This is a genomic window from Shinella sp. CPCC 101442 (assembly GCF_024704725.1).
GTDB lineage: Bacteria > Pseudomonadota > Alphaproteobacteria > Rhizobiales > Rhizobiaceae > Shinella.
This window is the reverse complement of record NZ_JALIQS010000010.1, coordinates 1-56,511: the sequence shown is the minus strand read 5'-3', so window position 1 is coordinate 56,511 and position 56,511 is coordinate 1. Positions and strand designations below refer to the sequence as shown.

The 56,511-nt window shown below is 61.1% G+C and carries 54 protein-coding genes (1 of these 54 only partly in view); 19 read left to right on the top strand and 35 right to left on the bottom strand.

Annotation, left to right across the window (positions count from 1 at the left end):
• Positions 1-261, top strand: partial view of a M20 family metallo-hydrolase gene (locus MUO32_RS25555; RefSeq protein ID WP_257951195.1) — the end only. 993 nt of this gene lie to the left of the window's left edge; only the last 261 of its 1,254 coding nucleotides appear in the window; its start codon lies off the left edge, out of view; its stop codon occupies positions 259-261.
• Positions 262-1,409: 1,148 nt separating this feature from the next.
• Positions 1,410-2,522, top strand: a complete 1,113-nt coding sequence (locus MUO32_RS25550) for an oxidoreductase (protein ID WP_257951194.1) — start codon at positions 1,410-1,412, stop codon at positions 2,520-2,522.
• Positions 2,523-2,555: 33 nt separating this feature from the next.
• Here MUO32_RS25550 and MUO32_RS25545 read toward each other — a convergent pair whose 3' ends face one another.
• Genes MUO32_RS25545 through MUO32_RS25525 form a run of 5 tightly spaced genes read right to left on the bottom strand, consistent with a single transcriptional unit; the run spans position 2,556 to position 6,737 of the window.
• Positions 2,556-3,716 (bottom strand): M20 family metallopeptidase, encoded by a 1,161-nt coding sequence (locus MUO32_RS25545; RefSeq protein WP_257951193.1) that lies wholly within the window; start codon positions 3,714-3,716, stop codon positions 2,556-2,558.
• Positions 3,717-3,732: 16 nt separating this feature from the next.
• Positions 3,733-4,500: an ABC transporter ATP-binding protein gene (locus tag MUO32_RS25540; RefSeq protein WP_257951192.1), complete on the bottom strand. Its 768-nt coding sequence runs from the start codon at positions 4,498-4,500 to the stop codon at positions 3,733-3,735.
• 14 nt (positions 4,501-4,514) lie between these two features.
• Entirely contained in the window at positions 4,515-5,234 is a 720-nt protein-coding gene (locus MUO32_RS25535) for an ABC transporter permease (protein WP_257951191.1), read from the bottom strand.
• Positions 5,234-5,953 (bottom strand): ABC transporter permease, encoded by a 720-nt coding sequence (locus MUO32_RS25530; RefSeq protein WP_257951190.1) that lies wholly within the window; start codon positions 5,951-5,953, stop codon positions 5,234-5,236. Before MUO32_RS25530 ends, MUO32_RS25535 begins: the two co-directional genes overlap by 1 nt.
• 34 nt (positions 5,954-5,987) lie before the next feature.
• Positions 5,988-6,737 (bottom strand): SDR family NAD(P)-dependent oxidoreductase, encoded by a 750-nt coding sequence (locus MUO32_RS25525; protein ID WP_257951189.1) that lies wholly within the window; start codon positions 6,735-6,737, stop codon positions 5,988-5,990.
• 82 nt (positions 6,738-6,819) lie between these two features.
• On the opposite strand from MUO32_RS25525, the gene MUO32_RS25520 reads away from it, so the two are divergent.
• The 4 genes from MUO32_RS25520 to MUO32_RS25505 all read left to right on the top strand — a co-directional run bounded on the left by MUO32_RS25520 (position 6,820) and on the right by MUO32_RS25505 (position 10,363).
• Positions 6,820-7,611, top strand: a complete 792-nt coding sequence (locus tag MUO32_RS25520; protein ID WP_257951188.1) for an IclR family transcriptional regulator — start codon at positions 6,820-6,822, stop codon at positions 7,609-7,611.
• Between the two features lies 1 nt (position 7,612).
• Positions 7,613-8,380 carry an SDR family NAD(P)-dependent oxidoreductase gene (locus MUO32_RS25515; protein ID WP_257951187.1) on the top strand — a complete coding sequence of 256 codons (768 nt, stop codon included), beginning with the start codon at positions 7,613-7,615 and terminating at the stop codon, positions 8,378-8,380.
• 59 nt (positions 8,381-8,439) lie between these two features.
• Positions 8,440-9,279: a polysaccharide deacetylase gene (locus tag MUO32_RS25510; RefSeq protein WP_257951266.1), complete on the top strand. Its 840-nt coding sequence runs from the start codon at positions 8,440-8,442 to the stop codon at positions 9,277-9,279.
• A gap of 238 nt (positions 9,280-9,517) precedes the next feature.
• Complete coding sequence (locus MUO32_RS25505) at positions 9,518-10,363, top strand: transporter substrate-binding domain-containing protein (protein WP_257951186.1); 846 nt, start codon at positions 9,518-9,520, stop codon at positions 10,361-10,363.
• Positions 10,364-10,603: 240 nt separating this feature from the next.
• Here the strand turns inward: MUO32_RS25505 and MUO32_RS25500 are convergent, their stop codons facing one another.
• The 6 genes from MUO32_RS25500 to MUO32_RS25475 all read right to left on the bottom strand — a co-directional run bounded on the left by MUO32_RS25500 (position 10,604) and on the right by MUO32_RS25475 (position 14,729).
• Entirely contained in the window at positions 10,604-11,326 is a 723-nt protein-coding gene (locus tag MUO32_RS25500) for an MBL fold metallo-hydrolase (RefSeq protein WP_257951185.1), read from the bottom strand.
• 11 nt (positions 11,327-11,337) lie between these two features.
• Positions 11,338-12,078 (bottom strand): amino acid ABC transporter ATP-binding protein, encoded by a 741-nt coding sequence (locus MUO32_RS25495; protein ID WP_257951184.1) that lies wholly within the window; start codon positions 12,076-12,078, stop codon positions 11,338-11,340.
• A 24-nt stretch (positions 12,079-12,102) separates the two neighbouring features.
• Entirely contained in the window at positions 12,103-12,780 is a 678-nt protein-coding gene (locus MUO32_RS25490; protein ID WP_257951183.1) for an amino acid ABC transporter permease, read from the bottom strand.
• A gap of 16 nt (positions 12,781-12,796) precedes the next feature.
• Positions 12,797-13,636 (bottom strand): transporter substrate-binding domain-containing protein, encoded by an 840-nt coding sequence (locus MUO32_RS25485; RefSeq protein ID WP_257951182.1) that lies wholly within the window; start codon positions 13,634-13,636, stop codon positions 12,797-12,799.
• Between the two features lie 119 nt (positions 13,637-13,755).
• Positions 13,756-14,058: a GYD domain-containing protein gene (locus MUO32_RS25480; protein WP_257951181.1), complete on the bottom strand. Its 303-nt coding sequence runs from the start codon at positions 14,056-14,058 to the stop codon at positions 13,756-13,758.
• Positions 14,055-14,729 (bottom strand): cysteine hydrolase family protein, encoded by a 675-nt coding sequence (locus MUO32_RS25475; RefSeq protein ID WP_257951180.1) that lies wholly within the window; start codon positions 14,727-14,729, stop codon positions 14,055-14,057. Before MUO32_RS25475 ends, MUO32_RS25480 begins: the two co-directional genes overlap by 4 nt.
• A 107-nt stretch (positions 14,730-14,836) precedes the next feature.
• On the opposite strand from MUO32_RS25475, the gene MUO32_RS25470 reads away from it, so the two are divergent.
• The 5 genes from MUO32_RS25470 to MUO32_RS25450 all read left to right on the top strand — a co-directional run bounded on the left by MUO32_RS25470 (position 14,837) and on the right by MUO32_RS25450 (position 20,410).
• Positions 14,837-15,745, top strand: a complete 909-nt coding sequence (locus MUO32_RS25470; RefSeq protein ID WP_257951179.1) for a LysR substrate-binding domain-containing protein — start codon at positions 14,837-14,839, stop codon at positions 15,743-15,745.
• A 30-nt stretch (positions 15,746-15,775) separates the two neighbouring features.
• The gene (locus MUO32_RS25465; RefSeq protein WP_257951178.1) at positions 15,776-16,666 is read left to right on the top strand and encodes a LysR substrate-binding domain-containing protein; all 891 of its coding nucleotides are present in this window, start codon (positions 15,776-15,778) and stop codon (positions 16,664-16,666) included.
• 488 nt (positions 16,667-17,154) lie between these two features.
• Positions 17,155-18,354: an acyl-CoA dehydrogenase family protein gene (locus MUO32_RS25460; RefSeq protein ID WP_257951177.1), complete on the top strand. Its 1,200-nt coding sequence runs from the start codon at positions 17,155-17,157 to the stop codon at positions 18,352-18,354.
• Positions 18,351-19,232 (top strand): fumarylacetoacetate hydrolase family protein, encoded by an 882-nt coding sequence (locus MUO32_RS25455; RefSeq protein WP_257951176.1) that lies wholly within the window; start codon positions 18,351-18,353, stop codon positions 19,230-19,232. The genes MUO32_RS25460 and MUO32_RS25455 overlap by 4 nt, the downstream gene beginning before the upstream one ends.
• Before the next feature lie 77 nt (positions 19,233-19,309).
• Entirely contained in the window at positions 19,310-20,410 is a 1,101-nt protein-coding gene (locus tag MUO32_RS25450; protein ID WP_257951175.1) for an ABC transporter substrate-binding protein, read from the top strand.
• A gap of 109 nt (positions 20,411-20,519) precedes the next feature.
• Here MUO32_RS25450 and MUO32_RS25445 read toward each other — a convergent pair whose 3' ends face one another.
• The 10 genes from MUO32_RS25445 to MUO32_RS25400 form a co-directional block, all read right to left on the bottom strand.
• Positions 20,520-21,890: an FAD-binding oxidoreductase gene (locus tag MUO32_RS25445; RefSeq protein WP_257951174.1), complete on the bottom strand. Its 1,371-nt coding sequence runs from the start codon at positions 21,888-21,890 to the stop codon at positions 20,520-20,522.
• Between the two features lie 25 nt (positions 21,891-21,915).
• The gene (locus MUO32_RS25440; RefSeq protein WP_257951173.1) at positions 21,916-22,518 is read right to left on the bottom strand and encodes a 2-hydroxychromene-2-carboxylate isomerase; all 603 of its coding nucleotides are present in this window, start codon (positions 22,516-22,518) and stop codon (positions 21,916-21,918) included.
• Complete coding sequence (locus MUO32_RS25435; protein WP_257951172.1) at positions 22,518-23,102, bottom strand: TetR/AcrR family transcriptional regulator; 585 nt, start codon at positions 23,100-23,102, stop codon at positions 22,518-22,520. Before MUO32_RS25435 ends, MUO32_RS25440 begins: the two co-directional genes overlap by 1 nt.
• Before the next feature lie 75 nt (positions 23,103-23,177).
• Positions 23,178-24,182 carry a ketopantoate reductase family protein gene (locus tag MUO32_RS25430; RefSeq protein WP_257951171.1) on the bottom strand — a complete coding sequence of 335 codons (1,005 nt, stop codon included), beginning with the start codon at positions 24,180-24,182 and terminating at the stop codon, positions 23,178-23,180.
• 12 nt (positions 24,183-24,194) lie between these two features.
• On the bottom strand, positions 24,195-25,256 hold the full coding sequence (locus MUO32_RS25425) for an ABC transporter substrate-binding protein (protein WP_257951170.1): 1,062 nt from the start codon (positions 25,254-25,256) through the stop codon (positions 24,195-24,197).
• Positions 25,257-25,288: 32 nt separating this feature from the next.
• On the bottom strand, positions 25,289-26,107 hold the full coding sequence (locus MUO32_RS25420) for an ABC transporter ATP-binding protein (protein WP_257951169.1): 819 nt from the start codon (positions 26,105-26,107) through the stop codon (positions 25,289-25,291).
• 2 nt (positions 26,108-26,109) lie between these two features.
• Positions 26,110-26,718, bottom strand: coding sequence for an ABC transporter permease (locus MUO32_RS25415; RefSeq protein ID WP_257951168.1), 609 nt, complete (start codon positions 26,716-26,718; stop codon positions 26,110-26,112).
• A 313-nt stretch (positions 26,719-27,031) separates the two neighbouring features.
• Positions 27,032-28,243 carry an acyl-CoA dehydrogenase family protein gene (locus tag MUO32_RS25410; RefSeq protein WP_257951167.1) on the bottom strand — a complete coding sequence of 404 codons (1,212 nt, stop codon included), beginning with the start codon at positions 28,241-28,243 and terminating at the stop codon, positions 27,032-27,034.
• Positions 28,244-28,287: 44 nt separating this feature from the next.
• A complete protein-coding gene (locus tag MUO32_RS25405) occupies positions 28,288-29,376 on the bottom strand; it encodes an LLM class flavin-dependent oxidoreductase (RefSeq protein WP_257951166.1) in 1,089 nt (362 codons plus the stop codon).
• A 281-nt stretch (positions 29,377-29,657) separates the two neighbouring features.
• The gene (locus tag MUO32_RS25400) at positions 29,658-30,644 is read right to left on the bottom strand and encodes an AraC family transcriptional regulator (RefSeq protein WP_257951165.1); all 987 of its coding nucleotides are present in this window, start codon (positions 30,642-30,644) and stop codon (positions 29,658-29,660) included.
• Between the two features lie 106 nt (positions 30,645-30,750).
• Between MUO32_RS25400 and MUO32_RS25395 the strand changes: the two genes are divergently transcribed.
• The 4 genes from MUO32_RS25395 (at position 30,751) to MUO32_RS25380 (ending at position 35,755) form a co-directional block, all read left to right on the top strand.
• Positions 30,751-32,007: an MFS transporter gene (locus MUO32_RS25395; protein ID WP_257951164.1), complete on the top strand. Its 1,257-nt coding sequence runs from the start codon at positions 30,751-30,753 to the stop codon at positions 32,005-32,007.
• A complete protein-coding gene (locus MUO32_RS25390) occupies positions 32,004-34,001 on the top strand; it encodes a TonB-dependent receptor (protein WP_257951163.1) in 1,998 nt (665 codons plus the stop codon). The genes MUO32_RS25395 and MUO32_RS25390 overlap by 4 nt, the downstream gene beginning before the upstream one ends.
• 10 nt (positions 34,002-34,011) lie before the next feature.
• Positions 34,012-35,166, top strand: a complete 1,155-nt coding sequence (locus tag MUO32_RS25385) for an FAD-dependent monooxygenase (RefSeq protein WP_257951162.1) — start codon at positions 34,012-34,014, stop codon at positions 35,164-35,166.
• A 388-nt stretch (positions 35,167-35,554) separates the two neighbouring features.
• The gene (locus MUO32_RS25380; RefSeq protein WP_257951161.1) at positions 35,555-35,755 is read left to right on the top strand and encodes a hypothetical protein; all 201 of its coding nucleotides are present in this window, start codon (positions 35,555-35,557) and stop codon (positions 35,753-35,755) included.
• A gap of 232 nt (positions 35,756-35,987) precedes the next feature.
• On the opposite strand, the gene aspT (MUO32_RS25375) is transcribed toward MUO32_RS25380, so the two are convergent.
• From aspT (MUO32_RS25375) to aspT (MUO32_RS25365), 3 genes are read right to left on the bottom strand one after another with little or no spacing between them, the layout of a single operon-like run.
• Positions 35,988-37,661: an aspartate-alanine antiporter gene (gene aspT / locus MUO32_RS25375; protein WP_257951160.1), complete on the bottom strand. Its 1,674-nt coding sequence runs from the start codon at positions 37,659-37,661 to the stop codon at positions 35,988-35,990.
• 60 nt (positions 37,662-37,721) lie between these two features.
• Positions 37,722-39,308, bottom strand: coding sequence for a bifunctional aspartate transaminase/aspartate 4-decarboxylase (locus tag MUO32_RS25370; protein ID WP_257951159.1), 1,587 nt, complete (start codon positions 39,306-39,308; stop codon positions 37,722-37,724).
• Between the two features lie 21 nt (positions 39,309-39,329).
• Entirely contained in the window at positions 39,330-41,006 is a 1,677-nt protein-coding gene (gene aspT, locus MUO32_RS25365; protein WP_257951158.1) for an aspartate-alanine antiporter, read from the bottom strand.
• 529 nt (positions 41,007-41,535) lie between these two features.
• Between aspT (MUO32_RS25365) and MUO32_RS25360 the strand changes: the two genes are divergently transcribed.
• Positions 41,536-41,697 carry a hypothetical protein gene (locus tag MUO32_RS25360; protein WP_257951157.1) on the top strand — a complete coding sequence of 54 codons (162 nt, stop codon included), beginning with the start codon at positions 41,536-41,538 and terminating at the stop codon, positions 41,695-41,697.
• 41 nt (positions 41,698-41,738) lie between these two features.
• Here the strand turns inward: MUO32_RS25360 and MUO32_RS25355 are convergent, their stop codons facing one another.
• The 3 genes from MUO32_RS25355 to MUO32_RS25345 are packed head-to-tail and all read right to left on the bottom strand — an operon-like array spanning position 41,739 to position 44,557.
• Complete coding sequence (locus MUO32_RS25355) at positions 41,739-42,722, bottom strand: zinc-binding dehydrogenase (protein WP_257951156.1); 984 nt, start codon at positions 42,720-42,722, stop codon at positions 41,739-41,741.
• Positions 42,723-42,734: 12 nt separating this feature from the next.
• Entirely contained in the window at positions 42,735-43,430 is a 696-nt protein-coding gene (locus MUO32_RS25350; protein ID WP_257951155.1) for an SDR family NAD(P)-dependent oxidoreductase, read from the bottom strand.
• Complete coding sequence (locus tag MUO32_RS25345; protein WP_257951154.1) at positions 43,427-44,557, bottom strand: iron-containing alcohol dehydrogenase; 1,131 nt, start codon at positions 44,555-44,557, stop codon at positions 43,427-43,429. Before MUO32_RS25345 ends, MUO32_RS25350 begins: the two co-directional genes overlap by 4 nt.
• Positions 44,558-44,639: 82 nt before the next feature.
• Between MUO32_RS25345 and MUO32_RS25340 the strand changes: the two genes are divergently transcribed.
• Positions 44,640-45,446 carry a shikimate dehydrogenase gene (locus MUO32_RS25340; RefSeq protein WP_257951153.1) on the top strand — a complete coding sequence of 269 codons (807 nt, stop codon included), beginning with the start codon at positions 44,640-44,642 and terminating at the stop codon, positions 45,444-45,446.
• Between the two features lie 15 nt (positions 45,447-45,461).
• On the opposite strand, the gene MUO32_RS25335 is transcribed toward MUO32_RS25340, so the two are convergent.
• The 5 genes from MUO32_RS25335 to MUO32_RS25315 all read right to left on the bottom strand — a co-directional run bounded on the left by MUO32_RS25335 (position 45,462) and on the right by MUO32_RS25315 (position 51,192).
• Entirely contained in the window at positions 45,462-46,448 is a 987-nt protein-coding gene (locus tag MUO32_RS25335) for an ABC transporter permease (RefSeq protein ID WP_257951152.1), read from the bottom strand.
• Between the two features lie 5 nt (positions 46,449-46,453).
• Complete coding sequence (locus MUO32_RS25330) at positions 46,454-47,941, bottom strand: sugar ABC transporter ATP-binding protein (RefSeq protein ID WP_257951151.1); 1,488 nt, start codon at positions 47,939-47,941, stop codon at positions 46,454-46,456.
• A gap of 52 nt (positions 47,942-47,993) precedes the next feature.
• Positions 47,994-49,232 (bottom strand): sugar ABC transporter substrate-binding protein, encoded by a 1,239-nt coding sequence (locus MUO32_RS25325; RefSeq protein WP_257951150.1) that lies wholly within the window; start codon positions 49,230-49,232, stop codon positions 47,994-47,996.
• 105 nt (positions 49,233-49,337) lie between these two features.
• The gene (locus MUO32_RS25320; protein WP_257951149.1) at positions 49,338-50,327 is read right to left on the bottom strand and encodes a transketolase family protein; all 990 of its coding nucleotides are present in this window, start codon (positions 50,325-50,327) and stop codon (positions 49,338-49,340) included.
• A gap of 1 nt (position 50,328) precedes the next feature.
• On the bottom strand, positions 50,329-51,192 hold the full coding sequence (locus MUO32_RS25315; protein ID WP_257951148.1) for a transketolase: 864 nt from the start codon (positions 51,190-51,192) through the stop codon (positions 50,329-50,331).
• 108 nt (positions 51,193-51,300) lie between these two features.
• Between MUO32_RS25315 and MUO32_RS25310 the strand changes: the two genes are divergently transcribed.
• Positions 51,301-52,797 (top strand): aldehyde dehydrogenase, encoded by a 1,497-nt coding sequence (locus MUO32_RS25310; RefSeq protein ID WP_257951147.1) that lies wholly within the window; start codon positions 51,301-51,303, stop codon positions 52,795-52,797.
• A 48-nt stretch (positions 52,798-52,845) separates the two neighbouring features.
• A complete protein-coding gene (locus MUO32_RS25305; RefSeq protein WP_257951146.1) occupies positions 52,846-54,024 on the top strand; it encodes an iron-containing alcohol dehydrogenase family protein in 1,179 nt (392 codons plus the stop codon).
• A gap of 15 nt (positions 54,025-54,039) precedes the next feature.
• Here the strand turns inward: MUO32_RS25305 and MUO32_RS25300 are convergent, their stop codons facing one another.
• From MUO32_RS25300 to MUO32_RS25290, 3 genes are all read right to left on the bottom strand, one after another.
• Complete coding sequence (locus MUO32_RS25300; RefSeq protein WP_257951145.1) at positions 54,040-54,711, bottom strand: GntR family transcriptional regulator; 672 nt, start codon at positions 54,709-54,711, stop codon at positions 54,040-54,042.
• A gap of 26 nt (positions 54,712-54,737) precedes the next feature.
• Positions 54,738-56,342 (bottom strand): GMC family oxidoreductase, encoded by a 1,605-nt coding sequence (locus tag MUO32_RS25295; RefSeq protein WP_257951144.1) that lies wholly within the window; start codon positions 56,340-56,342, stop codon positions 54,738-54,740.
• Between the two features lie 39 nt (positions 56,343-56,381).
• The coding region (locus MUO32_RS25290; RefSeq protein WP_257951265.1) for an aldehyde dehydrogenase family protein at positions 56,382-56,511 on the bottom strand (130 nt) is incomplete at its 5' end.

Here is a 56,511-nt window from a genome sequence, read left to right as displayed (position 1 = left end):
ACAGTTCGGTGTGCTGCGGAGCGGCTGGGAGCCAGTAGACGAGAGATCGTCTCCGGCGCAGGACACGATTCGGTCTATGTCTCGCGCGTCGCGCCGACAGCGATGATCTTCATTCCGTGCAGGGATGGCCTTAGCCACAACCCTGCTGAAAGCGCGGAGAAAGACCATTGCGCCCTGGGAGCTCAGATACTGCTGGAAAGTGTCATTTCGCACCGCCCCCATCAAGTATTTAAAGATCGCCAGAGCCTCGATCGGCGTTGATGGAGCACCAACTCTCGGCACCTTGGTTCCTATAGAACTTTCTGTAACGGCCTCGAAAACCGAAAGCGCGCTGTTGAGGCCGCCAACCCGATCATCAGCATCTTGGATCGGAGGGAGAAGGCAGAAAGCCGGCAGCCTGATAGAAGGCCTGTACGGCACTGGGAATTGCATGGACCCAGACGCCGCAAGGCAGCCGGCCGAGCGAAACCGGGCAGCCGTTGTGGGGATGGGAAAGGTCGCCGAAGTTTCGCGCCGATGTCTGGCGCATTCAGCCGGACATCCCACCACCTTCTCCGAGTTGCCATCATAGAGGAGCTGGCGAGCGAGGCAGCGTGATGACATTTCCCATCGACTCCTTCGCCCGCTGGTCGCATCCTGTTCCCATCCGAAATGGAGAAATGCTACGTCATGGCTCGGCAGATCGCTCTGCTTTTTGTTATTGGCGTCATCGCCTACGCTTGCTTCTGGATGGCGTGGCAGTGGCTTTGACACGTTGTTTTCCATCCGGCCGAATCCGCGGCGGATGGAACGCCCTCCGACGCCGAACGTTCTCCCTACTCGCCAACCGAGACCAAGGAGACAGAGATGAATGACGACCTTATCGCCAGCCTCAACGCCGCCAGCAGGGATTTACGAGTGAGAGCACAAGAACTTGGCGGGTCCAGCAAACGTGACACTGCGCTTTTGATGCAAGGATTGGCGACGGCTATGGATGCAATCCAGGCATTGGCCGCGACGGCTGGACGACTCGACGGCCCATCGGGCCTCGGGAGGGGCGGCGACTAGCGTTGTCGACAACGGAGAGAGATCCGTCAGGCTCTGTCAGTGCGCAGGGCCGACGGGAACTCATCATCGGTCTGGCTTGCTCTTCTCGCACAGGCTTTAGATGATCTAGTTTGAACTCTTGCCAAGGCTGCGGTGAGCACACTGGGTTATGTCTTCAGCAACAGTCTGCATTCTCTACGACACGGAAATATCGTGTGTGGAAAGGCCGACAACGTGCTCGTCGGCGGCAAATGCGTCCACAGGAGATCGTTTTAGCATGTGAACGGGATTCCGGTTGCCAAGAGGTGCGCGGTTCGTCTTTGGTCGGGCTTCCGATCCGTCCGGCATGCTGCGAAGCGGCCGCCCACTGCAAGTGAATCTCCATGTCCGTTACGCCGCTTTTCACGCCTCTCCACCTCGGCCCGGTGCTCCTGCCGAACCGGATCGCCGTTGCGCCGATGTGCCAGTATATGGCCAATGATGGATGCGCGTCGGCCTGGCATACGCAACATCTCATGTCGCTGGCCATGTCGGGTGCCGGCCTCGTCATGATCGAGGCGACGGCAGTGTCGCGCCGAGGGCGGATCACGCATGGCTGCCTCGGCCTCTATTCCGATGCCGCCGAAGACGCTTTGGCCGCCGTACTGGATCAGGCGCGCCGCGTGGCGCTTCCGGGCACCGAATTCGGTATCCAGCTGTCGCATGCCGGCCGCAAGGGTTCGGCCCATCGTCCATGGGAAACGCCGGGCGGAAGCCTTTCCGGCAGCGATGCCTGGCAAACGCTGGCTCCATCCGAAATCGCGCATCGCGAGGGCTGGGCTGCTCCGCAAGCGGCGCGTGGGGATGATCTCGATCAGATCGCCGACGACTTCCGCAATGCGGCCGCACGAGCCATACGGCTCGGTATCAAGGTCATCGAGATCCACGTCGCCCACGGCTATCTGCTGCACCAGTTCCACTCGCCGCTTTCCAACAGGCGCCAGGACGCGTGGGGCGGTGATGCGCAGCGGCGAATGGCCTTTCCGCTGCACATTGCCCGAACCGTCCGCGATGCCGCAGGCAACATTGCGGTCGGCGCGCGGATCACCGGCAGCGACTGGGCGCAGGATGGCCTGACGATCGCTGACGCGGCAACCCTCGCAACGCAGTTGAAAGCCATCGGCATCGACTATGCCTGTGTAACCTCCAGCGGCATCCCCGTCAGCAATCCGACGGTTGCCAATGCCGAAGACGAGCATCCCTCACTTGCCGAGGCCGTTCGCCGCGAAAGCGGTATCACGACACGCGCGGTCGGCATGATTACCGGATCGCAGCAGGCAAACGACATCATCGCGAGTGGCCAGGCAGATCAGGTCGCCATCGGCCGCGCGTTTCTCGACGACCCGCGCTGGGGCTGGCATGCCGCCTTCGATCTGGGCATCACGCTACCCTACCCCTCGCCCTATGCATGGGCGGCCCCGGGAGAGTGGAGCGGCGTGCAACGCCGCAGGGCCTGAAACGGACGAGGCGCCCGGCCGCGGGCGCTACCGTCAGCCGGGCAATCGGAGGATCGATGCCGCCACAATGGCCGCGCGCTGCGAAAGCGTCTCGACGAGGATGTATTCGTCCTCCGTATGCGCCTTGCCGCCGACCGGCCCTGTCGCGCAGACCGTCGGTGCCCCGGCGCTGGAAGCAATGCCGGAATCCGCGCACCCGCCGGTGAATTCACCGGATACCTCGACGCCAAGGGAGGCTGCTGCCTGGCGATAGATGTCGGAAAGTGCGGCGTTTTCCGGTGTCGGGGCAAGCGGCAGGGATTCACTCTGACGCCCGAATACGGTCGTCGTCCCCGGAACCGTCGAGCATTCGAGAATAGCCTCGATATCGGCAATCAGGCGATCGCGCTGCCGGCCATCGACGAAGCGGACATCGACTTCACCGGCGGCCTTGGCCGCCACCGTATTGGAGGAAGAGCCGCCGCTTGCAAGTCCCACGTTCAGAGTGATGCCCTGTTGCACGTCGGTCAGGGCATGCAGTGCCGTGATCTTGTGCGCCAGTTCGCCGATTGCGCTGGCGCCCTCCGTGAAGTTGACGCCGGCATGCGCGGCCTTGCCGCTGATCTCGAAACGATAGGTGAAGCCGCCCTTGCGGCCGCTGACGAAATTGCCCGTCGGGCGCGCCGGCTCGGCATTGAAGACGGCGCGGGCAAAGCGGGCCTCCTCCTCAATATGCGCCAGCGACGCCTGGGAACCGATCTCCTCGTCTCCCGTCAGCATCACGAGCAGAGGCACATCGGGCGCGAATTTCTGAAACGCCACGAGGACGAACGCATTCATGACCAGGCCCGCCTTCATGTCGGCGACACCCGGACCATAGGCGCGACCGTTTTCGATGTGGAAAGGGCGGCGCGCAGCCTCGCCCTTGCCGAAAACGGTGTCGCGATGTCCCATCAGCAGGATGTTGTGCCGGCCCGCACCGCGCCGGACCGCCGCCGTGCCGACGAGAAGCGTATCGCCGAAATGCTCGACCGGACGCACAGCCGTCTGAAGGTCGTGCTTCGCGAAGAAGCGCGACAGATGTGCTCCGACAGCATCGACGCCCTCCTTGTCATAGGATCCGGAATCGACATTCACGAGGGTCGACAGCAGGCAGACCATGTCGTTCTGGCGTGAGGATATCCATTGCAGGATCTCGGCGTGCCGTGCGCTCATCGACGTGCCCCATACCTCAGCGATGCTGCGTGTTGGAAATGAACTTGCGGAACCGCTCCGACTTCGGATTGCGGAAAACCTCGTCCGCGGGACCGTCCTCCTCGATGAGGCCCTCATGCAGGAAGACGACGCGGGTTGCGACATCCCGCGCGAACGCGATCTCGTGCGTCACCAGCAACATCGTCCGTCCCTCGTTGGCAAGGGCACGCATCACAGCCAGAACCTCACCGACACGCTCAGGATCCAGCGCCGACGTCGGCTCGTCAAACAGCATGACCTGCGGATGCATGGCGAGCGCCCTGGCGATCGCCGCGCGCTGCTGCTGGCCACCGGAAAGATGGGCCGGATAGGCATCCCGTTTGTCGGCAATGCCGACCTTCTCGAGCAGCGCCATCGCTTCAGCGATGCATTCCGCCCTTGGCCGGCGCTGGACGTGGATCGGCGCCTCGACAAGATTTTCGAGGATCGTCATATGAGACCAGAGATTGAAGCTCTGAAAGACCATCGCGGCCCGCGCCCGGATGCCGTCGATCTGCCGACGGTCGGCAATGGCGAGACCATCGCCCTGCTTCTTGAGCTTCACGCTTTCCCCGGTCACCACGACCTCGCCGGCCGTCGGGATTTCCAGCATGTTGATACAGCGCAGCATCGTGCTCTTGCCGGAGCCGGAGGAGCCGAGGATCGCGATGACGTCGCCCTTGTGCGCATCGAGCGAGATGCCCTTGAGGACTTCGAGTGCCCCGAAGCTTTTGCGCAGGTTGCGCAGGGAGATAACGGGTTGCATGGCCGCCCCTTCAATCATTTGGCTTGCTCCGCTTTGCCGATCGTCGACATGCCGCGCAGATGGGGCGTCAGCCACCAGTCCAGCATCGAAACGGCACGCGTCAGCAGGAAATTGATGATGAGATAGATCGTGCCCGCGGCGATGAAGACCTCCACCGGCCGGTACGTCTCGGAAATCAGCCGTGCCGCAATGCCGGTGACTTCCATCATGGTGATGATCGAGACGAGCGACGTCGCCTTGACCATCAGGATCAGCTCGTTGCCATAGGCCGGCAGCGACTGACGCAGCGCCAGCGGCAGGATGATCCGCCGGTAGAGCAGAAGGCCGGACATGCCGCAGGCACGGCCCGCCTCGATTTCGCGCTTGGAGACCGACTGGAGGCCGCCCCGCAGCACTTCGCTGCCATAGGCCGCGCTGTTCAGCGACAGCGCAAGAATGCCGCACCAATAGGCTTCGCGGAAGAACTGCCAGAGCCCGAGGCTCTGCAGGGTCGGCCGGAACTGGCCGAGACCGTAGTAGATCAGGAAGATCTGGACGAGCAGCGGCGTGCCACGAATGGCGAAAACATAGGCGCCGGCCGGAATGCGCAGGATCCTGAGCCCGGAAATCTGCATCAGCGCGATCAGCACCGCCAGAAGCAAGCCGAGGGCGAAGGCAAAGGCGGTCAGCTCGAGCGTCAGCGGCACACCGGCGAGAAGCTGGACAAAGCTGTCATAGACGAAACGCGGATCCATCAGGCAAGACCTCCAGCCATGCTGCGGCGCGCACGTTTCTCAAGCCATGAAAACACCCGCTGTGAAAGCCACGTAATGACGAGGAAAATGGCCCCGGCAATGAGATAGAACTCGAACGGCTTGCGGGTCGAGCCCGCAGCGATCTGCGACTGGCGGAGCAGTTCCACCAGACCGGTGACGGAAATCAGCGCCGATTCTTTCAGGGCCATCTGCCACACATTGCCGATGCCTGGCAGCGCGTGGCGAAAAACCTGCGGCGCGATGATGCGGCGAAACAGCAGGAACGGACTCATGCCCGCCGCCTTGCCGGCCTCGATTTCACCCTTTGCCAGCACCCGGAAAGCACCACGGAACACCTCGGCCTGGTACGCACCGGAAACGACGCCGATGGCCGTTGCACCCGCAGCAAAGGGCGGCACGCCGACGAAGCCGGTCTCACCCCACACGTTGAAGAGCGCCGTCACGGCCATGCTGCCGCCGAAGTAGAAGAGATAGATCACCAGCAGATCCGGTATACCCCGCAGGACGGTCGTATAGGCATCCGCGGAGAAGCGGACCGGCAGGTTGCCGGCCAGCTTGCCCCAGGCGATGACGGCGCCGATAACACCGCCTATCAGAAAGCCGCACGCCGCCACGGCAACGGTCATCAAGGCGGCGGTGAGCAAGGCAAGGCCCCAGCCGCCGGGACCGAAACTCACCAGTTGCAATAGCTCCGTCATCTCTGCCCTGTCCTTCCAAAACCGGCCTGGCGGCTCAGACGTTGAACTGGAAGCCGTCGACCGTTAGCGTCTGGCCGGTCATGAAGCACGGTTCCGAGGTTGCGAGGAATGTCACGAGCCGCGCCACGTCATCGGCGCAGCCGAGCCGGCCGAGCGCGATGCCCTTGGTCACCTCTTCGGCACGGTCGGTGACGTTCGTGTCAATTTCGGTGCGGATCACACCCGGGCATATAGCATTGATCGCAATGACGGGGCCAAGTTCCTTCGCGAGCGCGCGCGTCATGCCGAGAATACCGGCCTTGGCGGCGGCATAGGCGAAGCGGCTGACGGCTGCCGTCACGCCACCCGACAACGCGTTCAGCGACGACATGGAGACGATGCGCCCGCTGCCCTGCTGGAGCATGTGGGGTGCGGTGTGCTGGATGTAATTGAAACAGCTCTTCAGGTTGATCGCGATTGCGCGGTCGAACTCGTCCTCGGAGATTTCCAGAATGCCGACGGGAGCCGAGCGCCCGGCATTGTTGAGGAGAAAATCGATCCGACCAAAAGTCTCGATCGTCTGCGCGACAACCTCGCCGGCACGCTGATGGCTCGAAACGTCGGCAACGAATGTCAGCACCTTGCGCCCCTCAGCCGAAATCAGCGCCGCCGTCTCGGCGAGTTCCTTTTCCAGAAGGTCGACCAGAACAAGCGCATAGCCCGCTCGCGCCAGATCCATGGCACACGCCTTGCCGATTCCGCGCGCGCCGCCGGTGACGATTGCGACTTTCTCTTGTGCACTCATGTCTCAAACTGCTCCTTTTCAAAATTTCTGGAACATGGTATGGCTGCCCTCATATTCTTCAATGAGAATTTGGTTCACATATATGAACACAAGCAACGACTCTGAAGTGAAGTCCGCCGTTCGCGTTCTGGAGATGCTCGAACTTCTTGCCCGTGCGCAGAAGCCGCTCACCCTGAAAATGATCGTCTCGGAACTGGGATACCCCAAGAGCAGCACGTTCAATCTGCTCGCGACACTCGTGTCCCGCGCCTATGTCACGCGCGACGAATCCGAGGCCTACCGCATCCACGAGGCTTTCCGGAACGGGCCGGGCTGGTCGAGCGGGCGCGACGCGCAGCTGATCGCGACGGCCCAGCCAATCATGGATGCGCTACGTGATGCCGAGGGTGAAACCGTCTTTCTCGGCGCCCGTCGCCGCGATGGTCGCATCAAGCTCCTCGCCAAGAGCGTCAGCCACCAGCTGGTGCGCTTCGATTCCGACCTGACCGGATCGGACGCCTCCTTCTGCACCGCCATGGGGCGCGTGCTGCTCGGCTACTGGAAGCCGGAAAAGACGGCCGCCTATCTCGCTCGCGAACGCATCGTCCAGATCACCGATCATACGGTGATCGACCGGGTGCAGATCCGCAGGATCATCGAGACGGCGCGCCAGAACGGCTATGCGATCAGCGACCAGGAGGCGGTCGCCGGCGGATCCGGCGTTGCCGCACCAGTGCGCGACGCGACAGGCGAGGTCATCGCCGCTCTCAACATCGCGACCGTCACGGCACGTTTCGATGCGAGCCGCGACAGGATGATCGCGGCCGTCATCCGCAATGCGGACGAACTCAGCTACCGGCTCGGCTACAAAGGCCCAAACACGGAAAGTCAGTGATATGGATATTCAATTCGAAGGAAAGCGCGTGCTCGTCACAGGCGCGGCCCGCGGTATCGGACGCGCCATCTGCGAGGCCTTTGCAGCCGATGGCGCTGCCGTCGTGGCGACGGACGTCAATCTGGCCGAGCTCGAACCGCTCCAGGACAGCACGATCGCCAAGCGCGGCGGTTCGATCGTCGCCGCCCGGCTGGACGTGACCGATGAAGACGGCATTGCGGCGCTCGTGGCCGAACAGGGGGGCGATTTCGATATCTTCGTCCATGTCGCAGGCGGCGTGCTGGGGCAGAAGCGTCAGCCGGTCGAGACCGTTCCCGCAGCCGACTGGGACAGCATTTACGACGTCAACGTGCGCGGCGCCTTCCTGGTCGCTCGCGCCGTCGTTCCCGCCATGAAAGCGCGTGGCGCCGGCAAGATGGTGTTTATTTCCAGCGGCGCCGGCCTCGGCGTCAGCCTGACGGGTATCCAGGCCTATGCGAGCGCGAAAGCCGCCCTCATAAGCCTTGCCCGCCAGCTCGCCCACGAGCTCGGCCCGTTCGGCATCAATGTCAATGCGGTCGCCCCCGGCTTCCTGCGCACCAGCCCCGACTACGAGCGCCAGTGGGCCTCCTATGGCGATGAAGGCCAGCAGGCCATGCTCGACCAGATCCCGCTGCGCCGTATCGGCCTACCGGACGACATCTCGAACGCCGTCCTCTTCCTCGCCTCCCCCTTCGCGAGTTGGATTACCGGCCAGACACTTTCGGTCAGCGGAGGGCCGGTCTCGTGAGCGCCGCAAACACAGTCCTTCCGACCTGGACCTGGCCAGAAGAGCGCCTGCAGGGCCTGATGAACCGCGCCCGCGCGGGACGCAGCCTCAAGCCCGCCGCCTGGCCGGGCGGTGCGAAATGCGCGGTCGCGCTCTCTTTCGATTCCGACCACGACACGTTCGAGCTGCGTGATGGCGGCAAGTCCATATCCGCGCTTTCGCAAGGCCATTTCGGTCCTCGGCAAGGCATCCCGCGCATCCGCAGCCTGCTCGCCGAAAAATCCATTCCGGCAACCTTCTTCGTACCGGCCATCACCGCCCTGCACTATCCGGACGAACAGCGTGCACTAATCGCCGAAGGCCATGAAATCGGCCTGCATGGCTGGATTCACGAGCGAAACACGCTGCTGGACGAGGCGACGGAACGGGACCTTCAACACCGCGCCGCCGACACGCTGGAGCAGATCACCGGCGTCCGCCCGGTCGGTATCCGCACGCCGTCCTGGGACTTCAGCGAGAACACGTTGAAGATCACCGCCGAGATGGGTCTGCTCTACGACTCCTCCCTGATGGCGGACGTGGACTGTTACGAACTCCTGCTGGACGGCGCGCCGTCAGGCGTGATCGAACTGCCGGTCGAATGGATCCGCGACGACGCCGCCTATCTGATCATGGACCGCTGGGGCGGCCTCCGGCCCCAGATCGCGCCTCACGACATTCTCAAGATCTTCATGCGGGAATTCGACGAAGCCTATGAAGAAGGTGGCCTTTTCCAGCTGACGATGCACCCCGACATCATCGGGCACCGCAGCCGGCTGTGGATCCTGAAGGAACTGATCGGGCACATTCAGACGAGACAGGGCATCTGGTTCGCAACGCATGCGGATGTCGTGACCCACGCAAAATCCGTCTGCTCCTGAACGGAGCGGGCTCCCTCCCTACGGCCCAGACCCGGCGCGTTTCGATGCGCCGGGCCCTCCCCTTTTGGGGCTGGATGCTCGTCTATTTCCTGAACAAGATTCACATACATGAACGCCATTCCTCTTTTCAGCGACGATTGGCGGGTACAGACTAATCCGCAGTCAGACGCCGGACGGGACTATTCCAAGGTTCGGGCCGCCGACATCCACAACCCGACCCAATAAGAATGAGGGAACCATGTTCAAGAAATCCGCTCTCGCTGCAGCCACGGCGCTCTGCGCATTCTCGGTGCTTCTCGGAGGCGCCGCGCTCGCCAAGGATTGGAAGAAAGTAACCGTCGGCGTCGAAGGGGCGTTTCCGCCTTTCAATTCCACCACGGCCAATGGCGAGCTTCAGGGCCTTGACCTCGACGTGATCAATGAGGTCTGCAAGCGCGCTGAACTCGAATGCACCATCGTTGCGCAGGATTGGGACAGCCAGATTCCCTCGCTTCTGTCCGGCAAGTTCGACGTCGTGTTGACGATGGGGCCGAACGAAGAGCGCCGCAAGGTCATCGACTTCTCCGATCCCTACGTCATCACGCCAAATACGTTCCTGGTGGCCGCAGACGGCCCGCTGACGAAGCTGCCGCACACGGGCGAGCACCTGAACACCGATACCGAGGAAGGCCAGAAGGCCATCGCGGAAATCAAGGAGGTGCTGAAGGGTATGACGCTTGGCGCCTCGCTTTCCACCAGCCAGCTGAAATTCGTTGAGCAGAACTTCGGCGACGTCGTCGACGTCAAGACCTACAAGTCGTCCGAACAGGTTCAGCTCGACATCGAAGGCGGTCGCCTTGACGGCCAGTTCGACAATGTCGTGTTTGCCCGTGACCGCGCCGAAGCCAGCAAAGGCACGCTGACGACCAGCGGCCCGCTCCTCGTCGGCGGCGTTCAGGCAACCAATGTTTGCATCGGCATCCGCAAGGAAGAGCCGGAGCTTCAGGCCATACTCAACAAGGCGCTTGGCGAAATGGCCACGGATGGCACGCTCGCCGAATTGTCGAAGAAGTGGTTCAAGGTGGACCTGAGCCCCAAGGGCTGATCCACACCTTTACAAGCTGTACGCCCTGCATCAACCCCGCCCGAAAGCGGGGTTGTTTCGTTTGGGTTTTTAAGGATTACTGCGCGTACCAAGCTGGCAAGCTCTCGAAGGGGTACGCTGATAGCCGACGCGATATGCTTGTTCTCGCAATGCAATCGGAGTGTGAGGAATATTCTCGGCCGCGCCGTAGCCGTTGGCGCCAAAGCTTCGGAAGTTGCCTGCTCGGGCAGTGGCACTCTTTCAGAGCCCCTTCGAGGCCAGATAAGCCTTGGCAATCTCCTGTAGCCGGGTCTTTCCGAGCGCTGCTCCATGACCGCCATAGACGGTGCGAACATCGAGCTGCAGCATGCGTTCCATGGTCGTCTTGTAGGCTTCGACATCGCATCCTGGCAAATCATCCACCAAGCCGCCTTCGTAGATCGCGTCCCCGCTGAAAAACGTCCCCGTCTTCTCATCAAGAAGGCCGATGGATCCAGGGGAGTGGCCCGGAAGATGCAGTATCTTGTAGCGGGCATTGCCGATGTCGACGATATCGTTCTCCGCTAGGATCGTGGTCAGCGGCGCCGGAGACATCATGTAGGTTTCCGGTGTTGTCCCCATGGGCGGCGCTTTCGTGAGTGCCTCGGGCTGCGTACGAAAATAATCAGCCAGCGTATCGGCGTCGGGCATGCGCGCGAAGGCGGCCGCCTCGGCTTCGTGACCCAGCCGGGTCTCGAACTCATGAAAAGAACCGGCGTGATCAACGTGAACATGGGTCGCAACCGCGAGGACTGGCTTGCCAGGCGGGATGTGCAACTCGCTCCTGAGATTGGCGAGGCCCATACCGAAATCGATGACCAGGTCGGCGTCCTGGCCGACGACATGGTACATGTTGGCCCGGAAGAATTTGTGGACATACGGCTCATAGATGCGGGTCAACCCGCCCGAGATCGTTTCCTTGGAAAACCAGTCCGTGTTGTTCAAGATGGCCTCGCTCAATGCAGCAGCTTGCCGAGGAAGCGCTTCGTGCGCTCATGTGTCGGCGCGGAGAACAGGATGTCGGGACTGTTGCGCTCGATGATCTGGCCACCATCCATGAAGACCACTTCGCTGGCGACCTCGCGCGCGAAATTCATTTCGTGGGTGACGCAGACCATCGTCATGCCGTCGGCGGCAAGCGAGATCATCGTATCCAGCACCTCTTTGACCATTTCGGGATCGAGGGCCGAGGTCGGCTCATCGAACAGCATGATGCTGGGATTCATGCAAAGGGCGCGCGCGATGGCAACGCGCTGCTGCTGGCCGCCGGAAAGCTGGCCCGGATATTTGTCGGCCTTTTCCGGAATGTGCACGCGTTCGAGATATTTCATGGCAATCTCGATCGCCTGCTTCTTCGGCAGCTTGCGCACCCAGCGCTGGGCGACCGTGCAGTTTTCCAGAACCGTCAGGTGCGGAAACAGGTTGAAGTGCTGAAAGACCATGCCGACGTCGCTTCGCACGCGATCAATGCGCTTGAGCTGGTTGGTGAGCTCGATGCCGCTGACGGTAATCGAGCCTTCCTGATGCACTTCCAGACGGTTCATACAGCGGATCAGCGTCGATTTTCCGGAGCCGGACGGACCGCAAATGACGATGCGCTCGCCCTTGTTCACGGTAAGATCGATGCCCTTGAGGACCTGGAAAGCGCCATACCACTTGTTGACGCCGGCGACCTGAATTGCGGTTTGCGTGTTCATTTCCAACCCGTGGGTTTACGGCGATCAGCGATAGCCGCGCGACAGCACATGTTCGATGCGGTTCTGGGCGAGCGTCAGCACCGAGACGATGACGAGATAATAGACGAGGGCTGCACCATACCATTCGAGGAACCGGAAGCTCGTGGCGATCGCAAACTGCGAGACCGTCATCAGCTCCTTGAGTGAGATCACGGTCGCAAGCGACGTGGTCTTCAGAAGCGAGATGAATTCGTTCATCAGCGCGGGAACCGCGATCCGGAGCGCCTGAGGCATGGTGATAACCAGAAAAATCTGCCAGCGATGCATGCCGAGCGCGGCCGCACCCTCTTGCTGCCCACGCCCAACCGCGGCAAAGGCGCTGCGCAGGATTTCCGCCAGATAAGCGATTTGGATCAGCGACAGCGCCAGGAAGGCCGCAACGAAGGGCGTGAACCAGCTGGCGCGGAAGACTTCGGATATCTGCGGCAGACCGTTCCACACGAACAGCAGCACAAGGAGTGCAGGTGCGCCGCGGAACAGCCAGACATAGAGCGTCACCAGCCACCGGACGGAGCGCCGTGGCGAGCCCGCCATGGAGCCGAGCCCCATGCCGAGCACGAGCGACACAGCCATGACGCAGAGAGAGAGGCCGATGGTCAGGAGTGCCCCCTTGAAAAGGGGGGCACTGAAGATCGCCTGCAGGAAGAGGTCGAGCTGGAACAACGGAGACCGCCTATCGTCAGTTTACGTCGTGAGAAACGTCGGTCGAGGTTTCCGGCAGATTCCACTTCTTGAGAAACGCCTTCATCTCGCCGCTCGCCTGCAGGGCCTCGATCGCTTCCTTCAGCATCTGCCGGTCGCCATCGCTTTTACGCAGATAGATGCCGTAGTTTTCGCTTTCCTCGTAGGTGTAGGGAATGGCCAGCCGGCCCGGCACCTGAAGCATGCGGTAGGCAGCCGTCGTATCCTGCGTGATCGTCGCGGTAGCGCGTCCAACCAGGATCTGCTCGATGACGCCGGACGCGGACGGATAGGTCTGCGCCTGGATCGGTTCCTTGCCGGCGGCTTCGAGTTCGGCATTGAGATCGGCGACCGTCTTTTCGTAGGTCGTGCCGGCTTCGATCGCCATGATCTTGCCGCTGACATCGGCCGGAACTTTCGTCTCCGTGTCGCTCGCCGCAGTGACCATGACGACGTGAGAGCCGAAATACGGGATGCCGTCGTATTTTTCGAGGCGAGCCGGCGTGATCATGATGCCGCTCGCGACAAGGTCGCAGCGCTTCGAATCGAGCGACGGCAGCAGGCCCTTGAAGTCACCGACGACATATTCGGCCTTCGCACCCCACTGTTTGGCGATTGCGTCCATGACGTCAATCTCGAAACCGACGAGATCCTTGTCGCCCGGATTTTCATAATATTCCATCGGCGGAAATTCGCCGCTGGTGCAGACTTTCAAAATGCCGCCCGATACGAAATCCGGCTTCTGTTCGGCGGAAAGAGCGGTGTTGGCGCTAAGCAGAGCGGCAAACATGGTGCCTGCCAGAAGCGACATTTTCGTTCCCAGTGTTGCTGTCATCATGGTTGTGTTCCCTTGTTTTTGGTTTCTTGCATCGAGTTTTGTGAAGTCGTATACGAACGCCTTTCGCAGACAAGCTAAATGTTTTGTCCTTAAAACAGCAGAAAAACTAAACTATACAGCTAACCTACAGCGGTGAGAATCTGGCCGTATGTCTCGGTGTCGAATGCGGGGAGGATGAGCGGTTCGACATGCCCGTCCCGGCGCGCCGTGAGCACGTACTGCATCATCGCTTCATTGCCCGGCATCTCGAAAACCTGCATGAAATCATAGGTTCCGAGCAGAGCGTAGAAGGCGATCGACCGCCCGCCGAGCGCTGCGACACGATCTTCGCTGACCTTCCGGCGCTTCGCGCTATCGGTCAGTTCTGTGAGCCCCTTCTGCGTGAGGCGCATCAGGGAAACGTATTTCTGGGTCTCGTTCATTTCGGGGATTTTCCAAGCTTTTTCAGACCTTCGAGCACCGCCGCTGTATCGGTCAGCGCGCCAAAAATGCCGTTCTCGACGGTGACCATGTGGAGGGCGGCCTCGTGGGCATATTGATCGCCGCTGGCGCAGGCGTCCGAGATTGTCAGGCACTGGAAATTCCGATCACAAGCTTCACGCAGCGTCGTATGAACGCAGACGTCAGTGGTGCAGCCGGAAAACAGCAGATGCGTGATGCCCTGGGCACGCAAGACATGCTCGAAATCGGTGTAGGTGAAAGCGCTGTTGCAGGTTTTGTCGACAATGATGTCCTGCGGGCGCACGTCAAGTTCAGGAACGATCTGAAAACCGGGGCTGGAGCGCAGCAATGCGGTTGTTCCTTCAAGGCCTGACCGCTGCCGGCGCCATTTTTCGTAAGGGGTCATATCCGCGAGGTCCCCGCGATAACCCTGCCGCGTGTGAATGATCTGGATACCCGCCTCACGGCATGCGGCAATAAGCTGGTTCACCGCCGGAAGGATCGCGCGAAGTGGTGCGGGATCATAACCCTGACGGGCGAAATAACCTGTGGTCGAGAGAAAATCCTCCTGCAGGTCGATGACAACAAGCGCCGTTTTGCGGGCATCGAGATTGCCGTCATAGGGATAGTCGAATGGTTTTGCCGAGATCATGAACAAGCTCCTCTTTGTTATGGGATAGCACTCCCAACAGTTTTAAAAAATCAATTTAAAATCACCAATATTGTTCTATAATGCTAAACGATCAGCCGGATATCCAGATGAGCCGACTCCCGCCCTACCTGCAGTATCTACCGGCCTTCGAGGCGACCGCACGCCTAGGCGGCGTGCGGCATGCGGCGGAGGAATTGAACCTCAGTCCAAGCGCGATTTCGCTGCAGTTGAAAAAGCTGAGTGATGCGACTGGCATCACCCTGTTCCAGAAGTCAGGCCGGAATGTCGCCCTCACTCAGGCGGGCCGGGATTTTTCGCAGACCGTCGCCATATCGCTCGGACAGCTAGACACGGCGACGCGGGCATCGCGGAAACTAGCCTCCAGCGACCAGCCTGCCTTATTGTCGGTTTCCGTGCCGACCGCACTCGGGATCGCCTGGCTGACAGCGACGATCGTCGATTTCGCGCAATCACACGGCATTTCCAACCTCACAATCAATGAGGCGATCACCGCCGCGGAGGTGAATTGGGAGGACAATGACCTGGCAATCGTCTACGACAATCCGCCCTTCACCGGACAATACTGGCGGTCACTCAGCGAGGTACGGCTCTGCGCTGTTTGCTCGCCAACACTGCTCCCCCGGCTCGACCTGCGCAATCGCGACAGAAAGCTGAGCTCCGTCGCGCTGCTGCATGAAGATGACGGCGGAGAATGGGCAAAATGGTCCGTTGCCGCTCGGATCGCCCTTGAGGACAACACCCGTGTACGGGTGAAGTCGGTGGCGCAGGCGATCGCTTCCGCCGTTCAGGGCCGCGGCGTAGCACTGGTCTCGGATGTGCTGACGCGAAACTACCTGAGCGAGGGGCGGCTCATCCAACCGTTCTCGACCACGATCAATGCGGCGCGGGAATATTACATCGTCTGCCCTGTCAATCGTGCGAACGACCCCGTCCTGCGCGCCCTGGCCGATCGGTTGGTCGAGCAGTTGCGCCCGGGGCGCGACCAGAATGCCTGATCCGTGAACGTTAACTGAGGGAAGAATCCAATGGCGCTGCCACCCCTTCATGCATTTCGCGTCTTCGAAAGCGTCGCGCGACTTGGCAATGTCAGTGCGGCGGCGGCGGAGCTGCATGTGACGCCAGGTGCCGTCAGCCAGCAGATCCGCGCGCTCCAGGTAACACTCGGCGTCGACCTCTTTCAAAAACGCGGCCGGCAACTGGCTTTGACGCCGAGCGGAAGCCAGCTTCAGCGCTCGGTGGCAAGCGCCATGGAGGCGATCCACACCGGCGTGCGCCAGCTATCGGCGCATAAATATGGTGGCGCGCCAAAGCAGGCCCTCACCATCTCCATCCCGCAGGTACACGGCGTTGCATGGCTTGCCACACGGCTTTTCACCTTCATGGCGGAAAGCCCGAATTTCCAGTTGAAGGTTCTCACCTCCAGCCATTTCCACGGCGTCGACTGGCGCAAGACGGATGTTGCGATCGTCTATGGCGCGCCGCCCTGGCCGGGCTTCTGGTGGCGCCTGCTGCACGGCATCCATATGACGCCGGTTTGCAGCCCCCAGCTCCTGCGCGGCCCCAACGCCATCCGCCAACCCTCCGACCTTGCCTATCACAGGCTGCTCCATGAGGATGACGGCTCGCAATGGCGTCGCTGGCAGGCAGAGGCTGGCATCGCCTATACCGGCGAGGCGGACGTGTATTTCGACGATTTCGGCATCGTGCTACAGGCCGCGCGCGACGGTTTTGGCGTCGCGCTCAGCGACGAGGTCGTGTCCGCCCGCGATCTGGATGAGGGTCGCCTTGTGCAGCCGTTGCAACTCAGCGTGCCTGCTCTGCACAACTACTACTGCATCTGCGCCGAGGCGAAGCGGGAAACCGCGGAGGTCGGCTATTTCATCAACTGGCTCATCGAAGAAGCGGCGACACCTTGAATCTCCAGGGGTGACGACGGAAAATCTCCAGGACCTTGAACGGAAGCGAACCGCCGGCGTGCCAACTGGAGGCCCCGAGCCGTTGGTCATCATCGGGTTCGAGCTGACTTTCCGTTTCTGGGCTCGCTTACACCTTCAAGCCGACTAAGCGGTCAAATCGATACGCTGTATCCGGCTAGGTCGGCTAGCTATTTCCTGCCCTCCTCGTTGTCCGGGAGAAAATCCGCCCGCAGATAAATGCGTGTCGTCGGCTTGAGGAAGTCACAGCCGCCGCTGAGGACAGATCATATGTTGCTTCTGCCCTACCGCCAGGCGGCCGGTAATTAAGCCCCAACTTATGGAAGCATCCGCCAATCGGCTGAGTATCTACCCGGGCGGGGTAAACCAAGCGGCAACTGGCGAATGGATGCAAATATATTCTATAAATTTAATAGAAAAAGAAAGACCGATCATTCTCTTTGCGTCTATGGGGGTGCTATACCCTCTTTATGACGCACAGACAGATCCACCATCTCCCACCACCATCGGCGCGACTCGACCAACTCGTCGAGCGCCTTGCAGATCGAGCTGGCTACCATGACGAGAACGCCTCGTTTCCCGCGGACGGCATTCTGGCGCTGCATGAAGCCGGGCTGTTGACCGCAAGCGTGACTCAAGAGCATGGCGGAGCTGGGTACGGTGTCTCGGACATTGTGGAGTTGATGGCCTCACTCGGGCGCGGAGACCCTTCGGTCGCATTGATCGCGCTGATGAACCTGCAGTTCCATGCCAATCAAGGTTCCGGCGACCCTCGCGCAATCGCACCGCATCTCTATCTTCGCATACTGAACGAATCCCGGCAGCGTCCGACATTGCTGAATGCATTTCGGGCGGAACCCGATCTGGGGACGCCAGCGCGCGGCGGACTTCCGGCGACGCGCGCGCGATACAGCAGCGAGGGCTGGATCCTGTCCGGCCGAAAGATGTTTTGCACTGGCTCGACAGGCCTCGACTATCACCTGCCATGGGCGGTGACCGACGAGGCCGAACCGCGTGTTGCGGAGTTTCTTGTGCCTGCCGAAAGCGACGGCATTGAAATTCTTCCGACTTGGAATCATCTCGGCATGCGTGCGACGCAAAGCCACGACGTCGTTTACCACGACGTGGTGGTTCCGCATGATCATATCGTCAATCCGGAGACCATCACCTCCCGCACACGGCAGAACGACCATTTGGCAGCGCCAAGCGTCCTCGCCTTCTCGGCGCTTTACATCGGCGTTGCCCGTGCAGCCCAGGACGCGTTTCACCGTTTTTGCCACGAACGGGTGCCCACAGCACTCGGTAGGCCGATTGCCACGACGGAACGCATGCGCACCGTTGCCGGAGAAATCGAACTCAACCTGATTCAGGCCGAATCGCTTCTTCGGCATTTTGCATCCGGCATGGACGCCGGCGACGTGAACGCATTCCGGCATGCTTCCGCTGCCAAGACCCTCATCGCGTCGGCGGTCATCCGGGCTGTAGAGGTTGCTGTGAAGGCGCTCGGCAATCCCAGCCTTTCCCGGAGCAGTGCGCTCGAGCGCCATTGGCGTGATGTGCTTTGCGCGCGCGTCCACTCCCAACAGGAGGACTACGTCCTCCTTTCCCTCGGCACTGAAAGTCTTGCCCGCAACCTTCACCCCCTCAACCTGGAGAACCGACAGACATGACACGTATTCTCAACGATTCCGGCCGCCTCAAGCTTATCCTCCCTGAAGGCATTCTCGACGTCGCTAACGCCAGCAACGGTCGCTTTTCACATGATCCGCAAGCCATTTTCGAAGACTGGGATGATTTCCAGGAATGGGCACAGTCGGGCAGCAAGTCGGCGGATGCCACCGCACCTGAGAGTGCGCGCATCCTCTCGCCGGTCCCGCGCCCGCGCCAGATCGTGGGCGTCGGCCTGAACTACCATACCCATATCCATCATTCGGGTCTGAAGACACCAACGGAACCGGGCGTGTTCGCAAAGTTCCTGACCTCGCTGGCCGGCCCGCACGCAGACATTCTCCTGCCTAGCGAAACCGTGTTCACGGAGGCGGAGGCGGCGGTCGTCATCAAGCGCGAAGCTTACTTCATCAATGAGGACCAGGCGCTTGACCATGTCGCCGGCGTAACCGTCGCACAAGACCTCTACGATCGCACGGCCATCGTCAACATTCCCAAGCTCGACGGTTCGGGCGGTGCGACGTATCTCAATCCATCCAAGTCGCTGGCGACCTTCACGCCACTTGGGCCGGAAGTCGTCTCGCTTGAGGCGGCCGGCGATCTCGGCTCCCTCGCCATCGAACTCGACTTCAACGATACGGCCATCCAGCGGGGCAATACGTCGGACCTGGTTTTCGCCATTCCCGAACTGATAGCGCGCCTGTCCCGTCGTCTCCGCCTGCTGCCGGGCGATGTGATTCTGACTGGAAGCCCCGCCAGGATCGAAGGCACGGAAGGCATCGCGCTGCGGCCCGGCGATCTTATCAGGGCGTCCGTTGCTGGTCTTGGCACCCAGCTGCAGGTCGCCCGCCCGGCGGAAACCGCCCGCCTCGCGAGCTGATCCCGGTTCCTTGCCGGAGCAGCAGCCTGGCTGTTCCGGCGCTTCCGATACATTTCACGCCAAGCAAGGTGAACTCCATGACACCCGATAGTTCCGACATCCTGCGAACCGGCACGGTCGCCTCTCCCAGCTGGGCCAGACTGGCCCGCACGAGCCTCTTTGTCCTGTCCGCACTCATGGTGCCGGCGGCCCATGCACAGGATGAGAAGGTCACCATCATCGTCGGCCAGAACGGGCCTGAGCTGCAGCCCGCCTGGGAAGCATCCGGCATCTGGAAAGATGCACCCTATAACCTCGAATTCGCGACATTCCCCAATGTCGTCGAAAACGCAACGGCACTTGCGGCCGGCAAGATCGATATTGGCGCCATCGCCCAGTTCACGGCCATTCAGGCACAGGCAGCCGCCAATCCGGACTGGACCAAGGATGATGTCCCCTACAAGTCGGTGCTGGTTTTCAGCACGGCCGACTCGGAAAACCACGAGCGCTTCGTAACCGTTGCCTCGAAGGATTCGGGCATCACCGAACTGACGGCAGATGCCGTCCGTGGCAAGCGTTGGGCCTCGTCCCCGGGCGCGACCAACTTCCTTCTCTACCTGCAAACGCTCAAGCATCTCGGCCTTACTCCCGAGGATGTCGTTCCGGTTACGCTGAACAACGAAGCCGGTGCTCTCGCGCTCCTGAATGGACAGGTGGATCTCGTCTCGGGACCGATCGAATTCTACGACCAGTCGCTGGCGGATGGTGCCAAGATTATTGCCAAGAGCGGCGATGTCGGTCCGGGCAGCCAGAACAGCCTGATCGCCAGCACGGCGTCACTCGCCGATCCGGCGAAGGACGCGGCATTGCGCGATCTGGTTGCCCGCTATGTCGCCTTCCAGGACTGGTACAACACGCATCCGAAGGAAGCTCAGGAAACCCTGGTGAAAGTGCGCAAGCTTACGCCTGAGAGTGCCGCGTTCTTCTGGGCATACAATCGCGTCATTCCGCGCCCGATCACCAAGGAACGCATCGACGACGCACGAAGCATCGCACAGGTCGTGCACGAATTCGGGGTCATCAAGAAAACCGTCGACGTCTCGCTTGCCTACGACAGCCGGTACACCGACACGATCGAGGAGAAGAAGACGTCGCTGAACTTCGACGACAACCTCAAGAAGTCGCTCGCCAGCAACTGATTCATCGAAACAAAAAGGCATGTCGGCCGCGAATACCATTCGCGGCCGACATGTTTGCTCGTGTCTGCCTCATGTCTTGAGCTCCGCCTCTCAGGCGGCGAGAGCGTCACTACAGAATTTTTCCGGGGTTCATGATGCCAGTCGGGTCCAGCGCAGCCTTGATGACGGCCATGACGTCGACCGCGTCGCCATGCTCGGCGCGCAGGTACGCCATCTTGCCGGTGCCTACACCATGTTCTCCGGTGCAGGTGCCGCCGACGGAAATCGCCAGATGGACCATCTTGCCGTTGATAGCGGCAACCTCTGCCAGCTCGTCGGCATTGCCCGGATCGACGGCGAAGACGACATGGTAGTTGCCGTCACCCACATGACCGAGAATGGCTGCTGGGACACGGCAGCCCTCAAGAAGGGTTCTCGTCTCGACGATACACCTGCTGAGTTCCGATACGGGAACGCACACGTCCGATGACCATCCACGGGCGTTCGGACGCATGGAAACGACCGCATAGAACGCATTGTGCCGCGCCTTCCAGAGACGGTTCCTGTCCTCCGGCGAACGCGCCGCTTCGAAGCCCTTTGCGCCGTTGTCTTCCACGATGCCTTTGACTAGCTGGATCTGCTCGTCGACACTGGCAGGGGGGCCATGGAACTCAAAGGCAAGAGTATCCTCGATTGGCAAGGAAAGCCCGGAATAAGCGTTGACGGCGGCGATGAGGCCGCGATCCATCAGTTCCATCCGTGCAACAGGAATACCAAGCTGGACGATGGCGATAGCCGCGGCGGTAGCGTATGAAACACTTTCGAACGAGCAGAGCGCCGCGGCGATGCGCTCGGGTATGCCATAAAGCCGAAGCGTCACCTCCGTCACGATGCCGAGTGTCCCCTCCGCGCCGACGAAGAGGCGCGTGAGGTCGTATCCAGCTGACGATTTTCGCGCCCGCCCTCCCGTGCGGATGACACGACCGTCCGCCAGCACGACGGTCAGTCCCATCACGTTCTCCCGCATCGTGCCGTAGCGCACCGCATTCGTTCCCGACGCTCGCGTCGAGGCCATGCCGCCGATGGACGCGTTGGCGCCCGGATCAATGGGATAAAACAGGCCTGTATCGCGCAGATGCGTGTTTAGTTGCTCACGCGTGACACCGGCCTCTACCGTGCAGTCGAGGTCCTCGGCACTCACACGCAAGACGCGGTTCATACGGGATAGGTCGATCGAAATTCCGCCATGCAAAGCCGACAGATGGCCCTCCAGGGATGTACCGGCTCCGAAGGCGATGACCGGCACCCCGAAACGCGCGCAAAGGCTAACGATCTCCGAGACTTCCTGTGTGCTCTCGGCGAAAACAACACCATCTGGCGACGCTGCGGCGTGATAGGATTCACCACGCCCATGCAGATCCCGCACGGCGTCGGCCACGGAAAACCGCTCGCCGAAGCGGCTGGACAACGCCTCCACGACGTCGGACGGTAGGTTGCTCATGAAATCCTCGTCAGATCAGAGGGCGTCAGGCGATAGCTCTGCCATCGCTCAGATGACGCTCCAGGAAAGGCAGGCTGTCCTGCCCCCAGTACAGCTCGCCTTGATACCTGAATGTCGGCAGGCCGAAGACCCCGGCTGCCTTTGCTTCGTCATGGCCCCGTGCCAGCGCCTCGCGAACGTCGTTGCTTCTTGCGCGCTCCTCAAGCGCGGGACCATCCAGCCCGACCGCCTGCGCTATCTCCAGGCGCACGTCTGGACGGCCAATGTCCTCGGCATGCTCCCAGAACGCTCCCTGCAACGCCTTGGTCAGTCGTATCCAGTCCTGACCATCGAGAATTGCGGCACTCACGACATGACCCGCAGGTGTGGGATCGGACAGGCTGGCGCGGCCTTCAAGCATCAGCGATTTGCCACGAACCGCGGCCCATCGCCTGAGGTCCGTCGACCAGTAGGCACGGCGCGGCTCGGGCCGGTCACGGGAATAGATCGCGCCATTGTCGACGATCAAGGGAATGACGACAGGACGGATAGTGGCGTTGAAGCGTTGCGACAGATCGAGAAACGGCTCGAGGCCGATGAACGACCAAGGGGAGCCGATCCCGAAATAGTAATCGATCGTCTCTGCCATTATCTTGCGCCGCCGACGGCGATATCGCGCTGCGCGACCGCCCAATCGAAAACGGACAGCGCACAGTCGCGCGCTGTCAGTACGGCTTGGGGATCCCTGCTGACTGCGACTGTTGCGAGCGCGCCTTCGTAGAGAAGCGCCAAATGACGGGGCGCCGCGTCATCGGTGATACTGGCGGCTTCCAAGATCGACGTGAGAAGGGAACGGACAGCCCGCTTGTGTTCCTGTGCGACAGCCACCACACGCTCGGATTCGCCATGTTCGGCGACCGCGAGCGCGAAGGCGCAGCCCCGAAACTCCGGACTGTCGGCCTTCTCGAAAAGCCGCTCGAAGATCGTCCTAATCTGTTCGCGCGGTTGGTCGACGACGTTCAGAACCTCCTCAAGCGACTTTACCACCCGATCGTGCCGTTGCTGCAGATAGGCGGCAACGAGATGATCCTTGGACGGGAAATGCCTGTAAAGCGTCGCCTTGGCGACATTGGCCCGCTCTATAATCCTGTCGATGCCGACCGCCCTTATCCCTTCCGTGTAGAACAGGATGCCGGCAACATTCAAAATCTCGTCTCGTACAGGCGTTTTCATCGGCGTTCTCAGTCGTTTTCGTTCGCGCATGGGGTCGAGGGGGCGCACTCGTTGGCACTCTCACGAGTGCAACCATCAGGCCGCTGATGCAAGAGTGTCAACCAGCGCTCTCACGCTGCTCAACGGCACCATTCCAGGCTTGCCGGACGTATTGGCCAGTCGGGCCGCTGCCTCCTGCACGGCTTCGTTGAAGGGGGTCGCGATCCCGTGCAGCCGGCCAAGCAGTACGATCTCTCCATTGAGAAATTCCACCTCGCTCGAAGTGCCGCGCACGTAGCTCTGCCACGTCGATTGCTGTCCTGGCACGATGCCAGCATCCTCGGCGACCCCCCAGTGCGCGATACTGATGCGGCGCTCGACCGGTTGAGCGAACGTATAACCAGCGGTGTCCAGGACCTGCCTCGCCTCTCGCTCCAGCGCCTCGCCGAAGGCGGCATGCTCGTCCGTCGTTCCACCGAACAGCTCCAGCACGTTCTTGACGTTGTAAGCGAGCTTCGAGGCCTTCCAGCGCTTGATATCGCTTCGCACCTCCGCAAGATACCCCGCATTCGCAAGATCCAGCGCGATGCGGCGTCCCACATCATCTTCGCCACCGGGATAGGCACCAAGGACGATGGCCCCGACTTCCGGGTCACCTGCCGCGACCACCTTACCGATCTCCGAGAAGCGCGCCGGCGTCATGATGCTGGCACCATAGACCCTGGCGAAACGCCGCAGCGCGATACTTTCGGCAGCCAGACCATTCTGGAACGTAACGATCGGCAAAGCGAAGCCGGCGGTCGTACCAACCCCGTCAATTGTCCGGGCCGCCCAGTGTGTGGTCGCCACGTCGACGTCCTGCGCCTTGACAGCGAGAAGAAGAACGTCATTGCCGGCAAGGGCCGGCGGCGCATCGGCGGTAAAGGCGTTGAGCCTGACCTGCCGCGTTCCGGACGGCCGGCGATATTCGAGCCCATGCTCCCGAATATGGTCGATCTGGGCACCTCGACCGACCAGGGCATAGGCGATCCCGGCTCCTTCGAACTGCGCGGCAAGGCTTGCGCCAACTGCACCGGCGCCGATGATGATGTAGCGTGTCATGTCGGTGTCTCCTCAATTTCCGGTCAGCGAACCCTGGAGGTTCGCATCGTAATTCGTTGTCTTCAGCGCTTCCTCGATCGTGTCGGTATAGCGAGCGTCATAGGTGAGCGACGCATCTATCGCCTTGCCGATTGCCCCGAACTCGTGGACGACCGAAGCGATGCTACGCGCCTCGTCGATGCGCTCCCCGGTGATGGGCTGCGGACGGACACGGGTGTAGGCCCAGATGAATTTTGCGCTTTCCGGCGAGAGCTTGCGCACTTTCACCAATGCATCCTGTGCCTCGGCTGGATGGGTGTTGTACCAGTCCTGATAGGCCACGTAGCGGGCGATCAGGTCGCGGATCGCAGCATCCTTGGCTGGATCGGACAGGGATTGGGAGTTCGCCAGCAGGCCACCGGGACTGCCTGGCCCGACCTCACCGCTCTTGGAGATGACCTTTCCGCCGTCTGCGAGAGCCTGATCATAGAAATCGATCGGCCCGGACACGAGGTCGACTTCGCCATGCAGCACCGCCAAGGCTCCCGCCTCGTTGTTGAGCGTCACGGGGACGACGTCCGCCGGCTTCAGGCCAAGGTGCTTCAGCGTCTGAAGGTAGAGAAGGAAGTTGGTCGCCCCCGGGGACGATGCCCAGCGCTTGCCACGAACCGAATCCGCCGTCAGCTCTCCGATGCCGGAGGCCCCGGACGCCAAGGTGACGAACCTTTCATGGTTCACGGTGTCAGCCGTTGCCGCCACCACGATCGACTTGTAGGGCACGGTCTCCTTCGTCCAGTCGGGATTGGATGAGGCTTGCGCCTGAATGGCGGTAAACTGCGCGAAATAGCTGACGTCGACATTCCCCGCCGCAAGAGCCGTCGCGTTCTCGACGGCATTCGGGAATGTCGCGAATTCGAGCTTGTACGGCGCGTCCTTCCAGATGCCCGATGCTTCCCAGCCAGGTTGAAGCTCCTGACCGTTTTGACCGATGACGAGCGTGATCGTTTTGCTATCTTCTGCGAAGGCTTGCGCCCCGAGCACGATGACAGCAATGGTGGCAGCGAGGCCGAGTTTCGGTAGGCGGATAAGTGCCATTGCGGCGCTCCTTGGCGTTCAAGGGTTGATATTCAGGCGGTGTGGCCCGGTACGGCGACACCGAGTTCGGCAAGCAGGCGATACTTGAGGGGATTGACCTCGTCCGGCTCCAATTCCTGCCGTTTCCGGTTGCGCACAAGCGCGGGCGGCACGGCGACATCGAGCGAGAAGCGGCCGTCCTTCAGGACAAGAATCCGATCGGCAAGCAGGATCGCCTCATCGACGTCGTGCGTCACGATCAGGACACCCGGCTTGTGGTCGCGCCAAAGCCCTTCGACAAGCGCATGCATCTTGATCCGCGTCAGGGCGTCGAGTGCGGCGAAAGGCTCGTCCAGCAGCAGCAGCGTCGGTGACCGTACGAGTGCTCGCGCGAGAGCGACCCGCTGCGCCTCCCCCCCTGACAGGTGTTTCGGCCAGGAATCGGCTTTCGCTGAAAGCCCGACCTCAGCTAGCGCCCTCTCCGCGATCGCCCGGCCGTTGCCGGGTTGCTTCGTGCCGAGCAGAACATTGCGCCAGGCGCGGCGGAACGGAAGCAGGCGATGCTCCTGGAAAACGACCGACCGATTTCTGGCCACGAGTACTTTGCCGTCGTTGGCCTCATCGAGGGATGCAAGGATACGCAGCAATGTCGTTTTTCCCGAACCCGATGCGCCGAGCAGTGCGACGAAATCGCCCTGCCGGATAGAGAGATCGACGCCGTCGAGGATCGTCTGATCGCCGAATTTCTTGGAAACTCCGGTCAGCGAGACGACGGCTTCCCGCGGGCTATGGGCGGTGGTTGCCACTGGCCGAAGATCGACCACCGGAGTTGCGTCACCGGTTTCCTTCCGGATTTGCACATTGGCCAGCATGGCTATCTCCACGGGAGCAAGAGTTTCTCGACAAGGCGCATCACGAGGTCGATCGCGATGCCAAGGACGGCGTAGACGAGAACACAGGCGACGATCAGATCGATACGCAAGGCGCCACTCGCCACAAAGATCAGGTAGCCGATGCCGGCCCGGCTGTTGGTTTGTTCCGCGATGATCAGTGCCAGGAGCGAGACACCCATTGCAAAACGCACACCGACCAACACGGCGGGCAATGCTGCGGGGAGAAGCACCTGCAATGTGATCTGCACGGGCGAAAGGCCAAAGGTTCTGGCCGCCTCTATCAACCGGCGATCGACATTCCGCACGCCCGAATAGGTATTGAGATAGGCGGGGAACACACAGGCCAGCGCGATAAGCAGAACCTTCGGCTCTTCTCCGATGCCGAACCAGATGATGAACAACGGAACGAGTGAGATGAAGGGGATGAGGCGAACGATTTGAAAAGTCGAGTCGAAGGCCTCTTCGGCCCGTCGCGACAAACCAGTCAGGAGGCCGAAGCCGATCCCAATCAAAAGCCCGATCGCAAGCCCTCCTCCCGCCCTCGCCAACGATGCCGGTAGCGCCGCCTGGAGATCACCGGTCTCGATCAACTGACGGAATGCCTCGATGACGGCCGATGGCGGCGGCAGGGTTCTAGGCGACAGAATGCCGGTCGAACTGGCGACCTGCCACAACGCGAGAACGAAGACCGGGAGCGCTACGCGCAGAAGATTGCGCGGGGCATGCCATTGCGGGGGACGAAGCGCTGCCTGGGGGCGCGTGGCGAGGGGAACAAGGAGGGTCGTGTTCATCGCTTCACGCCATCAGCCGCGCAGGTTGCGACAGCCGCCATGGAGCGTCGCGCAGCAATACCGGTTACGGCAGCGCGGATTTTGAGGCAGCCGGAATGGCGCACGTTTCTGGTCACTTTACTTGCTCCTCGATGTCGGGGTGGTATTGCCTGCTCAGACTTGTCGTACCGAGAGCCAGGAGAACGGAATCGTCCTGCGGCGAATGGATGCGCGCGCAGAGAACGTCGCGCAGATGCCGTTCAAGCGGGTTGGCGCGGGAAAGCCCAGGATTGCCGAGCGCTTTCACGGCAATCTCCACCGAGCGAATGACCGCAGCGGAGATTGCGCTTTTTGCCGCAGCGATGTCGCGGAATGCCTCTTCACGGCCTGCGGCCAGGCCCGAGGCGAAATGGGCCAGCAGTGCCTCGGCCTGCACGATATTCAACTCAATCTCGCCGGCGACGGAGCGGATCCGCTCCGTCGTGGCAATCGGCTTGCCGAGGGCGGTCGGCACGCGCTGATGCGCGTAGCGATGGAAAGCAGCCTGCGCGGCACGCGCCACACCAATATAGATCGACTGGATCAGGAGTACGGTCGGCGCGACCGCCCGCATGTCCTGACGAGTGTCCGGCGTCACGATTTCCGCACCGGCGATGTGATCGTGCGGCACGACGACATCCTGGTAGATCACGTCGTGACTTTCCGTTGCCCGCATGCCGAGATGGTTCCAGACAGGAACGATCTCGATACCCTCGCTGTCTGCCGGTACCAGGAACTCCGCTACACGCGACTGTGCCTCGTCGGTCACCGCCCAAGGCAAATGGTAGGAAAGCCCCGTGGAGCCGGTGCAGAACATCTTGCGTCCGGACAGGACCCATCCCTCGGCGCTGTACCGAGCCACCGTCTTCGGCAGACCACCACGGGCGGGCGAGCCAAGGTCGGGTTCGGCGCGGAAAGCGTTGACGAGGGTCGGAGCTCGCTCCGACCCAGCGAGTATCTTGCGGTACAGATGCACACCGATGGCACGCGGGTCTCCGGGCCGTTGGGCCGCATGAAACTGCAGGTTCATCAACGCGATCAGCGCGACGGACGGATCACCCTTGCCGATCTCGATCAGAAGCCGCGCTAGCTGCTCGACGCCGTAGTCTGCGCCACCATACTCCCTGACGACACTTGCCGTCAGAAACCCCGCATCGTGCAACTGGCGTATGCCGGCCTGTGGGAACGTCGCCGCCGCATCCTGGTTGGGCGCCAGTGCCGCCAGCGCCCTGACTACATCGGGCAGCCTTGCGCGTTGCGGTGCGCGCACGGGAGTGGCAAGGGAAACGGGCTGGGGGCGGGTCATGATATCCTGGCGATTGGACGAAGCGTCAGACGGAAAAGGCGGGCTCACGCTGACGCCGCGACAGCGACCGGGTGATTACGGCTTGCCAGTCCGGCACGAACGAGGGGCACGAGGTAACGGCCGTAGTCGATCACATCGTAAAGATTGTCGTAGCCGCGGATGGATATGAGATCCGCGCCTATGTCGACATACCGCAGGATGGCCTCTGCGACTGTGTCCGGACTGCCGACAAGGGCGGTCGATGCACCGCGAGCACCGGTCGCTGCGGCAGGTTCGAACCAGAGCGCCTTGTCGTGAACATCGGCCTTCGCCGCGAATTCAAGCAGACGCTGGGAACCGACGTTCTGCGGCTCGGCGCCTGTTACGGATTTATGATGCGTTTTGAGTGCCGCAAGAATTCGGTGCGCTTTCGCCCAGGCCAACTCGTCCGTCTCAGCGAGAATCGGCCGGAAGGTCACCCAGATTTGCGGCCGATCTTTCCGCCCAGCGGCCTCGGCCGCCGCGAAGATGCGATCGATCTGCTCCCGGGTCTCGGCAAGAGGTTCACCCCACAGGCCAAAGATGTCACCGTGCAGACCGCCAATTCGATACGCTTCACCAGAGGAACCGCCGACCGATACGGGAATAGACGCCTGTACCGGAGCGACGGCGCTTGAGAAGCGCTTGAATGTGTAGAAGCGTCCAGCGAAATCAAACGGCTCTCTTGAAGACCAGGCACGTTTGAGGATGGCAATGTACTCTTCCAAGCGCGCATAGCGGTCGTCTTTAGACAGGAAGTCGCCTTCCGCCGCCTGCTCGGCATCGCTGCCGCCGGCGATAAGATGTACGACGACGCGCCCGCCGCTCAGTTGATCCAGGGTCGCAAGCGACTTCGCAGCAACGGTCGGATAAACTGTGTTCGGCCGCAAGGCGATGATGATCTTCAAAGTCCTCGTATGAGCGGCAACGGTTGCGCCGAGCGTGAACGGATCAAAGGACGATGAACCATAAGGCAACAGCGTATAGCCAAACCCGGCTTCCTCGACGGAACGCGCGTAACGCGCGAGATAAGCCGGATCCGCAGGCGCATCGGGCAACGGAGCGATATCGGTCGATAGATTGGGGTAGGTCAGACTTATGAATTCGACAGCCATCTTTGCCCTCGTTTCTCGCGGTTGATCAAATCATAGGCGTCAACGACGACAAAAAGAACGACCTGTCTTTCTTTTTCTACTAAATTTGTAGATTATTTTTTCACGCGAGCGCTGTAATTCGCCTCGTCTGACGCTCGGCACCTGGACGGTTACGAAGGCTGCGCCCTTCACCGACTGTAGTTCGCCAGCAATTTCTGCACGCGATCTCAAGCATTTCGGCCATTCGCCGAGCCGCGCCCAGCCAAAAGCGACATGAGGCAGGTAGTGTCTGCCGTTCCGACCTACGCAGGCCGTGCGGCGAGAAGGCGCGATGGTTGCATGCCGAAACGACGCAGGAAAAGCTGAGAAAAATGGCTTGGATTGCTGTAGCCGACGGCAATGGCGGCCTGGGTGACATTCATCTCACCGCTCTCGATGACGCGGTGCGCTTCGAGAAGCCGTTGCTCCTGCAGGAAGGCGTAGACGGCAAAGCCGTACATGCTCTTGAAACCGGATTTCAACCGCTTCTGTGTCAGTCCGACCTCTCGGGCCAGTTCATCCAGCGTCCACGGTCGCGCAAGCTCCTCAATGAGAAGATCACGGGCACGCTGTAGTAGCCGGCGATCCCGGGGAGGAATGGTCTGCGCCGGCTGTGTCCGACGCATCGCGGCGATAGACGCATTGATGATGTCGAGCGCACGAGCCTCGAAAGCAAGGTCGTCGCTTTCCACCATGGCACTGTCGAAAAGCGCGCGCGCAACGGCCAGAAGATCAGGCGGCACCGGCAGTACGCCGACCCAGGTGCCGTTTCCGGAGGCCATATGCAGGGCATGATGCTCGTCGAGGCTGCTCAGAAGGTCGCCTGCACCAAGCTTCTGCCAGAGGCCAATGTCGACTCGGATATCCATACCCTTGAAGCGCGTCCCGATAGGCACATCGTAGAGGCCGATGGAACCTTGCGGCGCCGCCATGATGTAGATGCGGCCCGGCCGATAAGGAATCGATGAAAGCCGCTGCTCGGCATCGCTGCCCAAAAGCCAGCCCTGTCCCGACGCCTCGAACAGGAAGTCAATCGCCACACAGGGTTCTGTTGCGAAACGCCCCACGAAATCGGCGCCGATCACCATGTCGAACACCGAAATGGTGAGGCCCGGCCGCACACCGAGGATTTTGTAAGCACCCTCCGTCGAGGTAGCGGAGAACGTCGGGTCGGCCGGGCTTGGCCCCAGCACGACCACGTCATCCTGATCGGACTGTGCCAGAGCGCGCTGTTCCACACGAAGATTCATATGCCCACCAAATAATAGACCCGATCGCAATATCATTGAACCTGATTACAATAGTCAAGTTTTACGCATCAGCCTAGTAAGGCCGAGACGTGCATTGCGAGGGCTTATGTCGACTGCTTTTACGAATTTTGCCGGGCGTTCGGCAGGCTGGACCGTGCTTGGCCTGTTGGCCGGCCTGTATGCCGCCCAGTCCGTCACCGGCTCGATGGTGCAGACCGCGCTCCCCGTGGTGCTTCGTGATGCCGGAATGCCGCTAGACCAGATCGGCTATCTCGCCGTGCTGTTCCTGCCCTGGGCGCTGAAGTTCCTCTGGGCGCCGCTCATTGACCGGTTCCCGAGTGAGCGAACCTGGATCCTGCTTTGCCAATCCGGCATTATCCTGTGCTTCCTTCTCGCCACCACGCTACCACCGCAGACGCATATGGGCGCGCTGGCAGCGGTCCTGCTCGTCATGGGTGTCTTTGCTGCGACACAGGATGTGGCGACCGACTCGCTCGCCGTCAGAGCCTCGAATGCCGAAACGCGTGGCCTCGCAAGCGGCGCGTCCACAGCCGGTGCCTATCTCGGCTTCCTGATTGGCGGCGGCCTCTGGTTGGTCGTCTATCAGCACACCGGCTGGGCGGTTTCGATGGCCGCCATGGCAGGTTTCGTCTGCCTGCTCACCATCCCGGTTTTCCTGTCGAAGGCAATCATCACCCCGCGCGTTCACGCAACCCCAGGGAAAGGAAAGATCGGTTTCAGGAGAACGTTGCAAAACCGCACCCTGATGTACGGCCTCGTCTTCCTCGTGGTCTATCAGACCGGCCTTCGCATGGGCACGGCGCTTACCGGTCCCTATCTCGTCGACAAGGGTATTGCACTCGATACGATTGGCATTCTGCGCGGCGCCGGTGGTGCGGTTGCCGGCCTCATCGCCTCTTCGCTCGGCGCAGTCTTCGTGCAGGCCGCAGGCATCGCCCGGTCCATCGTGATTGCCGCTATCCTCAACGTCTTGCTGCTTGCAGCCCTGGCTGCTGCCGAATTCACCGGCATCGCCACGTCGATGCTGGCGCTTGGCCTGCTGCTTGCCCAGGTGGCGGCCGTCGCCTTCTCCTTCGTCGCGCTCTATGCCGCCATGATGAACTGGTGCAATCCGGAACAGACAGCAACGGACTTCGCCGCGCTTCAGAGCATCGACGCCATCCTCGCCATTGCCGCCTCCTCCGTTGCAGGCCTGCTCGGAAACGCCTTCGGCTATGGCTGGCTCTTCGCCTCCTCCGCGACCTTCATCGTCGCGGCAATCTTCATCGCCTCCCGTACGCTCGGCGTGTCCGCAAGGACAGCGCAGGGTGTCGTACTATCAGAAAAGGTATCGGAACCATGATGCGTCATCGCTTGTCCGGCGTTTCCCTCCTCGCCCTCGCCGTCAGCCTCTCCCCGCAGATCGCTGCGGCACAGGACAACGCCGAAGCATCCACGCTCGAGCCGATCGTCATCACCGCCACGAAACGCAGCGAGGACTATTTCCTGCTGCCGTCGACGACCGACATCGCCAATGCCGATGAGCTTTTGACCCGAAACATCGAAACGGTCGCCGATCTCGACCGCATCTTTCCAGATGTCAACATTCGCACGCGCTCCAGCCGCGCCTATGCAAATTTCACGATCCGCGGCCAGGCTTCGCTCGACTTCTATAATCCAAGCACGCAGGTCTATGTAGATGGCCTGCCGCAGGACAGCTTCAACCTCACCCGCTCGTTGCCGGGCGGCCTGGAAAGCGTCGAGCTGCTTTACGGCCCACAGGGCACGTTATACGGGCGCGGTGCGATCGGAGGCGTTATCAACATCGTGACCCGCAAGCCCGACAACGAAGGCCGCATCGGCTTCACCTCCAATCTGACCGATCAGGGCGGCGGCGGCACCTTCCATGCCAGTACGCCGATCATTGAAGACGTACTGTATGGCGATGCGAACTTCACGTTCCGCAACGACCACGACACCTACACGACCATGACGGGCGAAGAGGTCGGTGGGACGAAAGACCTCAACGGACAGGTTCGCCTGAGATATGCGCCAACGGATAGCCCATGGGACATGACCGTGACAGCCGGGCGTGGCCATGTTTCCTCCACGGAGGAATACTTTGTCATGGAGTCCATGCTGAAGGACCGCATCGCCTATCCCGCGCCTTCGCAATACGATCTCGACACATGGAACTTCGGCATCAACGCCGCCTATGATCTCGGTTTTGCAACCGTTACGGCGCTCACCGGCTATCAGAAGAGTGACCTCGATCGCACGGTCTTCGGCAGCTACACGCCCGAGAAGCAGTGGACATTGAGCCAGGAACTGCGCATCGCTTCGAACCCCGATCAGGGCAGCGCGATCGACTACGTCGCTGGCCTGTACTATCAGCACCTCGACTTTACGCGCAACGTGCCGATCGCCAGCCAGACGTCGCGGCAGAAGGTCGATTCCTACGCGCTCTTCGGCGATATGACATGGCACGCCACCGAGCGCCTGGATATTTCGCCGGGCCTTCGTCTTGACTACGAACACGCCGCCGCAGACGCGGCAGGACCGGTCACCTTCAGCAATGACAACGGTTTCACCGCGCTTTCGCCGAAGCTTGGCGCAAGCTACGGCCTGACCGACGAATGGCGTGCCTATGGCCTCGTGAGCACGGGCTTCAAGGCCGGCGGCTTCACCCGCAACGTGACCTCCACGAACAACGCCTTCACCTATGATCCGCAACACACCTACAACGGTGAGGCCGGACTGAAGTATCGCAACGATGACGGCACGTTGGAGGCTCAACTCTCGGCCTACTACAACATCACCAAGGACTACCAGATGTTCGTGGACGTGCAGCCTTGGCAGTACCTGCAGAATGTCGGCGAGGTCACGTCCAAGGGCATCAACTTGAAGGTGCGAGCCAAGCCCACCGAGGCGTTCGGCATCACGGCAGGTCTTGCCTACAACCATACGCGCTTCACCGATTACAATAACCCCGTGACACCCGGCCTGGACCTGACTGGCAACACCGTGCCCTATGCGCCTGAATTCACGGCCAATCTTATGCTCGACTACCGCTTCGAGCTGGAAAGCGGACGTGGCGCACTGGTCCCGTATGTCGGCCTCACCTATGTCAGCGAGCACTATTTCGACGAGACCAACACCATTGGCCAGAAGGCCTATGCGCTGGCCGATGTCGGCGTGAAATGGGAAATCGATGAAAAGGTCACGGCCGAAGCTTTCGTGACCAATGTCTTCGACAAGACCTATGCGACTTATGGCTTCCAGTATCCGGGCCTGGGCAATCTCTACCAGCTCGGCCAGGGTCGCACGATTGGCGGCCGCATCAACATGACGTTCTGAGGAGGATAACATGCGTATCCTCATCGTCGGCGGCGGGCCTGCGGGCCTGACCTTCGCAGCCTGCCTGCTTGAACATGGCATCGAGCCGGTTGTCGTGGAAAAGGCGGCCCGCGACCGGACGGGCGGCTATTCCATCGGCCTGCATGTCAACGGCTGGCGTGTTGCCGAGCGCCTTGGTCTCATCGAGGCGTTTCGCGCCAAAGCCATGCCACTCGGCCCCGCCCATCATCTCGACCGACGCGGCCGCAAGCTCTTCTCCTACGACTATCGTGTATTGGCGAACGCGGCGGAAGGCCGCCTCCTCGCCATCATGCGCAATGATTTCCATGAAATCCTGAGCGGCGCCGTTGAGGGCAAGTGCCCGATCCGCTATGAAACGACGGTCGTCGCGCTGGACGATGATGGCGCGGGCGTCACGGCGACCTTCTCCGACGGCAGCACCGACCGCTTCGACCTCGTCGTCGGAGCGGACGGCTATCGCAGCGCTGTCCGGGCGCTGGCCTTTGGCCCCCATGAAGAGTTTCTCCGGCCACTCGGCTACCGGGCCAGCGCATGGCGCGTGTCACTTGCCAGGCCGCTGGACGCGAGTTTCGTCGGCATGATGGATGTCGATCATCAAGGCGGCCTCTATGCCGTCGGAGATGGTACGGCAGCCACGCTCTTCTGTTGGCGGGACGAGCGCACGGATCGGCTCGATCCCGACGCCCGGCGTGCCATTCTGCAGAAGGAGTTCGGCCAATGGCCCGAGCCGGTAGCTTCCGCCCTCACCTCTGCAATCGACTGGGACCAGGCATTCTTCGACACAGTCTCGCAGATCGAGGTGCCGAAATGGTCGAAGGGCCGCATCGCGCTGCTCGGAGATTCCGCCTGGTGCCTCACCTTCCTTGCCGGACAGGGCACGTCCACCGCGATGGCCGGCGCCTATATCCTCGCGGCAGAACTTGCCCGGAAAAGCCATGTGGAAGCGCTCGATAGCTACGAGGCGCGCCTGCGACCGTTGGTGACGAGAATGCAGGCGATCTCGCGCAAGATCGGCGGCCACCTCATCCCGCAAAGCACATTCGGCATGCGCGTGCAGTCGTGGATCCTGCCAATCATGCTCTCACGATGGTTCATCCGGCTCACATCTGGCCGCCTGGCCGCACCGTCCCTGGAACTCGACTGAAATGTCGGTGGCAACCAAGGATCTGGCGCGGGCGGCGCTCTGCAAAGTTGCTTCTCTTGAACGGAAACTCAAGATGAAACGCCGTGAACGGGTGTTGGCGGTCGCGCCACCAAACAACTGAAAGACAATTCTCGGTATCGAGCGACGCCAAAACGCCGCCCCCTGCGCCATGAGCCGCTGTAGCCGCCCATGAGCGCGCTATCAGATTCGAAATTTAGGCGTCGGAGCAATATAAACTTGATTTTCAGATGAGGGTTTTGTCCTGTGCCCCGGCCGCATCTGGCAGCGGTGTGAACATGACGTGACGGCGCAACTCTGAGAAAAAGATGGTGCATCCCGCAGCTTCATCCTCTTCAAGGTTGATCTCCCAACGGCTGGACCGTCGATCATGGCTGGCATCAGCCAGACCATCCTGATGTGTTTGTCGATGGTCGTGATCGCGGCCCTCATCGGCGCGAAGGGATTGGGTGAAGACGTGCTGCACGCCCTGCAATATGCCGCGCAAGGCCAGGGCCTGCTCGCCGGTCCAGCAATTCTCCTATGCGCGATCGTGCTCGATCGGATGGTTCAGGGACACCGGCCAAACTGAGGAGGGGATTGGAGAACGGGCGCGGTACTGCCGACCAAAACATGTCGCGCAATTCAATTGACGCCACGCCGGAGGGCTGCCAGTGCGCGCGACGATCTTTCGCAGGCCGAACGCGGGCAGCTCTTTGCCGGCCATTCGCCGCGTACCGATCTTGCCCCTCGGCCGAACTGACCCGTCGCTACCAGCGCCGGCATGATCGACCGAAACTTGCCGTGCCGACGGCAATGATACCTCAAGAACCGAGCGCTCTCGACAATCCGACGACAACGGGTCCGAGTAGCGGCAGAATAACATTCGAAATAGCATAAGTGACGGTATAGCCGATGACCGGCGTCGAGTTCCCTGCCTGGCCTACCAACGCGCTGATCGTCGGCGTGCTGCAATGCTGGCCGGCGATAATGCCAAGAAGGATCGGCGGCTCGATCTTCATCAGCTTCCACCCGACGAGCAAAGAAACGAATGCCGGCACGGCCGAAACGAGCACGCCGAGAACGGGAAGAATCAGACCGTACTCCATGACCAGGGTCACGGCATCAGGCCCGGCGCCAAGCCCGATGGCGGCGATGAAGACTGCAAGGCCGAAATCCTTCATGAAACCGGCGGCCGCGGTCGGCAGATTGCCATGACGCGGCCTTCGCATGTTCAGCCAGCCGAAGGCGAGACCAGCGATCAACGCACCGCCGCCAGTGCCAAGTGTCAATTCCATCCCAGCGATTTCGGCGGAGAAACGGCCGATCAGCAAGCCGGTGAGCACGCCCAGGCCAAGAACCACAAAATCGGTCGCCTCGCTTGCGGCAACCGGCGCTCCAAGTTCCTTCACCGCCCGCTCAACCGCAGCTTCCGGGCCATAGAGTGTCAGAATGTCGCCGCGCTGCAGGACCGTCTTCGGAAACGCTGGGATCGTCTGCCCCATACGGCGGATGCTCTCGACGAAAAGTCCCCTCGCCATATCGGCCGGAGCGGCGTCGCGCAGATCACGGACATGCATTCCATTGATCTCAGAGCGATTGACGATCACTTCGCGCCGGGCAAGCGGAACCGATATCCCGGCTGGCACCAGTTGCTCCTGGCCAACGGCGGACGCGGCAGCAACCACCGCATTACGCCGCCCATGCAGGATGAGGACGTCGTCGTGCATGATGAGGACATCCCCGGGAGGAGAAAACACTTCTTCTCCCCGCTTTACCCGCTCCACGAAAACCGTCCTGTTCCGGCTGCGCTCGAAGTCGCCAACAGTCATACCGGCGGCAGGACCGGCGGCGAAAGCCCGGCCGACGAAAACCGTGAGGGCCTCAGGATGGTCTTTCTCTTCCTCGACCGCGCCCAGTTGCACGGCAAAAGCCGCAGCCTCCTCGCGAAGGTTGATGCGAAGGATCATCGGCGCAATCTGCGTCGTGAAGACGACGATGGCAACGAGACCAAAGAGATAGGTCAGACTGTAAGCTGTCGCGGTATTGGCCTGTAATTGAAGAATCTCGGCCTCAGGCAACGCAAGATGCCCCAAGGCCTCTGATGCCGTACCGACAACGGCGGACTCGGTCGCAGCCCCTGCGAAAAGCCCGGCGCTGGTTCCCGCATCGAATCCGAATATTACGGTCGCGCCCGCCACCAATGCCAGCACGCAGACGACCTCGATGATCGAAAAGATGCCATAGCGCCATCCGCCCCGGATGTTGGCGAAGAACTGCGGCCCGGCTGAAAAGCCGAGTGCATAGATGAACAGGGCGAAGGCGGTGTTTCTGAGATCCGCGCTGATGCTGACGCCCAGCTGCCCGATGGCCAACGCGACGAAAAGCGTGCCGCAGACCCCGCCAAGCACCACCGGCCCTATCCTCACCCGCCCCAGGAGATGGCCAAGGCCGAGACAAACGAAAAGCGCGATGACGGGATCGGTCAGTAGGGCCATGATCTCTCCGGGCAGCCGGAAGTGTATGCGGCTCCCTGGCCGGGAGCCGCATCGTTCAACTCAGCCCTTTTTCTTCCAGGCTACATGGTATTCATCGGCCATTTTGCGCAAGGCGCGGCCGATGCGGGCATACTCATACTCGTTGAGATTGGCGAGCGAGGCCCGACCCGACGGATGCTGCGTCCCAAAGCCACGCCCAGGCAACAGGACAATGCCCGTCTCGTCAGCAATCCGGAAAAGCAGCTCGTTCGGCCCGAAGCTCTTCTTTACCCATGCAGCGAACTCGGAGCCGTAAAGCGCTTCCGAAACCTTCTCCATGTCGAGCAGGGTATAATAGTCTACCGAGTTTTCGTCGTCCGGCATCTCGATGCCGAGCTCCGCGTAAAGCGCGGCCTGACGGCGGCGGATAACGCCCTTCAGGGCCGTCTTGTAGCTGTCGCTTTCGTCCATCAGCGCAAACAACGAGAAGAGCACCATCTGGACCTGCTGTGGCGTCGATAGGCCCGCAGTATGGTTCAGTGCCACGGTACGGCTGTCAGCGACGAGGCGGTCGATCAGTTTCAGACCGGGTACATCGGTCGTTATCGAGGAGTACCGACGCTCCAGCATAGCCTTGTCCGCGTCGGGCAACGCGGCCAGCGCAGCGTCCAGCACATTTCCTTGCCGAAGCGCCACAGCACCAAGCCGCCAACCGGTCGCACCGAAATACTTCGAATAGGAGTAAACCAGGATCGTGTTTTCCGGGCAGTCCGCGAACAGCGAGCGGAAATCATTGGCAAAGGTGCCATAGACATCGTCGGTCAGGATCATCAAATCCGGCCGGTCGTTCTTCACGATCTCAGCGATCTTGTTCAGGCTGCGGTCGTCCAGTTTCACCGAAGGCGGGTTCGACGGATTGATGCAGAAGAAGATCTTGATCGCCGGATCCTTCAGTTTTTCCAGCTCGCTGTCAGGATATTGCCAGCCGTTTTCCGGATCCGCGTTGATCGATACCTCCTCCAGGCCGTAGACGTCGAGCTCGGGGATTTCGATGTAGGGTGTGAAGACCGGCATGCCGATCGCCACCTTGTCGCCAGCCTTGACCAGCTGGTTTTGCTTCAGCGTGTCGAAGATGTAGGTCATGGCGGCTGTACCGCCCTCTACCGCGAAGACATCGACATCCTGTGCCGATATCTGACCACCCACCATCTCGCGCATCAGGTACTGGCGCACGATCTGCTCGCTCACGCGCAGCATCCGTGGAGGCACCGGGTAGTTGCAGCCCAGAATGCCCTCGACAACTTCATGCAAGAAGTCCGATGCCGAGAGACCAAGCTGGTCGCGTACATAGCTGAGCGCGCGGCCGAGGAAGACGACACCTTCCTGATCGCGATGCTCGGCGATGAAGCGTTCGAACCGCGCCTCAATGCCTTCAATCCGCGGCAACCCGCCGATGCCATGCTGCATGTAGGAATAGGACAGTTCCGATTCCGCCGTGGCGAACAGTCCTAGTCGGAAAAAGGCGCGCCGCGGGAGCGTGGCGAGGAAATTCGGGTTGCCTCTCCCGGCATTCAGCATCATGCGATCTGTCTTGCTCGAGGCCAGCTTGATGAGTTCGTCCTTCAGTTCGAAGGGGCTGAGCTGTGCGAATTGGCTGTAATCGTTCATCGTTTCAACTCCGGTTAACGATTAGACCAGCGCCACGACCAGAGGGCCGAGCAAGGTCAGGAACACGTTGGCAAGTGCATAGGTAATGGCAAAAGACGTGGTTGGAACAGAATTTCCGGCCTTGTCGAGAATTTCGCCGAAGGCTGGATTGGCGCTACGCGATCCGGAGAGCGCGCCGGCGAAGACCGCCACATTGTCGTAACGCAGGATGTAGCGTCCGACGAGCATGGTCAGGACAAGCGGAAGGATGGTGACGACGACACCGATCAAGAAGATCGACAATCCGCTCTGGGCGATGGTCTGTACCGCTTGCTGCCCGGACTGGAGACCAACGACGGCGACGAAGCCGGCAAGGCCAAGATCCCGCAGGAGGGTCGAGGCACCGGTCGGCATATTGCCAATGGCCATGTGGCGGCTGCGATACCATCCGAAGGCAAGACCCGAAAGCAGCGCACCGCCCCCTGCCCCCAGCGTTAGGGGAATAGAACCAATGCGCAGCACCAAGAGCCCGGCGAGAAGGCCGGCGACGAGGCCGAGCCCGTGGAACACGAAATCCGTCTTGTCGCTGGGAATGATGGCCGGACCGACCCGCCCGGCGAGGCGCTGCAGGTCTTCCTGCACGCCATGGACGGTCACGATGTCGCCAGCTTCGATCACCGTGTCGTTGGAAAGCTCCAGCTTCGCTCCGGCCCGGCTGACACCGAGAACATAGATTCCGTGTCGAAGGTTCTCGCTCTTGGATAGGATCTCCGCCACCTTCTGGCCAGCGAACTCCTTGTCGGTAATCTGAATATCACGGGTGGTGACAATCAGCTCCATGCCGTCGGCGCCGGGTGTTTCCGTTCCGATCCGCGCCTCCAGCCCAATCACACCCGAACGGCGGCCGACGACGAGGATGAGGTCATCACGTTTCAGCGTCAGACCAGGCTCGATGCCGATGATCTTGCCGCCGCGTTTGACCCGTTCGACCGTGACCGCACCAGCCCCTTCGACCGCGGCTACAGTCTGGCCTGCTGCCGATTCCACGCGGTAAACACGGCCAACCAGCTCCGGGAGGGCTGGCGCCTCGCCCTGGCCATAGATGCGCGCACCCTTCAGCATCTCTGCCTCAGCCTTGACCGCATCATCGCGAATGCTCCGCTTCATCAGCCAGGGCAGAAGGTTGACACAAACAATGATCGCCCCGAATGAACCAAAAATATAGGTGACGGCATAGCCAATGGCGACGTTCGACTGGAGTTTCTGGACCTCATCCGCAGCCAGCCCTAGCTTTTCAATGGCCGAGCTTGCGGTGCCTATGATCGCCGATTGCGTCAACCCGCCCGCTGCGATACCTGCCGCAAGCCCTTTGTCGAGCGCGAAGAGCTTGGCGAGGACCACAACGGTCGCCAAGCCGCTGAGCGACAGAACGGCTGCCATGACGATCTCGCGGATCGACTGTCGCCCGAGTGAACGGAAGAACTGCGGGCCGCTCTCGAAGCCCACGGCATAGATAAAAAGAGCGAAAAGAACGGCCTTGATGCCGTCGTCGATTTTGACGCCGACCTGACTAATGACAACCGCGACGAGAAGTGACCCCGCCACGCCGCCTAGCTGGAATTTGCCGAACTGGAACTTGCCGATCCAGTAGCCGCCTGCAAGCGCAAGGAATAAGGCGATGATCGGTGATTGTTCGAATATACCTGTCAAGAGCGACATAACACTATCCTTTTTGAGGTTCCGATCCGAACGAATCTCGATCCCGAATTAGATCTGGGCTAGCTCTGAAACGCATGCGCCGAATGGCACGCGGCATATTTGGCAGAATATAACCTTCTGTCCAGACTCAACTTCTTGGCGATCGAATTATTTCTCCACCCCTCGGGAGGATGCGCGAGTGGGCGAGATACACGTGGATTTTTCCGAGATGGACCGGGCGCATCGATTTGCCGGACATCCAATGCGCGCCGGACTAACTTCCCAGCCGGACCCGGTGAGCGAAGGGTAGAGTCTCCGCCAAAGATGTTCGCAACTCATTGTTTGTCCTCGTCTTCGGCATAGGAAACCTCTGCGTCCGGGCAACATCGGGGGCCTCAGACATCAAAAACGGCCTTCGAGACGGGCTTGTGAATTACTTTCGCGGCCTGGTCAGCAGTCATCATGCCACCGATCCAAAGATCCGCCATCGAACGCCGCAGTGACGTCTGCCCCTCACAGCCGCTACAACACCTTAAATGGCAATGCCGTCTTGACCGAGCCAGCCGGTCTCGGCGTCTCGACCATGCCCCAGCTCGGCAGCTCAGTCGAGACGGTCTCCACTAGCGACACGGCCAACGGTGCGATCGCCCCGAAGAAGTGCCCCGGCGCCTTGTTTTGTGATCATGGAAGCTTGTTCAAGCGCACCGATTGACCAGACAACGGCACCGCAGGCGCTTGTTCGTCCTCATCAGCTCACGACGCATCCATCAAAACAACTCGGTTGCCCGGGTTCGGACCCGCTTTCAGGCGCGTGAGCGCTTCCGGCAAAGCCTCGAAGGAAGCGGTCTCGACGATTTGGGCATCGAAACGACCTTCGAGGATATCCTTGGCAATAGACGCGCCAGCAGCGACGAGATTGGCCCATTGCCAATCGTCCCCATGACTGTGCATGGCGTTTAGACCAACCTCGTGCAGTGAGATCGTGGTCGTAAAGGCGGGGAGCGGCGCATTTTCCTGCCGATCCTGAATGCAGACGAGATGACCGTTCGCCGTCAGAAGAGGCGCCAGCGAAGCGGCATGTGCGCCGTTCACCATGTCAAACACAGCCTGTAGCGGCTGGGCACGCGTTCTTTCTCTGATTTCCTCGCGCCATTGGGGGCTGCGATAGTCAGTTGTGGTCGCCGCGCCGATACGCAGCACTCTTGTGGCCTGCGAGGAAGAGCTGACAGCATGAACGATCCAGCCACGGGCGCGCGCCAGCTGCAGCAGGGCGCCACCGACCGCACCGGACGCGCCCGTTACCAGGACATGGGCACCGGGACCGAGTGGAACCTTCGACACGGCTTGGAATGCCGTCAAGCCGGGGCACGGGATGGTTGCCGCAGCAGCAAACGGCAGTGACGTCGGCAACGGGATCAACGCCCTTGCCGGCACCACGGTGTATTCGGCAAATGAACCCGGCTGAACCAGATCGTTGTGATAGGCCACACGCGCGCCGAGCGCGATGTGAAAGACGCCCTCGCCCAACGCCTCAACCTCACCTGCGCCATCGACCCCGGGAACATGCGGCCATTCCCAGGACGGATGCCCCCATTCGATAAACTTCCAGTCGACAGGGTTGAGGCCGATCGCACGATTGCGCACGAGCACTTCGCCCTTGCCGGGTACCGGTCGTGGCCGTTCTTCCAGACGCAGGACATCCGGGGCGCCGGTTTCATGATGAACCCAAGCTTTCATCTCATTATCCTTTCAGCAAACGGAATAGCCACCGTCGATCGGCAGCATGGTCCCCGTGACATAAGCGGCATCTGGCGACAGCAGGAAGCGAATGACCGAGGCGATTTCAGAGGGTTGCGCCCAGCGTCCCATGGGGATGCGGCCGTTGATGAGTCCTGCCCGCTCGCCATCTGTGCGGGCACGCGCCGACATGCGCGTTTCCACCCAACCTGGCGCCACGGAATTGACCCGGACGCCCTTTGGCGCCCAGGCGACGGCCATCGAGCGGGTGACGGCCGCCACCGCACCCTTGCTGGCCGTATAGGCCGGCGCGCCGGCCGAACCGAAAATCGCCCACATCGAGGCGAGCATGACGATCGAACCGCCCGCCGCCTCCAGACGCGGCAAGAGGGCATTTGCGAGTGCGAAACCAGCACTGACATTCACCTTCATCACCGCGTCAAAGTCCGCGATCTGCCATTCCTTTTCATGGCGGAGGATGCCTGCGCAATGAACGAAACCATGCAAGCCGTTCTCGCCGTCAAGCGCCGAAAGCATGGCGACAGTGTCCGTCACATCAGCCTTATGGAAACGGATATCTTCCGGCAGATCGTCATCGCGATCGAGGCCGACAGCAATCACCCGCCACCCCTCCGACAGAAGGCGTTCGGCTGTAGCGCGACCGATACCGGTACCGCCACCAGTGATAACAGCAAGACGACCGGTCATGCTTCGACACTCCTTGCCACAGCCTTCTCCTCGACCCGCAGGATGGCATTCACGAGCATTTCCGCATCAACTTCAAACGGCATGTTCTTCGCGTGCCGCACGGCGAGCGTCGCGTCGGCAAGTGCGAGAAGATCGCTGTGCGAGGGTTGGGACAGGCCCATAGCGCGCAGAGAAAGAGGCAGCCCGACGGCATCGTACAGGCGCACCAGTTCGGGCGGAGGCTCGATCCCCAGCGTTTCGAAATGAATGATCAGCGCCCAGGCAACCTGGATGCCATGTAAGACCTCGCCACCACCGGGAAGAAGCGGAATGCCTCGGGTCAGCGCGTGGGGCAGAGAAAGCCCTCCGCTTTCGAAACCCAACCCAGCCATGAGGATCATCGCTTCGACGGAGGCTTCAAAATCCTCCGTTACCGCGCCGGTTCCGACGACCGACCAGGCGGCCGCGCCATGGCGCACGAGCGTGTCATAGCAGGTTTCCGCGATGCTGTGGGCAAGCCGTGTCGAGCTCGCCAGAAACATTGTTCCGCCACCACTTCTGAAGCAGGCGTCCGCCTCGAACTTCTTGGCGACCGCATCGCCAAGCCCCGCAAGAAACAGCGCCTTGGGCGCCATCGAGAGGATTGTCGTGTCGACGATCACGAAATCCGGATTACGCATAAGATGGCGCACTTCGAGAAGGCGGTGCGCATCGTCGTAGAGTACGAAATTCTTGGAGGTTGGAGCATCATTGGAGGCGACCGTCGGCAAGGTGATGAGGCCGCCGCCGATACGCTCGGCAAGCGCCTTGCCGGCATCGATCGCCCGCCCGCCACCGGCCGCAATGACGATGGAAACTGGGCTCGTCATCCGGGTTTGCAGGTCCTGACCGGTCGTTCTGCCCAGCTCGCCGGAGAACGAAAGCGTCTCGAGCGCGACGCCCGCGGCTTTGCAGCTTTCTTCCACCTGCCCGGCGAGCATGTCGCGGATCGCTCCGTCTATGACGAGGACGGCGCTGGAGCCAAGAGTTGCAGCACAGTCACCCACCAGCCGCCAGGCGTTCTGCCCCTGGATGTAGCGACCCGGCGCACCGAAGACGGTGACGCTCGTATCGAACATCTCCATAATGGGCTTGTGTTTCAACCGCATTTTGATTTCCTCCGCGCATTCGCGTTTACATGATATATGATATATTTTAAGATAGATGCTGTTTCATCTGGAGGGCCCATCAATGGATCGACGCATTACCGGCACGACACGCGTCATCGTGCATCTCGCCTACCCATCCCGCCATCTGCGCACGCCCACCTATTTCAATGCCTACTGCACGAAAAAGGGCATCGATGCCGTTCTCGTGCCTTGGCAGGTCGCGCCGGAAAACCTTTCCGACGCTTTCGCGGGCCTGCGCCGCATCGAGAGCCTTGCGGGTGTGATCGTGACGATCCCCCACAAGACAAGCGTTGCTGGTCTGTGCGACAGCCGTTCCGAAACGGCCGACTTTCTCGGTGTCGCCAATGTCGCGCGGCGCATGCCCGATGGCCGCTTCCACGGCGAGATGTTCGACGGCGCCGGTTTCGTGCAGGGTCTCCTGCGTGAAGGGCATATCATCCACGGGCGCAAAGCCCTTCTCGTTGGTGCGGGCGGCGCGGCAACAGGGATAGCCGAAGCGCTGGTGCGCGGCGGCGTCGATCGTCTTGCCATCGCCAATCGCTCCCTCGAAAAGGCTGAAGAACTCGCAGTACGGCTTCGCAACGCTTTTCGAGGCCGCGACATCGTTGCCGCACCGGCCGATGCGCGTGGCTTCGACCTTGTCGTCAACGGCACCTCGCTTGGCATGAAGCCGGGAGACGCCCTGCCCGTCGATCCCGACACGCTGGAAGCGGGAACGCTGGTGGCTGAGGTCGTGATGGAACCCGACGTCACGCCTCTGCTGCGGCTGGCGGAGGAACGGGGGTGCATGGCCCACAAGGGTGTGCATATGATCACCGGTCAGATCGAGTTACTGGCTGGATTTCTGCTGGATGAGCCGGGCGCCTGAGCGCCCGGTAACGGTTCAGGTCCGCTTCGTTTCACCGCTGACGTTCTGCAGCAGGACGGCGAAGACGATGATGACGCCCTTGATGATCTGCTGCGGATAGGCTGGCACCGACAGAAGGTTCATGATGTTGCCGATAAGGCCAAGGATGAGCACGCCGATCATCGTATTGACCACCGAACCCTTGCCGCCCGACAACAAGGCACCGCCGATCACACAGGCCGCGATAGCATCGAGCTCCAGGCCGAACCCCGTATTGGCCGTGCCGACGGCGGTGCGCGCTGTCGCCACCACGCCGGCAAGCGCCGACAATCCGCCCGCGATGACATAGACGAGGAACTTGTAGCGAGCGACGGGAATGCCGGCGAGGCGCACGGCGACCTCGTTCGAACCCGTGGCGACGACGAGACGGCCGAACTTGCTTTGTGCCATCAGCGTCACGAACAGAACGATGAAGCCGAGCGCCATCAAAACAGGCCACGGCATGCCGATCCCCGGCACTGCGCTGTTGCCGAAAGCGCGCATGAGATCCGCCGCACCTGCATCTCGCGGAAATCGCACGGGTTGGCCGTTCGACACCATAAACGCGATGCCGCGTGCAACCGTCATCATGGCGAGCGATGCGATGAAAGGCGCCATACGGAAGACTGCGACGAGCACCCCCGTCACCGCGCCGAGCAAAGCGCCGGCGGCAACGGCTGCGACGATGCCGGCAAGCAAGCCGATTGCAGCCTGATCCGGCAGATAGGGCAACAGCATGGCGATGACCATCGCACCGATCGCCGCCAGCGCTCCCACCGAAAGGTCGATACCGCCGGTCAGGATCACCAGAAGCATGCCGATGGAAACAAGCGCCAGCGGCACGAGTTGGCGCAGCAGGTTCCACAGATTCTGCGACGTCAGGAACACATCCGACAGCAGTGCGGAGGCAACGACCAGCAGCGCCAGCATGAGGAAGATGTTGTAGCGTATCAAAAACGTGGCGATGCCGGTTTTCTTCTGCATGAGGGTCACGCCTCCGTTCCCATGGCGAGGTCGATGATGGCCTCCTCGCTGATCTGATGTTTCTGAAGTTCGCCGGCGACCTGTCCCTGGCGCATGACGATGACCCGGTCCGACATGCCGATCACCTCCAGCATATCCGAGGAGACCATGACGACGGCCGCACCCGCCTCGGCGAGTTCGTTCATGACGCGGTAGATTTCGATCTTGGCACCAACGTCAACGCCGCGTGTCGGCTCGTCGAAGATAAGCACGCGGCACTTTGCGGCGATCCATTTCATGATCGCCACCTTCTGCTGGTTACCGCCGGAAAGCGTTCCGGCCGAAATGTCTATGCCAGCTGACTTCAACCGGAGTGACTGGGCGATCTCCTCGACGGCGGCGATTTCCTCGCGATTGCGGATAAAGCCCAGGGCCGAGATGAAGGGATTGACCGGCGTCATCATGGCGTTGACGCGGATCGGCTGGTCTAGCAGCACGCCCTGGTGCTTGCGGTCTTCCGGGAGCATACCGATACCATTGGCGACTGCCTGGCCCGGCGATGCGTTGACGATCTCCCGGCCGGCAAGCCTAATGCGGCCCGATTGGATCGGATCGGCACCGAAGACGGCGCGCATGGTTTCCGTGCGCCCCGCTCCCACGAGACCGCTTATGCCGAGCACCTCGCCCGCCCGGACGGAGAACGAGACGTCGCGCACCATTGGTCCGGCATTGAGGCCATCTACCTCCAGCAGCGCTTCGCCGATCACGGCGTTGCGCGGCGGGAAAAGGTCGGAGAGTTCACGGCCGATCATGTGGCGGACAAGGCTCTTCTGATTGATCGCTTCGATCGGCCAGCTGCCGACCGTCTGCCCGTCCTTCAGCACTGTGACCCGATCGCAAAGCGTGAAAATTTCCTCCAGTCGGTGCGAGATGTAGAGGATGCACACGCCGCGCTGGCGCAGCATGCGGATGAGACGGAAAAGCTTCTCGGACTCGTGGTGTGTCAGGACGGCGGTCGGCTCGTCGAAAACCAGGATCGTGCTTTCGCGTGACAGCGCCTTGCAGATTTCCACGACTTGCTGGTAGGCGACCGGAATCTCGCCGGCGGGCTGCATCGGGTCGATATCCTCGAAGCCCATATCGGCCAGCAGCGCGCGAGTACGGCGAACCATATCGGCCCACTGCACGCGCAAGCCCGGCCGGCCCAGCTCTTCGATCAGCACGTTCTCCGCGACGGAGAGATGCCCGGCCAAAGAAAACTCCTGGTAGATGACCGATATGCCCTTGGCGATCGCATCGTGCGGCGAGGTAATATCGGCAGGTTTCCCGTCGAGGTGGATTTCGCCGGCATCCCGCCGATAGGCGCCGGCAAGCACTTTCATCAAAGTGGACTTACCCGCTCCGTTCTCTCCCATGAGGCCATGCACCTCACCGCCGAACGCCTCGATGCTGGCACCCTGGAGGGCGGCAACACCGCCGAAGGCCTTGTCGATCTGCAACATTGAAAGATGCATCTGCTTCTCCTCCCGAAGGGCACCGCCGGTTCCCGGCGATGCCCTGCACAGTTCAACCGCGGATCTGAGAGATCGTGCGGAAGGGCGGAACCTCATACTTGAAGAACGGATTCGCCTGGTCGGGATCGATGAGACCCTCGACATTGTCCTTGGTGATGATCTCGGCCGGGAAATAGGAGCCGAGCGGCAGGTCGTTGGCGTCGAACCCCTTGCGGAAGATCTCGTTGATCAGCACCATCACGCCCTCACCCGTGGCGCGCCCACTGTTGGCGCCCGTCACGAGAAGGTCGCCACTCTTGACGAGATCAAGTGCGACGCGGAAGCCGTCAGCAGCCGCAGCGACCGGAATCTGGCCCTTCTTGCCGATGTTCTCGATCGCGGTCAGCGCGCCGATACCCATGAAGTCGTTTTCGGCGAGGATCAGATTGATGCGGCGGCCATGACCGGCAAGGAGGTCTTCGGCACCCTTGAGGCCGCCCTCTTCTGTCCAGCCGCCCGGCTGGATGCCGACGACTTCAAATTGGCCCTCCGACCATTTGAACGAACCGCCGGTCTTCAACTCCTGAAACAGGTTGAAGCCCTTCAGCATCGCATCCTCGCGGCTGAGGCCGAGATTGAACTGGTTCGAGCGTTCGAAAACAATACCCGACAGAAGTCCGGTGATGCGGCTTTCGGAGGTGGAGTTACCCAGCGTACCAATCGTGACGCCGGAGACGATCGAGACCTCCTTGCCGACATTCTTGGCGGCATAGATGCCGGCCTCGAAGCCATTGCCGAAGGGATTGGCAAGAACGGTCGTGACGAACGGCCCGGACGCATCCGGCACCGTGCCGAGCGCGATCACCGGGATACCGGCATCGACGGCACGCTGGGCGTCCGTCGCCGCGCCGACCACATCGGTCGGATCGACCACGATCACGTCGACGCCCTTGGTGATGAAGGAATCGAAATGCGCCGAGGTCTTCGAAGGATCGCCATCTGCCACCTGGACGTCGATGGTGTATCCACCATACTCGGCCGCCTTGCGCTTGGCCGCCTCAACGACTTCGACGAACCAGGCATTGCCCAGCGTGATTTCGGTCCAGCCGATCACGATGTTCTTCGGGTCCTTTGGTGTCTTGGGCAGCGCCTTGGCGATATCGGCGCGATCCGCCATCTGCGGATCGATCACACCCGACAGCGCAGTATTCGGCATGTGCGAATAAAGTTCATGCTTGTCTCCGGCGAGAACCGGGCCAGACAAAGCCGTGAACAACAACGCCGCAGAAATGAATTTTCCATAGGTCTTCATATGCACTCCTCCTCCTGAATGGGCCGGCGACACTCCCTCGCAAGCCTCTCTTAAATACATGATATATCTTTCATTCCGGCGCAGTTCTGCCGGCACGATCCTCCGTCAGCCGATGGCCTTCAGCACCAGTTCCTCGATGCCCTTCTCATCGAGCTTGTAATGGGCATAGAGATGGGTCGGCGGCGCGATCAGCGCATATTCGTCGTGGATACCGTGACGGATGAGCCGCTTGCCGACCCCCTCGTCCGCCAGCACTTCGGCAACGGCGGCACCAAGACCACCAATGATGTTGTGCTCCTCAATGCTCATCAGCAGCTTCGAACGGGACGCCGCTTCGAGGATGGCATCGCGGTCGATCGGCTTGACCGTCGCCATGTCGATGACGCCGACAGAGCGGCCGGCCGCATTGAGGCGCTTGGCAACCTGAACGGCGGGATGCACCGGCAGGCCACAAGCGATGATCGTCAACTCCTCGCCGCGCGTATGTTCAATCGCCTTGCCGAAGACGAAATCGGCCTTGGGGTCATAGAGGTCGGGTTCACGCCCGCGCCCGGTGCGAAAATAGATTGGACGGTCATGATCGACGCTGGCCCGGATCGCCGCTTCCAGCTGCGGACCATCGGTCGGGGACACCACGGTCAGATCGGCGATCGACCGCATCGTGCCGATGTCTTCCGTCGCATGGTGCGAGGTTCCGTAAAAGCCCATGGAAATGCCAGTGTGATGTCCGATGAGTCGAACCGGCAAGGCGCAGTAGGCGACATCCATTCGGATCTGCTCGCAGGTGAGCAGCCCGAGAAAAGAGGCAAAAGTGGCGACATAGGGCATCATGCCCGTTGTCGCGATGCCCGCTGCCGCCGACACCATGTTCTGCTCGGAAATACCGAAGCCGACATAGCGATCCGGATAACGCGCCGCAAAGCGGTTGAGCCCATTCGAATACTGCAGATCGGCCGAACCTGCCATGACGGGGTACCCCGCCTCCGCCAAGGAAATAAGCCCGTTCGAAAGGTGGTCGAGACCGGGATTCTTCTGGTTCAGTTCGCGATAGTGCCAGGAATTTGGCGACTGGGGACGTGCAAGCGCATGGCTCATGTCAGATAACCTTCGAGAGAATTTCGGCGCGGGCGGCTTCGGCATCGCTCGGATCGAGATAGCCGAGATGCCAGCCAGGTTCGGTTTCCATGTAGCCGACACCCTTGCCCTTGATTGTGCGAGCGATGATGCAGCAGGGCCGAGTGCGGGCCTCGTCCGCCTTCGCCCGACGCAGCGCCGCCGTCAGTTCGCCTATGTCGTGGCCATCGACGACATGCACCTCCCAACCGAAGGCGCGCCATTTCTCGTCAAGCGGCTCGATGCCCATGACATCGTCCACCGCGCCATCCAGCTGGTAACCATTGCGATCGACAATCGCGACCAGGCGGGATAGCTTGTGATGCGCCGCGCCGAGCGCCGCCTCCCAAACCTGCCCCTCCTGCATTTCGCCATCCCCGAGCATGACGAACGTTGTGAACGAACGGTCCTGCATGCGCCCGGCAAGCGCCATGCCGAGACCATTCGACAAGGCATGGCCGATAGAGCCGGAAGAGAAATCGACGCCGGCCACCTTGCGCATGTCGGGATGGTCGCCGAGCGGATTGCCGAGGCGGGTGTAACCGTTCAGCAGGTCGGCCGAGAGATAGCCGAGATCAGCGAGGATGGGAAAGAGCCCGACGGCGGCATGGCCCTTGCCCATAAGGAAGCGGTCACGATCGGCCCATTTCGGATCGTCACCAAGGCGCATCACATCATAATAGAGCGCTGCGAAAATCTCCGCCGCCGAAAAGACAGACGTGTAGTGACCCACTTTGGCGATCTCGATCAAACGGATCGTTTCCAGCCGCACGAACTGCGCCCGATCGCGAAGCCGCGCGATGGTCGCCTCGTCCGGGCGGTAATCGTTTCTCAGTGCCGAATTCACTCTAAATCCTCCCTGCCATTGCCGCCGGATGGGCAGCAACATTCACTTGCCGGATGCGATTTAACATCATATATCATATATGTCACGCACAAATTTAGGGAGGAGAGCATGACCCTTCAACTGTCGAAATCCGACATTCTCGGCATTCGCAGCCGCCTCGCCATCAAAGGCCAGGCGTTTATTTACGGTCGCTTCGTGGATGCGGCTTCTGGAGAAACCTTCGACAACATCTCGCCGCGCGATGGCCAGGTGATCGCCAAGGTGGCAGCCTGCGATACGGTAGATGTCGACATTGCGGTTAAGGCTGCCCGCAAAGCCTTCGAAGCCGGCGTCTGGCGTGATCGTTCGCCAAAGGAGCGCAAGAAGGTGCTCCAACGGTTCGCCGCGTTGTTCGAAAAGCATATGGACGAGCTGGCGGTTCTGGAAACGCTCGACATGGGCAAACCGATCACAGAAAGCCGCACCATCGACGTCAACGTCGTGCTCGACACGCTGCAATGGTATGCTGAGTGCCCCGACAAACTTTATGACGAGATCGCTCCGACCGGCCCGAATCAGCTCGCAACCATCACCCGCGAACCGGTGGGCGTCGTCGGCGCCGTCGTGCCATGGAACTTTCCGATGCTGATGGCCTCATGGAAGCTTGCGCCGGCGCTCGCCATGGGCAACTCCGTCATCCTGAAGCCTGCCGAACAGTCACCGCTGACAGCCATACGCATGGCGGAACTGGCGGCGGAAGCGGGCATCCCCGATGGCGTCTTCAATGTCGTGCCAGGCTTCGGCCCGACGGCCGGCAAAGCGATGGGCCTGCATATGGACATCGATTGCCTCGCCTTTACCGGCTCGGGCGAAGTGGGCAAACTCTTCCTGCAATATGCCGGCCAGTCGAACATGAAGCGCGTCTTCCTGGAATGCGGCGGCAAGTCACCGAACATTATTCTGGACGACGTGCCGGAACTGCGCGTCGCGGCCGAACGAGCTGCCACCGCGATCTGCTTCAATCAGGGCGAAGTTTGCGTTGCGCCGTCGCGCCTGATCCTGTCGGAACGTATTCATGACCAGTTCCTCGAGATCGTTGTCGACACCGCCAAGTCGATTCGGCCGGGCGATCCGCTCGATCCCGAGACGAAACTGGGTGCTCTTGTCGAGGACGGACACCGCTCGCGTGTTGAAGGCTATATCGCCAAGGGCCAGGAGGAAGGAGCGCGCCTTGTGCTGGGCGGCAACCGGCCGGAAACCGGTCTCGGCGGCTACTACGTCAACCCGACCATCTTCGCCGACGTCAAGAACTCGATGACGATCGCCAGGGAAGAGATCTTTGGCCCCGTCCTGTCGGCCATCACGGTGAAGGACGACGAGGAAGCCGTGCGGGTCGCCAACGACACCAGCTACGGGCTTGCAGCCGCGGTGTGGACCCGCGACCTCTCCCGCGCCCACAAAATATCGCGAAAGCTGCGCGCCGGCAGTGTCTGGGTCAACTGCTACGACCACGGCGATGTCACGGTACCCTTCGGCGGCTTCAAGCAGTCCGGCAACGGGCGCGACAAGTCGCTTCACGCACTCGACAAGTACACCGAATTGAAGACGACCTGGATCGAACTCTAAGCCATCTGGAAGGCGGCTCTTGCCGCCTTCCCTTTCGGACGGGAAACCATGAGCACTCAGACGAACTACCAGATCACCCTGCCAACGCGCGTACACTTCGGCCCCGGCTCCATTGCGGCCCTGCCGCAGGAAGCCGCCAAGCTCGGCCGAAGACTGTTTCTTCTCATCGACCCTTTTCTAAAAGGCACACCTCTTGAAGGCAGAATCGTCGGGGAACTTGCCGCCGCCGGCATGAAAACCCGCCTATGGCACGATATCGTGCCCAATCCACGCGCTGCGACGTGTGATGCGGCTGCAGCCGAGGCACGGCTCTGGCAGGCCGACGCGATTATCGCGATCGGTGGCGGCTCGACTATCGATGCAGCAAAAGCCGTTTCCCTCGCTACGACGAACGGCGGCCCCGTCTGGGATTTCACCTCCCGCACCAACGCCGAGATAGGGCAGCTGGAGAAACGCGGACTGCCTCTCATCGCCGTGCCGACCAATGCCGGAACCGGTGCGGAAATTACGCCCTTCGCTGTGCTCTCCAATCCCGAGCTCAAGTTGAAGGCGACGATCATCCACCCATATTGCTATCCTGACGTGGCGCTGATCGATCCCGGCCTGCACCTCAGCAAGCCCCCGCGGCTCACAGCATCGACCGGCATCGATACGTTCCTGCATGCGTTCGAGGGCTATATCGGCACCCGGCCGAACGCCTGGACAGATCTTTTCTCGATCCGCGCCATGGAGCTTGTTGCCACCTACCTGCCAATCGCCTGCGCCGATCCGTCAAACATCGAAGCACGCACACGCATGGCCGAGGCCTGCTACATGGCCGGCGTCACACTCGGCAATGTTGGCGTCGGAATACCGCATGCGCTCGGTCAGGCGCTCGGCGCACTCAAGGATACGCCACACGGCGAAAGCTGCGCAGCTTTCCTCGTTTCCACCGTGCGCTGGACACTTCCGGAGGCCAATGCACCGCTTGCGCGCGTCGCTACGATCTTCCGTCCGGACCTTGTCAACTTGGCTGAGACCGAACGAGCCAATACGCTTCCGGAGGTTCTGCAGGCCTTCTTTGCATCCATCGGCCTGTCGGGGAGACTCGGCGCGCTCGGCCTTCCGCGGAGCGATACCGAAACTCTGGTGGCAATCGCGATGACCAACTATGGGCAGGATGTCGCCTGTTCACTCAGGCCAGCGGGTCGTGACGACCTCCGGTCCATTGTGCTTGCGAGTTTTTGAACCATCAACGGGTGGTCAAACCGCCCGTTTTTTCTCCAGCCAATCAACAAGCACCTTACCCCAAGTGATGTCCTCCTGCATCGCAGCTCTCGCTCCCGCCGCATCCCGCTTGGCCAGCGCGCGCAGGAGGTCGTAGTGTTTGTGCGCACCGCTCGTCAGATCCCTGACGGGCACTGTGATATGGAACGTCCTCAGCAGCGGCCCCATCAGCGTCCACATGTTCTCCACGGTCGCGAAGACGAGCGGCATACCGGCGGCGGCAACGACGGAGAAATGAAACTGCCTGTTGATCAGCGAAGCTTCCTGCGGGTTCTGTCCTGCGGCCACGCGGAAAGCCTCCTGCAGCCTTTCCAGATTGGCAAGCTCCTTTGGGGTGATGCGTTCGGCGGCGAGCGCAGCCGCTTCGCTTTCTAGATGATAGCGAATGAACTGGATCTCGCGCAGTTCACCTGGCGCTAGGTTCCGCACATGGATTGCCGTGGCCGCCTTCATCTCCAGGGCATGCTCGCTGACGAGGCGAAAGATCGCTTCGCGTACCGGCGTGATGGAAACGCCCAACTCGTCAGCGAGGCTGCTGATGCGCAGCCGTTCACCCGGTTCGTATCGACCGTCCATTAGCGTTTCGCGGATCGCCGTATAAACCTGTTCGGAAAGGTTGCCGCGGTCCAGTTTGCTCAAGCTCGTCATAAGGCACCTCCCTTTGGGTCAGCATATCAGGCATTGCTCGGCGGCAGCGGGTCAATGCCGCGGATCAAGTCCGACGCTTTTTCACCGATCATAATCGCCGGTGCGTTGGTATTGCCCGAAATCAATGTGGGCATGATTGAATTGTCCACAATTCTGAGATTTCTCAAGCCCCTCACACGCAATTGTGGGTCTACGACCGCCATCTCATCCGTTCCCATGCGGCATGTTCCCACTGGATGATACACTGTCTTGCCCTTGGAGCGGATATAGGACTGCAAGGTCGCTTCGTCTTCAACATCCGAACCGGGAAAGGCTTCCGTCTTCTCGACAAAAGGCGCGAAGGCGGATTGCGCAAGGATTTCGCGTGCAAGCCGAAGGCCCTTGACGGAGAGGCGCATGTCTTCCGGATGACTTAGATAGCGTGGATCGATCACCGGATGATCGGCCGGATTTGTCGAACGCAAGCGAATTTCGCCTCGGCTCGATGGCCGCAGCACACAAGGATTAATCGTCGCCCCTGCCCGCTTTATCTGCTCCTGGTCACTATCCTGGAACACGATCGGCACGAAGTGCAGCTGCACGTTCGGCTCCTCCTCCATGTCATCGACATTGACGAAGGCGCAGGCCTCCGTGACATTCGACATGACCGGTCCCGACTTGAACAGAAGGTATTGAACACCGTTACGGACCGAGCGGAGGAACGTATCCTCGCCAAAATAGCCATAGCGCCCGGTGCAGTAGCGGATCGCTGGAAATTCGAGATGGTCCTGAAGATTTTGGCCGACCCCCTCAAGCCGGTGATGGACGGAGATGTTATGGCGCTTTAGCTCCCCCTCCGGCCCCACGCCTGAAAGCATCAGCAATTTCGGTGTCTGCACCGCCCCCGCAGAGAGGATAACCTCCTTCTGCGCGCGGATCGTTCGAAGCACACCGTCCTGCTGGTACTCGACCCCGACCGCGCGGTCGCCTTCGAATAGAATACGGGTGACGAAACAACCGGTCTGGATGTCGAGATTTCCGCTTGCGAGCGCAGGTCGCAAGTAGGCGACCGCGGCGCTGCAGCGTCGTGCATTGCGCGTTGTGGTTTGATTATAACCGACGCCACGCTGGCGGCGGCCGTTGAAGTCGGGTGTGAAGGGGATACCCGCCTCCTGGGCACTGCGTACGAAGGCTCGCGTCAATTCGTTGATCTGCCGGAGATCGGAAACCCCAAGTGGACCACTCGTGCCATGATAGGCATCGGAAAAACGGTCATTGTCCTCGGCGCGCCGGAAATAGGGAAGCACTTCCGAATAAGACCAGCCTTCTGCCCCAAGCGACGACCAGGTGTCATAATCACCACGCTGTCCGCGAATATAGATCGTCGCATTGACCGAGCCGCCCCCGCCCAGAACAGCCCCTTGCGGCATGATTGGTGCGCGTCCCTCAAGGCCGGCCTGCTTTTCGGTCTTGTAGTGGTAGAGCAGCTTCGAATCGAGCAGCTTCACGAAACCTGCCGGGATATGGATCAGCGGGTGACGGTCGCGCGGCCCCCCTTCGAGCACTGTCACCTTTCCCGAATTCGACATAGCCAACCGCCCGGCCAGCGCGCTGCCGGCCGATCCTCCGCCCACAATCACATAGTCCGTCAAAACATCCTCCCATACGCGTTTTCATGACGTGCTTGCTGCTCAGGCAATACCACCAAGGCAGACATATTTGATCTCGGTGAACTCCTCGATGCCGTAGCGCGAGCCTTCGCGGCCGAGGCCGGAGAGTTTCACACCGCCGAATGGCGCTTCCGCCGTGGAGATCAGGCCG

What these genes read in the sequence shown, in the direction of transcription:
- MUO32_RS25550 (WP_257951194.1), top strand. Translation starts at nt 1,410, where the DNA reads ATGTCCGTTACGCCGCTTTTCACGCCTCTCCACCTCGGCCCGGTGCTC.
- MUO32_RS25545 (WP_257951193.1), bottom strand. Translation starts at nt 3,716, where the DNA reads ATGAGCGCACGGCACGCCGAGATCCTGCAATGGATATCCTCACGCCAG.
- MUO32_RS25540 (WP_257951192.1), bottom strand. Translation starts at nt 4,500, where the DNA reads ATGCAACCCGTTATCTCCCTGCGCAACCTGCGCAAAAGCTTCGGGGCA.
- MUO32_RS25535 (WP_257951191.1), bottom strand. Translation starts at nt 5,234, where the DNA reads ATGGATCCGCGTTTCGTCTATGACAGCTTTGTCCAGCTTCTCGCCGGT.
- MUO32_RS25530 (WP_257951190.1), bottom strand. Translation starts at nt 5,953, where the DNA reads ATGACGGAGCTATTGCAACTGGTGAGTTTCGGTCCCGGCGGCTGGGGC.
- MUO32_RS25525 (WP_257951189.1), bottom strand. Translation starts at nt 6,737, where the DNA reads ATGAGTGCACAAGAGAAAGTCGCAATCGTCACCGGCGGCGCGCGCGGA.
- MUO32_RS25520 (WP_257951188.1), top strand. Translation starts at nt 6,820, where the DNA reads ATGAACACAAGCAACGACTCTGAAGTGAAGTCCGCCGTTCGCGTTCTG.
- MUO32_RS25515 (WP_257951187.1), top strand. Translation starts at nt 7,613, where the DNA reads ATGGATATTCAATTCGAAGGAAAGCGCGTGCTCGTCACAGGCGCGGCC.
- MUO32_RS25510 (WP_257951266.1), top strand. Translation starts at nt 8,440, where the DNA reads ATGAACCGCGCCCGCGCGGGACGCAGCCTCAAGCCCGCCGCCTGGCCG.
- MUO32_RS25505 (WP_257951186.1), top strand. Translation starts at nt 9,518, where the DNA reads ATGTTCAAGAAATCCGCTCTCGCTGCAGCCACGGCGCTCTGCGCATTC.
- MUO32_RS25495 (WP_257951184.1), bottom strand. Translation starts at nt 12,078, where the DNA reads ATGAACACGCAAACCGCAATTCAGGTCGCCGGCGTCAACAAGTGGTAT.
- MUO32_RS25485 (WP_257951182.1), bottom strand. Translation starts at nt 13,636, where the DNA reads ATGATGACAGCAACACTGGGAACGAAAATGTCGCTTCTGGCAGGCACC.
- MUO32_RS25480 (WP_257951181.1), bottom strand. Translation starts at nt 14,058, where the DNA reads ATGAACGAGACCCAGAAATACGTTTCCCTGATGCGCCTCACGCAGAAG.
- MUO32_RS25475 (WP_257951180.1), bottom strand. Translation starts at nt 14,729, where the DNA reads ATGATCTCGGCAAAACCATTCGACTATCCCTATGACGGCAATCTCGAT.
- MUO32_RS25470 (WP_257951179.1), top strand. Translation starts at nt 14,837, where the DNA reads ATGAGCCGACTCCCGCCCTACCTGCAGTATCTACCGGCCTTCGAGGCG.
- MUO32_RS25465 (WP_257951178.1), top strand. Translation starts at nt 15,776, where the DNA reads ATGGCGCTGCCACCCCTTCATGCATTTCGCGTCTTCGAAAGCGTCGCG.
- MUO32_RS25460 (WP_257951177.1), top strand. Translation starts at nt 17,155, where the DNA reads ATGACGCACAGACAGATCCACCATCTCCCACCACCATCGGCGCGACTC.
- MUO32_RS25455 (WP_257951176.1), top strand. Translation starts at nt 18,351, where the DNA reads ATGACACGTATTCTCAACGATTCCGGCCGCCTCAAGCTTATCCTCCCT.
- MUO32_RS25450 (WP_257951175.1), top strand. Translation starts at nt 19,310, where the DNA reads ATGACACCCGATAGTTCCGACATCCTGCGAACCGGCACGGTCGCCTCT.
- MUO32_RS25445 (WP_257951174.1), bottom strand. Translation starts at nt 21,890, where the DNA reads ATGAGCAACCTACCGTCCGACGTCGTGGAGGCGTTGTCCAGCCGCTTC.
- MUO32_RS25440 (WP_257951173.1), bottom strand. Translation starts at nt 22,518, where the DNA reads ATGGCAGAGACGATCGATTACTATTTCGGGATCGGCTCCCCTTGGTCG.
- MUO32_RS25435 (WP_257951172.1), bottom strand. Translation starts at nt 23,102, where the DNA reads ATGAAAACGCCTGTACGAGACGAGATTTTGAATGTTGCCGGCATCCTG.
- MUO32_RS25430 (WP_257951171.1), bottom strand. Translation starts at nt 24,182, where the DNA reads ATGACACGCTACATCATCATCGGCGCCGGTGCAGTTGGCGCAAGCCTT.
- MUO32_RS25425 (WP_257951170.1), bottom strand. Translation starts at nt 25,256, where the DNA reads ATGGCACTTATCCGCCTACCGAAACTCGGCCTCGCTGCCACCATTGCT.
- MUO32_RS25420 (WP_257951169.1), bottom strand. Translation starts at nt 26,107, where the DNA reads ATGCTGGCCAATGTGCAAATCCGGAAGGAAACCGGTGACGCAACTCCG.
- MUO32_RS25410 (WP_257951167.1), bottom strand. Translation starts at nt 28,243, where the DNA reads ATGACCCGCCCCCAGCCCGTTTCCCTTGCCACTCCCGTGCGCGCACCG.
- MUO32_RS25405 (WP_257951166.1), bottom strand. Translation starts at nt 29,376, where the DNA reads ATGGCTGTCGAATTCATAAGTCTGACCTACCCCAATCTATCGACCGAT.
- MUO32_RS25400 (WP_257951165.1), bottom strand. Translation starts at nt 30,644, where the DNA reads ATGAATCTTCGTGTGGAACAGCGCGCTCTGGCACAGTCCGATCAGGAT.
- MUO32_RS25395 (WP_257951164.1), top strand. Translation starts at nt 30,751, where the DNA reads ATGTCGACTGCTTTTACGAATTTTGCCGGGCGTTCGGCAGGCTGGACC.
- MUO32_RS25390 (WP_257951163.1), top strand. Translation starts at nt 32,004, where the DNA reads ATGATGCGTCATCGCTTGTCCGGCGTTTCCCTCCTCGCCCTCGCCGTC.
- MUO32_RS25385 (WP_257951162.1), top strand. Translation starts at nt 34,012, where the DNA reads ATGCGTATCCTCATCGTCGGCGGCGGGCCTGCGGGCCTGACCTTCGCA.
- MUO32_RS25380 (WP_257951161.1), top strand. Translation starts at nt 35,555, where the DNA reads ATGGCTGGCATCAGCCAGACCATCCTGATGTGTTTGTCGATGGTCGTG.
- aspT (WP_257951160.1), bottom strand. Translation starts at nt 37,661, where the DNA reads ATGGCCCTACTGACCGATCCCGTCATCGCGCTTTTCGTTTGTCTCGGC.
- MUO32_RS25370 (WP_257951159.1), bottom strand. Translation starts at nt 39,308, where the DNA reads ATGAACGATTACAGCCAATTCGCACAGCTCAGCCCCTTCGAACTGAAG.
- aspT (WP_257951158.1), bottom strand. Translation starts at nt 41,006, where the DNA reads ATGTCGCTCTTGACAGGTATATTCGAACAATCACCGATCATCGCCTTA.
- MUO32_RS25355 (WP_257951156.1), bottom strand. Translation starts at nt 42,722, where the DNA reads ATGAAAGCTTGGGTTCATCATGAAACCGGCGCCCCGGATGTCCTGCGT.
- MUO32_RS25350 (WP_257951155.1), bottom strand. Translation starts at nt 43,430, where the DNA reads ATGACCGGTCGTCTTGCTGTTATCACTGGTGGCGGTACCGGTATCGGT.
- MUO32_RS25345 (WP_257951154.1), bottom strand. Translation starts at nt 44,557, where the DNA reads ATGCGGTTGAAACACAAGCCCATTATGGAGATGTTCGATACGAGCGTC.
- MUO32_RS25340 (WP_257951153.1), top strand. Translation starts at nt 44,640, where the DNA reads ATGGATCGACGCATTACCGGCACGACACGCGTCATCGTGCATCTCGCC.
- MUO32_RS25335 (WP_257951152.1), bottom strand. Translation starts at nt 46,448, where the DNA reads ATGCAGAAGAAAACCGGCATCGCCACGTTTTTGATACGCTACAACATC.
- MUO32_RS25330 (WP_257951151.1), bottom strand. Translation starts at nt 47,941, where the DNA reads ATGCATCTTTCAATGTTGCAGATCGACAAGGCCTTCGGCGGTGTTGCC.
- MUO32_RS25325 (WP_257951150.1), bottom strand. Translation starts at nt 49,232, where the DNA reads ATGAAGACCTATGGAAAATTCATTTCTGCGGCGTTGTTGTTCACGGCT.
- MUO32_RS25320 (WP_257951149.1), bottom strand. Translation starts at nt 50,327, where the DNA reads ATGAGCCATGCGCTTGCACGTCCCCAGTCGCCAAATTCCTGGCACTAT.
- MUO32_RS25310 (WP_257951147.1), top strand. Translation starts at nt 51,301, where the DNA reads ATGACCCTTCAACTGTCGAAATCCGACATTCTCGGCATTCGCAGCCGC.
- MUO32_RS25305 (WP_257951146.1), top strand. Translation starts at nt 52,846, where the DNA reads ATGAGCACTCAGACGAACTACCAGATCACCCTGCCAACGCGCGTACAC.
- MUO32_RS25300 (WP_257951145.1), bottom strand. Translation starts at nt 54,711, where the DNA reads ATGACGAGCTTGAGCAAACTGGACCGCGGCAACCTTTCCGAACAGGTT.